Annotated in this window: 37 protein-coding genes and 2 pseudogenes (1 of these 39 only partly in view); 23 read left to right on the top strand and 16 right to left on the bottom strand. The window is 61.5% G+C overall.

From position 1 onward, the window contains the following. Both PAF12_RS03545 and PAF12_RS03540 read left to right on the top strand, forming a co-directional pair. Nucleotides 1-573, top strand: the 3' portion of a protein-coding gene (locus PAF12_RS03545) for an MBL fold metallo-hydrolase (RefSeq protein WP_271108628.1). Its footprint begins 375 nt before the window's first position; the window shows 573 of its 948 coding nt (coding positions 376-948); the start codon falls outside the window, past its left edge; it ends in the stop codon at nt 571-573. Between the two features lie 120 nt (nt 574-693). Next, nucleotides 694-2440, top strand: a pseudogene (locus PAF12_RS03540) (SulP family inorganic anion transporter). A gap of 198 nt (nt 2441-2638) precedes the next feature. On the opposite strand, the gene PAF12_RS18970 reads toward PAF12_RS03540, so the two are convergent. Beyond that, nucleotides 2639-2809, bottom strand: coding sequence for a hypothetical protein (locus PAF12_RS18970; protein WP_368045158.1), 171 nt, complete (start codon nt 2807-2809; stop codon nt 2639-2641). 304 nt (nt 2810-3113) lie between these two features. Further along, nucleotides 3114-3560 (bottom strand): PaaI family thioesterase, encoded by a 447-nt coding sequence (locus tag PAF12_RS03530; RefSeq protein WP_271108627.1) that lies wholly within the window; start codon nt 3558-3560, stop codon nt 3114-3116. Between the two features lie 299 nt (nt 3561-3859). On the opposite strand from PAF12_RS03530, the pseudogene PAF12_RS03525 reads away from it, so the two are divergent. From PAF12_RS03525 to PAF12_RS03505, 5 genes and pseudogenes are all read left to right on the top strand, one after another. Continuing rightward, nucleotides 3860-5008, top strand: a pseudogene (locus PAF12_RS03525) (IS3 family transposase). Between the two features lie 99 nt (nt 5009-5107). Next, nucleotides 5108-5521, top strand: a complete 414-nt coding sequence (locus PAF12_RS03520) for a hypothetical protein (RefSeq protein WP_271108626.1) — start codon at nt 5108-5110, stop codon at nt 5519-5521. Nucleotides 5522-5827: 306 nt separating this feature from the next. Continuing rightward, nucleotides 5828-7192: an MmgE/PrpD family protein gene (locus PAF12_RS03515; protein ID WP_271108625.1), complete on the top strand. Its 1365-nt coding sequence runs from the start codon at nt 5828-5830 to the stop codon at nt 7190-7192. 147 nt (nt 7193-7339) lie between these two features. Continuing rightward, the gene (locus PAF12_RS03510; protein WP_271108624.1) at nt 7340-7762 is read left to right on the top strand and encodes a Zn-ribbon domain-containing OB-fold protein; all 423 of its coding nucleotides are present in this window, start codon (nt 7340-7342) and stop codon (nt 7760-7762) included. Next, complete coding sequence (locus tag PAF12_RS03505; RefSeq protein ID WP_271108623.1) at nt 7759-8940, top strand: thiolase family protein; 1182 nt, start codon at nt 7759-7761, stop codon at nt 8938-8940. Before PAF12_RS03510 ends, PAF12_RS03505 begins: the two co-directional genes overlap by 4 nt. 45 nt (nt 8941-8985) lie before the next feature. On the opposite strand, the gene pcaF is transcribed toward PAF12_RS03505, so the two are convergent. Beyond that, on the bottom strand, nt 8986-10185 hold the full coding sequence (gene pcaF / locus PAF12_RS03500; RefSeq protein WP_271108622.1) for a 3-oxoadipyl-CoA thiolase: 1200 nt from the start codon (nt 10183-10185) through the stop codon (nt 8986-8988). A 222-nt stretch (nt 10186-10407) separates the two neighbouring features. On the opposite strand from pcaF, the gene PAF12_RS03495 reads away from it, so the two are divergent. The 5 genes from PAF12_RS03495 to PAF12_RS03475 all read left to right on the top strand — a co-directional run bounded on the left by PAF12_RS03495 (nt 10408) and on the right by PAF12_RS03475 (nt 14768). Next, complete coding sequence (locus tag PAF12_RS03495; protein WP_271108621.1) at nt 10408-11238, top strand: SDR family oxidoreductase; 831 nt, start codon at nt 10408-10410, stop codon at nt 11236-11238. Then, entirely contained in the window at nt 11235-12092 is an 858-nt protein-coding gene (locus PAF12_RS03490) for an enoyl-CoA hydratase/isomerase family protein (RefSeq protein WP_271108620.1), read from the top strand. The genes PAF12_RS03495 and PAF12_RS03490 overlap by 4 nt, the downstream gene beginning before the upstream one ends. 11 nt (nt 12093-12103) lie before the next feature. Then, entirely contained in the window at nt 12104-13336 is a 1233-nt protein-coding gene (locus PAF12_RS03485; protein WP_271108619.1) for a CaiB/BaiF CoA-transferase family protein, read from the top strand. A 69-nt stretch (nt 13337-13405) separates the two neighbouring features. Then, on the top strand, nt 13406-13888 hold the full coding sequence (locus PAF12_RS03480; RefSeq protein ID WP_271108618.1) for a MaoC/PaaZ C-terminal domain-containing protein: 483 nt from the start codon (nt 13406-13408) through the stop codon (nt 13886-13888). Between the two features lie 223 nt (nt 13889-14111). After that, nucleotides 14112-14768, top strand: a complete 657-nt coding sequence (locus tag PAF12_RS03475) for a CaiB/BaiF CoA-transferase family protein (RefSeq protein WP_271108617.1) — start codon at nt 14112-14114, stop codon at nt 14766-14768. A gap of 35 nt (nt 14769-14803) precedes the next feature. On the opposite strand, the gene PAF12_RS03470 is transcribed toward PAF12_RS03475, so the two are convergent. From PAF12_RS03470 to PAF12_RS03460, 3 genes are all read right to left on the bottom strand, one after another. Then, a protein-coding gene (locus PAF12_RS03470; protein WP_271106531.1) for an IS3 family transposase occupies nt 14804-16167 on the bottom strand; the annotation gives its coding sequence in 2 pieces (ribosomal slippage) (nt 14804-15817 and nt 15820-16167; 1362 coding nt in all). Between the two features lie 44 nt (nt 16168-16211). After that, nucleotides 16212-17213 carry a sigma-54-dependent Fis family transcriptional regulator gene (locus tag PAF12_RS03465; RefSeq protein WP_271108616.1) on the bottom strand — a complete coding sequence of 334 codons (1002 nt, stop codon included), beginning with the start codon at nt 17211-17213 and terminating at the stop codon, nt 16212-16214. Nucleotides 17214-17342: 129 nt separating this feature from the next. Then, nucleotides 17343-18706 (bottom strand): IS3 family transposase gene (locus PAF12_RS03460; protein WP_271106531.1). Its coding sequence is split into 2 segments (ribosomal slippage): nt 17343-18356 and nt 18359-18706, totalling 1362 coding nucleotides; the frame shifts between segments, so codons are not numbered across the junction. Nucleotides 18707-20492: 1786 nt separating this feature from the next. Between PAF12_RS03460 and PAF12_RS03455 the strand changes: the two genes are divergently transcribed. Beyond that, nucleotides 20493-24611 (top strand): Hint domain-containing protein, encoded by a 4119-nt coding sequence (locus PAF12_RS03455; RefSeq protein ID WP_271108615.1) that lies wholly within the window; start codon nt 20493-20495, stop codon nt 24609-24611. Nucleotides 24612-24701: 90 nt separating this feature from the next. Here the strand turns inward: PAF12_RS03455 and PAF12_RS03450 are convergent, their stop codons facing one another. Next, nucleotides 24702-26957 carry a tetratricopeptide repeat protein gene (locus tag PAF12_RS03450; protein ID WP_271108614.1) on the bottom strand — a complete coding sequence of 752 codons (2256 nt, stop codon included), beginning with the start codon at nt 26955-26957 and terminating at the stop codon, nt 24702-24704. 75 nt (nt 26958-27032) lie between these two features. Next, on the bottom strand, nt 27033-39263 hold the full coding sequence (locus tag PAF12_RS03445; RefSeq protein WP_271108613.1) for a hypothetical protein: 12231 nt from the start codon (nt 39261-39263) through the stop codon (nt 27033-27035). Between the two features lie 509 nt (nt 39264-39772). Between PAF12_RS03445 and PAF12_RS03440 the strand changes: the two genes are divergently transcribed. From PAF12_RS03440 to proX, 7 genes are all read left to right on the top strand, one after another. Further along, the gene (locus PAF12_RS03440) at nt 39773-40198 is read left to right on the top strand and encodes an SxtJ family membrane protein (RefSeq protein ID WP_271108612.1); all 426 of its coding nucleotides are present in this window, start codon (nt 39773-39775) and stop codon (nt 40196-40198) included. Between the two features lie 27 nt (nt 40199-40225). Then, complete coding sequence (locus PAF12_RS03435) at nt 40226-40375, top strand: DUF5989 family protein (protein WP_271108611.1); 150 nt, start codon at nt 40226-40228, stop codon at nt 40373-40375. A 4-nt stretch (nt 40376-40379) separates the two neighbouring features. Next, nucleotides 40380-42218, top strand: coding sequence for a carbamoyltransferase (locus PAF12_RS03430; protein WP_271108610.1), 1839 nt, complete (start codon nt 40380-40382; stop codon nt 42216-42218). Further along, entirely contained in the window at nt 42193-43596 is a 1404-nt protein-coding gene (locus PAF12_RS03425; protein ID WP_271108609.1) for a hypothetical protein, read from the top strand. Before PAF12_RS03430 ends, PAF12_RS03425 begins: the two co-directional genes overlap by 26 nt. A 366-nt stretch (nt 43597-43962) precedes the next feature. After that, the gene (gene proV / locus PAF12_RS03420; RefSeq protein ID WP_271108608.1) at nt 43963-45165 is read left to right on the top strand and encodes a glycine betaine/L-proline ABC transporter ATP-binding protein ProV; all 1203 of its coding nucleotides are present in this window, start codon (nt 43963-43965) and stop codon (nt 45163-45165) included. Beyond that, complete coding sequence (proW, locus tag PAF12_RS03415; RefSeq protein WP_271108607.1) at nt 45158-46351, top strand: glycine betaine/L-proline ABC transporter permease ProW; 1194 nt, start codon at nt 45158-45160, stop codon at nt 46349-46351. The genes proV and proW overlap by 8 nt, the downstream gene beginning before the upstream one ends. A gap of 77 nt (nt 46352-46428) precedes the next feature. Continuing rightward, entirely contained in the window at nt 46429-47448 is a 1020-nt protein-coding gene (gene proX / locus PAF12_RS03410; RefSeq protein WP_271108606.1) for a glycine betaine/L-proline ABC transporter substrate-binding protein ProX, read from the top strand. 100 nt (nt 47449-47548) lie between these two features. Here the strand turns inward: proX and PAF12_RS03405 are convergent, their stop codons facing one another. The 5 genes from PAF12_RS03405 to PAF12_RS03385 are packed head-to-tail and all read right to left on the bottom strand — an operon-like array spanning nt 47549 to nt 52192. Further along, complete coding sequence (locus PAF12_RS03405; protein WP_271109641.1) at nt 47549-48883, bottom strand: glutamine synthetase family protein; 1335 nt, start codon at nt 48881-48883, stop codon at nt 47549-47551. Continuing rightward, nucleotides 48884-49708, bottom strand: coding sequence for an ABC transporter permease subunit (locus PAF12_RS03400; protein ID WP_271108605.1), 825 nt, complete (start codon nt 49706-49708; stop codon nt 48884-48886). Then, nucleotides 49705-50583 (bottom strand): ABC transporter permease, encoded by an 879-nt coding sequence (locus PAF12_RS03395; RefSeq protein WP_271108604.1) that lies wholly within the window; start codon nt 50581-50583, stop codon nt 49705-49707. Before PAF12_RS03395 ends, PAF12_RS03400 begins: the two co-directional genes overlap by 4 nt. A 45-nt stretch (nt 50584-50628) precedes the next feature. Beyond that, entirely contained in the window at nt 50629-51387 is a 759-nt protein-coding gene (locus PAF12_RS03390) for a transporter substrate-binding domain-containing protein (protein WP_271108603.1), read from the bottom strand. A 19-nt stretch (nt 51388-51406) separates the two neighbouring features. Then, nucleotides 51407-52192, bottom strand: coding sequence for an ABC transporter ATP-binding protein (locus PAF12_RS03385; RefSeq protein WP_271108602.1), 786 nt, complete (start codon nt 52190-52192; stop codon nt 51407-51409). Between the two features lie 89 nt (nt 52193-52281). On the opposite strand from PAF12_RS03385, the gene PAF12_RS03380 reads away from it, so the two are divergent. The 3 genes from PAF12_RS03380 to PAF12_RS03370 are packed head-to-tail and all read left to right on the top strand — an operon-like array spanning nt 52282 to nt 55720. Further along, a complete protein-coding gene (locus PAF12_RS03380) occupies nt 52282-52980 on the top strand; it encodes a type 1 glutamine amidotransferase (protein WP_271108601.1) in 699 nt (232 codons plus the stop codon). Nucleotides 52981-53020: 40 nt separating this feature from the next. Further along, nucleotides 53021-54379 carry a glutamine synthetase family protein gene (locus PAF12_RS03375; protein WP_271108600.1) on the top strand — a complete coding sequence of 453 codons (1359 nt, stop codon included), beginning with the start codon at nt 53021-53023 and terminating at the stop codon, nt 54377-54379. 30 nt (nt 54380-54409) lie between these two features. After that, nucleotides 54410-55720 carry an FAD-binding oxidoreductase gene (locus PAF12_RS03370; RefSeq protein ID WP_271108599.1) on the top strand — a complete coding sequence of 437 codons (1311 nt, stop codon included), beginning with the start codon at nt 54410-54412 and terminating at the stop codon, nt 55718-55720. 20 nt (nt 55721-55740) lie between these two features. On the opposite strand, the gene PAF12_RS03365 is transcribed toward PAF12_RS03370, so the two are convergent. The 3 genes from PAF12_RS03365 to PAF12_RS03355 all read right to left on the bottom strand — a co-directional run bounded on the left by PAF12_RS03365 (nt 55741) and on the right by PAF12_RS03355 (nt 57634). Next, nucleotides 55741-56163 (bottom strand): CoA-binding protein, encoded by a 423-nt coding sequence (locus PAF12_RS03365; protein ID WP_271109640.1) that lies wholly within the window; start codon nt 56161-56163, stop codon nt 55741-55743. Nucleotides 56164-56338: 175 nt separating this feature from the next. After that, a complete protein-coding gene (locus PAF12_RS03360) occupies nt 56339-56761 on the bottom strand; it encodes a YHS domain-containing (seleno)protein (RefSeq protein ID WP_271108598.1) in 423 nt (140 codons plus the stop codon). Nucleotides 56762-56833: 72 nt separating this feature from the next. After that, nucleotides 56834-57634 (bottom strand): RNA methyltransferase, encoded by an 801-nt coding sequence (locus tag PAF12_RS03355; RefSeq protein WP_271108597.1) that lies wholly within the window; start codon nt 57632-57634, stop codon nt 56834-56836. Nucleotides 57635-57671: the final 37 nt, after the last annotated feature.

Here is a 57671-nt window from a genome sequence, read left to right as displayed (position 1 = left end):
AACCATCCGGAGTACTGGGACCGGCTTTTCAAGGCGGGCGACAGCTTTGCGGTTGGCAATTGCCTTGTCGGCGTGACGCTTTCAACAGGGCACACACTGGCCTCTGTCACCTACAGCATGGGGGATGCAGTGTTTGCGCACGACACCTTCATGGTGCCGGACAGCGGCACATCGCGTTGCGATTTTCCGGGCGGGTCTTCGGAGGAGATGTGGGACACGCTTCAGGCCATCCTCGCCAATCCCGATGATACCCGCATTTTCGTGGGCCATGACTACGGCAAGGGAGGCCGCACAGAGGCCTGCATGGCGACTGTGGCGGAACATAAATGCGCCAATATTCATGTCAGGGACGGTATCACCCGCGAGGAATTTATCGCCACCCGCAATGCGCGCGATGCAACCCTGCCGCTGCCAGACCGGATGCTATACGCCTTGCAAGTCAATATCCGGGGCGGCAGGCTTCCTGAACAAGACGACAAAGGCCGTGCGGTTCTGCGGGTACCACTCAACCGGTTCCGCTCGAAGTTGGAAAAGAGCTTTGATGATGCCGGCGGCGCGGCGGCGTCAGAGTAGGGTTAGCTGCCACGCAGGCCTGAACCTGCGGTTGAAGGAATTGCGCATTTCGTCCCTTATGCGCAATCACTGGCGGGCGGAGCGAAGTTGCTCCGTCCGCGCTTCTCGTTGGATGCTCAAATGACCGCACAGCTTCGCCGCTATTTCCCGATATTTGAGTGGGGCCGGACCTATAGCCGGAAGAACCTCTCGAATGACCTGAGCGCCGCTTTGATTGTCACGATCATGCTGATCCCGCAATCGCTGGCCTATGCGCTTCTGGCCGGGCTTCCGCCCGAAGCGGGCATCTACGCGTCGATCGTGCCAATCATCCTGTACGCCATATTCGGGACCAGTCAGGCGCTGGCGGTCGGACCGGTCGCCGTGGTTTCGCTTCTGACGGCATCGGCCATCGGCCAGGTCGCGGAACAGGGCACTGCCGGCTATGCAGCGGCGGCGCTGACACTGGCCTTCCTTTCCGGAGCGGTTCTGATGCTCCTGGGGCTTTTCCGGTTGGGTTTTCTGGCCAATTTCCTGAGCCATCCGGTGATTGCCGGTTTCATCACCGCCTCGGGAATTCTGATCGCAACCGGTCAGTTCAGCCATATTCTGGGGATCAGCGGCAGTGGCGATACCCTGCCGGAAATGCTGGTTTCAATCATCGCGCATCTGCCCGAAATCAACTGGATCACGTTTGCCATCGGAAGTTTCGCCACAGGCTTCTTGTTCTGGGTCCGAAACCACCTGGGGTCGATGCTTCGCAGGCTCGGGGCGTCTGACCTTCTTGCCAATATCCTGACCAGAGCAGGTCCGGTCGCCGCTGTCGTAACCACAACCCTGATCGTCCGGACGCTGGGTCTCGCAGATCATGGCGTAAATATCGTCGGCACCGTTCCGCAAAGCCTGCCGCCGCTGACAGTGCCGGATTTTTCTGCGGAGCTTCTGAGAACCCTGCTGGTTCCGGCCATCCTGATTTCCGTGATCGGGTTTGTGGAATCCGTCTCTGTCGCGCAGACGCTCGCCGCCAGAAAACGGCAGAGGATCGACCCGGATCAGGAATTGATTGCTTTGGGTGCAGCCAACCTCAGCGCCGCCTTCACCGGCGGCTATCCTGTCACGGGAGGTTTCGCGCGCTCGGTCGTAAATTTCGACGCCGGTGCTCAGACACCCGCCGCCGGCGCCTTTACCGCCATCGGCCTGGCAATTGCCGCCGTCGCGCTGACACCGCTGGTCTATTTCCTGCCCAATGCCACGCTCTCCGCCACAATTATTGTCGCTGTCCTGAGCCTCGTTGATCTGTCGATCCTGAAAAAAACTTGGCATTACTCCCGGGCGGATTTCGCAGCAGTCGCCGCAACGATCCTTCTGACGCTCGGTTTTGGGGTCGAGGTCGGCGTAGCTTCAGGCGTTGCCATCTCAGTAGGGCTGCATCTTTACAAGACGTCGCGCCCCCATGTCGCCGAGGTCGGTCTTGTCCCCGGCACCCAGCACTTCCGCAACGTTCTGCGCCATGAGGTCGAAACCGACCCGGGCCTGCTTACGCTGCGCGTGGACGAGAGCCTTTACTTCGTGAATACCCGGTTTCTTGAGGATCTGATCCGGGCGCGTGTGCCCGAAGGTTCTGCGATCCGCCATGTCGTGCTGATGTTTTCCGCGGTAAATGAGGTGGATTACTCCGCATTGGAAAGCCTCATGGCCATCAATCACCGATTGAAGGACATGGGGGTCGGGCTGCATCTGTCAGAGGTCAAGGGTCCGGTTCTGGACCGGCTAAAGCGATCCGCTTTTATCAATGAACTAGAACGGGCGCGTGTTTTTATCGCAACATGATGCGTGGGAAAGCCTGACCAGCATGGGCGAAAGGAAGGCGGGTGAAAAGAGACGATAAGACGCTTGGGATTAATTGCCTCCCGCGTTTTAGGTCGGCTTTTGAAAATAGTGTGATATCTATGAAAGGTTTGCATTCGTGAAATGTTACTTCGGTCATGATGCGCCACCGCAAGTCCTTTTCACTCCCTTTCTGTGGGTTGCCAGGCACTGCATCTTCAGCAGAATTAAAGCCCAGATGTGGCGCTTGATTAAACAGTCACGAATGCAGGCTGCGGTCGATCTCGCCTAAGTCCATTCGCTGGCTTTCCCACTCCATCGGAGCTGGCTCCGTCACCTGCACCAATGCCAGCTCCAGTCCCTGGCTGCCATCAGGTATTGCCGCAACTATGTCGGGTGCAATCAGGGTCACGCACAAGGCAAGAGTCATGCAGGAGGGCTCCGCCCTTTCCCGCTCGGCCTTCGGTACTAGTTAAGAACTCGCCCGCCTCCAGCATGCCCTTCCAGCGGAACGCGCGGGCCAGTGACTTGATCAATATGTTGTCTGGCTTGCGCTCCTGTGCTGCGTTCTAGGGCAGCTGTATCTCCCTCCATCCGCCGCGCCTTACAATTTTGAACGGGAGGTGGGCGGTGAAGGATTCCGGAATCTGCGTAGAGCGGGTCATGCAGCTGATCCGGCTTCTTGGGCGGTTTCGCAGGCCAGCGGGAAACACTCAACATCCGTCAGGCGCGAGCTATGAACCCTTTATGATCCGGAAGGAACCGGTAGCTGTCGCGAGAAGACGTCCGTTATCATCGTGCAGTTCTGCCGCAGCGAACTGAACATTTTGGCCACCGCCGGTAACGCGACCCGTTGCCTTGACTCGCCCCACAGCAACCCCTGCGATAAAACTAACCGACAGCGTCATCGTTACCGCTGTCTCACCGCGGCTTCTGACACAATTGAGCACAGCCAGCCCGCAACCATTATCAAGTAACATAGATATAAACCCACCATGAAGCAGGCCAAGGCGGTTTAAATGTTGCGGTCCGATCTCCAACTCACAGACCCCGGTCATGTCCTCGGGAAGTCGAGAGAAATAACCGACCAGCCTTCCTGCGCCGGACGGATCAGCCGATTCCGGAAATGCACTTCCAATGGACTGTTCACGCATCGCCTTGCCCTTCTCACGACGGTTCACTTGCGGGCAACGAGAAATCAAGCCGCGGTTGCAAGTTCAATTGAGCCGGCACGCAAACTGCATGCCAGCTGATACGAAAATTGAAACTCTCTATCCCCGGTAAAAAAGAGAAAATTCCCGCGCGACCGCCGTAACTGGCCCAGAACTTGCAGGGCAAAAAAGTAACGATGAACTTGCCCCCAGCGCTGGACCGCTGCCTTGAGCGTTTTCCCGTCTCTCTTGACCTGCTTCCTACGAATTGGACCGTTTGAAGTGAGAAAATTCTCGTAATCTTGCGGCAGGCAACGCGAGGAAGATCGATGAAGACATCCAGGTTCAGCGAGCAGCAGATCGCGTTCATTCTGAAGCAGGCCGACGACGGGCTGGGCGTTGCGGAGGTTTGCCGGAAGGCCGGTATTTCGCAGCAGACCTATTATAGGTGGCGCAAGAAATACGGTGGCCTGATGCACTCGGAGGTCAAGCGGCTGAAGATGCTGGAAGACGAGAACAGCCGCCTGAAGCGGATGGTTGCCGATTTGTCATTGGATAAGACCATGCTTCAGGATGTTCTGGCAAAAAAGCTGTAGCGCCTGCGAAGGCGCGGCAGTTGGCGGATTATGTGCAGGGCGTGTTCCAGGTCTCGATCCGGCGGGGCTGTGCGGTGCTCGGCCTGCGAGACAACGACCTGTTTCTACCTGGCGCGCTGGCCATCGCAGGCTGCATTGAGAAAGCGGATCCGGGAGATTGCCGAGATATGAGCCGTCGAAGACGCCACCGGTTCGAGCCCGACGGCGATTGGGGTGCACTATGGCTATCGGCGGATCCACATCTTGTTGAGGCGGGAGGGCTGGGAAGTGAATGCCAAGCACGTCTACCGGGCTTAATGTCGAGGAAGGCCGCAAATCAGGCATAAACGCCCGAAGCGCAAGGTGGCGGCGAAGCTCCGTGAGGATCGGAAACCGGCCGCGGCACCGAACGCTATCTGGGCGATGGATGTCCTGTCCGACCAGCTCTTCGCCGGCACGAAGATGCGGGTTCTGACCATCGTGGATACCTTCTCGAAGGTCTCGCCAGCCATTGATGTCCGGCCACGCCACACGGGTACGGATGTTATCCGGACGCTGGAGGATGTGACGCAGGACTACGGCTGCCCCCGATCCATCAGCGTCGATCAGGGGCCGGAATTCATCTCGAAGGATCTCGATCTCCGGGCCTACATGAACGGAGTCATCCTGGACTTCAGCCGGTCGGAGAAACCCACCGATAACGCCTTCGCCGAGGCATTCAACGGCAAGGTCCGCGCCGAATGCATCGATCAGAATTGGTTCTTGTCGATCGACGATGACGGGCTAAAATGCGAGGCGTACCGCCAAGAGCATAACAACGATCGACCACATAGCTTGATCGCTAACAAGACCCCGATCGAGTTCATGAAATCCATCCGAGCAACCTGCCACCGGGTGGCTTGAGAGACGGGAAAACGCTCAAGGCAGCGGTCCAGCGTTGGGGGCAAGGTCATAAAGTCTCTCTCGCTTTGGGATATCTCAAAATATGTACTTCGGCAAGAAATGGGCGCGCATGGCGGGGGAGCGTTGATTGCGTTCAATAGAGATACTTGGAACAGCCTCGAAACCGAAGCCAAGGCACTGATAATCGGTGAAATACCCGCTGCGCTTGCTGAACTTGCGACTGGATATGTTGCCGAAGACGAGCTTGCCATCAGCGAAGCTGGAGATCACGGCGTCACGATCAATCCCGCAGACCCTGAGGTGACAGCCTTGCTGGCCGAATACCGCAAGGGAGAAGTCGAGCGAGCCATCGAGCGGGCCGAGGAACGGGGCGCGGACGCGGCTCGTCAGTTGTCAGAGGCATATCTTGAGAACCTTGCGAAATGGGAAAAGATTTCTAACGAGGTCGGCATGGACAAGGCGCTGATCGAAGAGGCGCTCAATCGCGAGATCTATTCCAAGCTGGAGATGTGATCCGACTGGAGGTCTATCGTGCAATGCGACATCACTGTCCGGGAGCTTTTACCCGGGTAGTTGATCAAACCGGACGCGGTCGTCAAACGTCGAATATATCGCGAATGAAATTGTCAGGTGCGAAATCGTCATCCGGACCGGCTCGGCCTCGGTCCGGTCGGCATGATAATTGCGCCGTGTGCACAAACAGCACGATATTTGCCCTTGCTTCAAGGAAGCAGGCAAATCGAAATTCGTAAACCAAATGAGCAGCGACGTGCCTTCCAATTGGAACCGCCGCCGTCGACAAAACCGTAGGAGAGCAAAATGACCATCGCAGAGCGTTACGGGGAATGGAGCAATGGCACCGGTATTTCCGACATTTCGCAGGACATGCTGGAACGCACCAAGCTGCACATTCTCGATCAGATTGGTGCTCAGGTCAGTTGCCGGAACATGCCAACGGTCAAGCTCGCCTATGACTATGCCAGAAAATATGCCCGCGAAGGTAAGGCGCATCTGGTTGGGACCGCCGACCGATACGACGCCGAGTTTGCGGGCTTTGCCAATGGCACGGCGGGCAGCGCCTTTGAAATTGACGACTACGGCGGCAACGGTGCCTACTCACATCCGGGCTGCACGGTCGTGCCTGCTGCGATCGCGCTTGCCGAGGAACGCGGATATACCGGCGCGGACGTCCTGCGCGGCGCGGCCTTGGGGTTTGAAACCGTGATCCGCCTGTCCCGGGCCTCAATGCCTTCGATGTTTCTTGGTCGCGGTTTTCATCATACCAGTGTGCTGGGCGTGATCGGAGTGGCTGTAACCGGCGGCGCTATGGGACGCTACACAGGCGAAGTAGTAAGCAATGCCATCTCACTCGCCGCCAGTCAGGCAGCGGGAACAACCGAGTACTCGCAAAGCGGGGGCGAGGTGAAACGGTGCCATGCGGGCATGGCCGTTGCGGGCGGCATCCGCGCACTTCGTCTGGCCGAAGCCGGACTAACCGCGCCGCCGACCATTCTGGAGGGTAAACGCGGCTTCCTACAAGCCTATTGCGACGACTATGACGAAACCAAATTATTGGACGAACTGGGACAGCGTTGGTTCTTCCTCGAACATGGTGCGATCAAGCCCTATGCCGCTTGCGGGCTTTTCCACCACCATTTCGCCGCCTATGACGATCTGCTGAAAACGCATGGTTTCGCCCCCGAGGACATCGAGCAAGTCGAACTGGGATGTGAGCCGCTGATGATCGTCCATAACGGCGCACATGGTCCCGAGCCAAAAGATATCGTGGGCGCACAGTTCAGCAGCAAATACAGCATGGCAATGCGTATGGTGCTGGGACAGAACGATGTCGGTGCGTATCTGGACATGCAGGATCAGAAATTCTCGAACCCTGAAATTCTTGCGTTGGCAAGGCGCATCTCAACCAAAGAGGTCAAGGAATTCGGCGAGTTCCCGCCACGCGGAAGCGTCAGCGTCACGCTGACCGACGGTCGCAGTTTCGAGGCCGTGGGCTATGCACTGGGATCGCCAGAAAATCCCTTGGGTGCGGCGGATATTCAAGAAAAATATCTTCAGCTTGTCTCGCGCGAATGTGGCGATGATCTGGCGCGGCGCTCGATGGAGATGATCCTCAGGCTGGAAGATGTGACGGATCTGAGCGAGATCACCCGGCTGTTTGCCTGACCGGTCTCCACCTGCTTGATGCTGGCTCTTGTTCAACCTGTCTACCATTCCGAATGGCACGTTTCTTGCCCTGTACTGACCCAGGTAAGTAAACGAAGTTGCAGCAAAATCGCACGCTTCGTTCGGCACCATTCGAAAGGACAGGGCGTGACAGATCAGCTTCCGAAACCCGTTTTGAACGGGGATTCCGAAATCTACTGGACAGGCGCGGTAGAAGGAAAATTGCTGCTGCGGCAATGCAAGGATTGCGGCAAGCTTCATTTTATGCCGCGCCATATTTGTCCGAATTGCTGGAGCGAAGATCTTGAGTGGATCCCCGCATCAGGTCGCGGAAAGATCCACAGCTTTACCGTTATCCGGCGTGCCTCAGATCCGGCCTTCGTGTCGCTTTGCCCGTATGTCGTTGCGCTGATCGATCTCGAGGAAGGTCCCCGTATGATGGCGAATATCTTAGGGGAAAATGCGCTGGATGCGGCTATCGGCACTGATGTTGAGGTGATGTTTGAGGATCGCGGCGACGGTGCCGTTGTCCCTCAGTTTCAACTTGCGGAAGCTGGGGTCGCAGCATGATCAAACCTGCATCTCTCAAGAACAAGGCAGCCATTGTCGGCGTCGGGGAATCCGATATCGGGCGCGTGCCGCATATGACCGGGCTGGGTCTGAACGCACAGGCGGCAAAGCGTGCCTTGGATGAAGCTGGCTTGAAGCCGGACCAGATTGACGGCTTGCTGACCGCCTATTCTTTCACCGAACCCTATTTCATGCTGGGATCGGTGCTGTGCGAATATCTGGGGCTGAAGCCGACTTTCAACGCTTCAATGGTGGTCGGCGGCGCGTCACCCGCGATCATGCTCAAACATGCGGTGGAGGCGATCGTGGCCGGTCAGGCCGAGATTATTCTGGTCTGCGCCGGGGAAAACCGCGCAACGGGCGCGAGCCGCGACAGCACACTGGCCTCTCTGCTGGCAGTCGGGCATCCCTATTTCGAACAACCCTATGGTGGTACGATACCGGGCTACTATGCGATGATCGCGCGGCGCTACATGGAGGTCTATGGAACAACGCGCGAAGAAATGGCCGCGGTTTGTGTGAACAGCCGCAACCACGCGTTGCTTCATCCCAATGCGCATATGAAAAAGCCGATCACGGCAGAAGATGTGCTGAACTCGAAACCTATCGCCGATCCGCTGACCATGCTGGATTGCTGTCTGATCTCGGATGCGGGCGGTGCGATTATCGTCACCTCGGCCGAACGGGCCGCCGATATGGTGGACAAACCGGTCTTTCTTCAGGGCATCGGGGAGTATCACACGCATGAACACATCATGTGTGCCCCGTCACTAACCGAATTCGGCGCAGAGAAATCAGGTCAGATCGCCTATGATATGGCGGGGCTGACCGCGAAGGATGTGGACGTGGCCGAACTCTATGATTGCTTTTCCATCGTGCCCATCCTGGAAGCGGAAGAACTAGGCCTGATGCCGCGTGGAGAAGGCGGGAAATTCTATCTCGACGGTCATGCCGAGATCGGGGGCAAACTGCCGATCAACACGCATGGCGGCATGATGTCCCATGCACATGCCGGTGCCGCCGGGGGGCTGCTTGGCATTGTCGAGGCCGTGCGCCAGCTTCGCGGCGGACTTGGCGACCGGCAGGTTGCAGATGCGAAGATCGCCCTTGTCCATAACGAGGGCGGCATCCTGTCGTCACACGGTACGATGCTGTTTTCAAACGAACGGTTGAGCTGATCAGAAAAGAGGGGCCACCGCGACACGCGTGGTGGCCCGCATGTGTCATGCCTTTTCAAGCGCGATGGCAATCCCCTGCCCTACACCGATGCACATGGTTGCCAGCGCGCGTTTCGAACCGGTATTCTGAAGTTCCAGCGCCGCCGTCCCTGTAATCCGCGCACCCGACATTCCCAGAGGATGCCCAAGCGCAATAGCCCCACCATTGGGGTTAACCCGAGGATCATCATCTGCGATTCCAAGCTGCCGCAAAGTTGCCAGACCCTGGGCCGCAAAAGCCTCATTTAGCTCGATCACATCGAAATCCGAATGCTTCATGCCCAACCGGTCCAGCAGCTTCTGCGACGCGGGTGCCGGGCCGATGCCCATAATCCGCGGCTCGACCCCGGCAACTGCACCTCCCAGAATGCGCGCAATCGGCGTCAACCCATGTTTTGCAGCGGCATCGGCCGAAGCGATGATCAAAGCTGCTGCACCATCATTCACACCAGATGCATTGCCGGCGGTGACGGAGCCATTCGGGAATAGCGGCCTGAGCTTCGCCAGAGATTCCGCGTTGGTTTCGCGGGGATGTTCATCACGATCGACGCGGACTGGATCGCCCTTGCGCTGCGGAACAACCACCTCGGTTATCTCCTGCGCCAACCGTCCATTTTGCTGAGCTGTCGCCGCTTTGGTCTGCGATGCCAGCGCCATTGCATCCTGTGCCTCACGCGAAATCCCGAAATCATCCGCCACGTTCTGGCCGGTCTGCGGCATGGAATCGACGCCGTAAGCGGCTTTCATCGCCGGATTAACGAACCGCCAGCCGATCGTGGTGTCATGGATTTCCATCTGCCGTCCGAAGGCCATTGTGGATTTAGGCTGTACGAAGGGTGCCCGCGACATGGACTCGACACCTCCGGCAACGATGAGTTCCGCCTCACCAGCCCGGATCGCGCGCGCCGCCGCAATTACCGCATCCATGCCGGACCCACAAAGCCGGTTGATGGTCGTACCGCCGATGCTCAGTGGCATGCCAGCCAGCAGCAGCGACATGCGCGCTACATTCCTGTTGTCTTCACCGGCCTGATTGGCGCAACCGAATATCACGTCATCGACCGCCTCCCAGTCTGCATTTTTATTGCGTGACATCAGTGCCCTCAACGGGACAGCACCCAGATCGTCCGGTCGAACCGCCGATAGCGCGCCGCCATAGCGGCCAATCGGTGTACGGATATAATCACAGATAAATGCGTCGGTCATGATGAAGCCTTTCCGAGAGAGTCGGTCACTAAGGGCGGTTCCGCAGAGTACCGGCAACCGCGGAGATACCGCACCCACGCAAGGCTCATGCCAGAGCATATGGCTGCGCAAACGAGTTGCCGGCTGAATTGGCACAGCACTTGCGCAGCACAGTGACGAGAGTTCACAAAACTGCCATCGGCGCCCTCGGGCTTCGTCGAACCAATGAGAGGATGGAATATCATGATCCAGGAGGCTTTCAATTCGGACACGCTTAAAGGACGCGTGGCACTGATTACCGGTGGTGGCAGCGGGATCGGCTTTGGAATTGCGACTGCAATGGTAAATGCGGGCGCGAAAGTCGTGATTGCCAGCCGCAAGACAGACGTACTCGAGGAAGCAGCATCAAAGCTGAAAGCGATAGGCGGCGACGTCGCCTGGGTGCAAACCGACGTGCGCGAGCCCGAACAGGTGAAGCGAGCGGTTGAAACCGCAGTCGATACGTTCGGCGGGCTGGACATCATGATCGCGAATGCCGCCGGGAATTTCGTCGTCCCCAGTGCCACCATGTCACTGAATGCTTGGCGGACGGTCATCGATATCGACCTTAACGGCACGTTCTATTGCGCTCAGGCCGCCTATCCACATCTGAAGGCCTCGAAGTTCGGTGGTCGTTTGCTGGCCATCTCGACCATGCGGGCGCTGGAAGGCTGGCCGGGCTGCGCGCATGCCGGGGCCGCTAAGGCGGGAATCATATCGCTCATCCGTTCACTTTCAGCGGAATGGGGTGCCGATGGCATTCGGTGCAACACTATCGCCCCCGGTGCTATCGGAAACACCCTCGGCGTGCAGAAGATCTATGAGGATCAGGGCGATGAAGTTCGCCGTCAGCAATTGGCACAGATCCCGCTGGGCGAGCTGGGCCGGGTCGAGGATATCGCCGCTGCTGCAGTATATCTTTGTTCAGCACTTGGCGACTATGTGACGGGGACCGATCTGGTCGTGGATGGCGGACGACAGCGGCGCATGCAGGAAGGCAGCGGTGCCAACGGCAAGAAGGAGAGCGCGGCGTGATCAAGCAATACCCCCATGTCGAAACCGAGCGGGACGGATCGGTTCTGATCATCCGCCTGGACAATGCCGGTGCAAAGAATGCGCTGACGCGGGAAATGCGTTATTCGCTTCGCGATATCGTGCGCGAGATAGAGGACGACCGTTCGGTTCGTGCCGTCTATCTGACCGCCAAGGGCGACGCATTCTGCGCAGGCGGCGACCTGAACATGCTGATCAACGCCCATCAGCCGTGGGAGGTACATCGCCGCTTCCGCCACGCAAACAGGCTGTTCCCGCCCTTGATGACCCTCGACCGCCCGGTGGTTTGCGGTGTTAAGGGGTACGCAGTCGGGGGCGGCATGGGGCTGGCACTTTGTGCAGATGTCATCATTGCCGCCGAAAGCGCGCAATTCATGTCGGGATTTTACCGTTTGGGCGTCGTGCCCGATTGCATGGCGTTGTTCACATTGCCGCGGCTCGTCGGACTGGCCCGTGCGCGGAATTTCCTTCTGACGAACGGCACATGGTCGGCTAAGGAAGCGGCGGATCTGGGCGTTGCCGCCAAGGTCGTTCCGGATGCCGATTTGGATGCCGAAGGTCTGGCGCTGGCGCAGAAACTGGCCTCTGGTCCGGCAGAGATCATGGGACTTTCGAAGCTCATCATGCTGAAGTCTTTCGAAAAATCCATAGACGACATGATGCTGTACGAAGATCTGGGTCAGTCACTGGCCATGTCGGGCGCTGAATTCAACGAGGGGCTCGATGCAGTAAGCAACCGCCGCAAGCCCGATCACGCTGCAGCCGCTGCAGCCGACCCAACCAATGACGGACTGCCCGATCTGAGCAAGCCCGTATCAAGTCAGCAAGACAAGTAACAGGTCGCCGCATGTCCGACTATCAGAAACGTATGGAAGAATTCCCGCAGCCTTCGCCCCGCCCGACGGGCGCTCCGCTGCCGCTGGACGGGATCAAAATCGTTGATTTCACACACTACATCGCGGGGCCGTTCGCCACCATGATCCTTGCCGATATGGGCGCGGATGTGATCAAGATCGAAGCGCCCAAGACAGGCGACAATTTCCGCCGCTATCCGCCGATCCCGCCTGAAATCGACGGTGGCACGCCTTATCTTTGGTGCAACCGCAACAAACGTTCCGTGGCACTCGATCTGAAATCCGAAAGCGGGATTCAGACCGCCAAGGACCTGATCGCGAAAGCTGACGTTGTTGTGGAGAATTTTTCGGCCGGTGTCATGGACCGACTGGGACTTGCCTATGAAGAGCTGCGGAAAACCAATCCTAGGCTAATCTATTGCGCGGTTTCAGCCTACGGACGCACGGGCTCCTACAAGGATCGTCTTGGTTTCGATCCAATTGCACAGGCCGAAAGCGGCTTTATCTCGATGAATGGCTATCCCGACCGCGAAGGGGTGAGGGCTTTGACCCCGGTCATGGATATTACGACCGCCATGATAGCTGCGAACGGAATTCTCGGTGCATTGCTGGCGCGCGGGACGAGCGGCGAAGGTCAGTATCTGGACGTGGCGTTGTATGACTCCGCGTTCCTGATGACTGGATATGCCAATTATCAGGAACTCTACAAAGGCGAAGCGGCGCCGCGCTACGGTAACGTAAGCCCCGACACAAGCCCTTCAGCCGCCTACCGCGCCTCGGATGGTTCTTTTTATATCAACAGCGGCAATGACCGGCTGTTCCGCCGCCTTCTGACCGATGTTCTGGATATGCCGGAAATGGCGGATGATCCCCGGTTTAAAACCAATGCGGACAGGATCGCGCACCGGGCAGAAATCGACGAGCGCATTCAGAAAGAGTTTGAGACGAAGCCTCGCGCCTATTGGTCCGAACGGATGCGCAAAGCCGGGGTCCCCTGTGGCGAAATTCGCAGCCTGTCAGAGGCTATTCGTGCGCCGGAAGCCAAGGAACGCGAGATTATGACCCGCATTCCACATCCGCAGCTTGGTTGGATCCCGAATATCCGCTTGCCGATACAATACGAAAAAACACCGCTCGCCGATCCCCGCAGGGCACCAGCCGTAGGTGAAGACACCGACGCGGTCATTGCGGATTGGCTGGGCAGAAATTCGGATCAGGATGATTGACCGGGTCGTCGGCGCTCAGAACGGATCGACGCCCGCACATAAACCAAAAAGAAAAAAGGGAGAGACGGTATGGAAGCAAAGATAAGCATTGAGGCCAAACCGCGGGGTCATTATTTCGACGACTTCTCGGTCGGACAGGAATTTCTGACGCCAGCACGCACGATTACGCAGACCGATATCGTAAATTTTGCGTGCTTGTCGGGAGACTTCAACGAAGTCCATACCAATTTTGAATACAGCAGCAGCACCCCATTTGGCGAACCAATTGCGCATGGGCCGCTGGTTTATGCCGTTCTCGCGGGGCTGCAATATGCGACGGGCATCAACGACGGAACGCTGATTGCACTTCTGCAGATTGACGGCTGGCGAATGCTCGCCCCGGTCAAACATGGGGACACAATCCGGCTGCACTCCGAGGTTCTTGAGGTCAAGGAAACCAGCAAGGGTGATCGTGGCGTCGTGACCTTCCTGCGTCGCGGCGTCAAGCAGGACGGGACGATCATTCAGGAAATGACGGCGAAATATCTCTATCGCAAACGACCGGTCAACTGAACTGGCCAGAAGTTAACGGAATGTCCGTGTCCTCCCCCACGGACATTGAGGCCCGCTTCGCATCCGGCAAGCCCGGTGCGAAGCGGGATGGCGGTTCTGCAGGCCAATGATCAGTTCTCAGGATCGAAGGCGCCCATCGGAAAACGCGATCATCGGAACAAGAGTTGGCACCCTCCTTGCGTATATTCGGATGAACTGACCCACAGTAGAAACGGAGCCGAGCATGAACCGCAAAGCCGAAACAACAGGTACCGATCTGCCATACCTGTCATTGCCGGTACAGGCGCGCAGGCCGGGTTTGGGTTTTCTGAAGGACCTGCGCGTCATCGACATGACAACTTCCGTCGCGGGGCCTTATGCAACAATGCTGCTGAGTGATTTCGGGGCCGAAATCATCAAGGTCGAACGGCCAGCAGGGGATGACGCGCGTCAGTGGGGCCCTCCCTTTCTGAATGATGAAGCGCTTTGGTTTGCAGCCATCAACCGGAATAAGAAAAGCGTGGTGCTGGACCTCAAAGCTGATGAGGATATGCAGCGCCTGCATGCGTTGCTGCGCACAGCCGATGTCTTCATCACAAACCAACCGCCTGATGTTCAGCGCAAGCTGGGGCTGGATCAGCAGGCGATCAGGGCCGTTCGCGAAGATATCGTCTTTGTCTCAATCACCGGCTTTGGCATGACCGGGCGGCGGGCTGAACTAACCTGCTATGACCTGATCGCAGAGGGTTATTCCGGGATCATGGACATCACCGGCGCGCTTGGCGGCGATCCGCAGAAAATCGGTGCGCCCGCCGCGGACATGCTGGCCGGACAGGATGCCGCGATGGCCACAATTGCTGCCTGTCCGTCGTCAGAACATTTGGCGCAGATTGGGGCGTAGACTAGCGGAGAGCGGGCCTCGTCTGGGATTTGATGTTAGGCTGTGAGCTTGCGGTGCTGCAAGCGCCGATATTCGATGGTTTTTCGTTTGATCCTTTCGCGCTGTTTGATGATGGCCTGTGCCCTGCCGAAGTAGACATCGGCAGGCGTCACGTTGGCCAGGCTCTCGTGGTAACGCTGGTTGTTGTAGTGCTCGACGAAGGCCTCGATCTGGGACTCGAGGTCGCCGGGCAGGAAGTAGTTCTCCAACAGGATGCGGTTCTTCAGGGTCTGGTGCCAGCGCTCGATCTTGCCCTGGGTCTGCGGGTGGCACGGCGCGCCGCGCACATGGCTCATCTTGTTGGACTCGATGTATTCGGCCAGCTCGCCCGCGATGTAGCTGGGGCCATTGTCCGATAGCAGCCTGGGTTTGTGTAGAACGGTGGCGCTGTCGCAGCCCGAGGCGGCGAGCGCGAGGTCCAGCGTGTCGGTCACGTCCTCGGCCCGCATGTTGGTGCATAGCTTCCAGGCGATGATGTAGCGCGAGAAGTCGTCAAGCACCGTCGAGAGGTACATCCAGCCCCACCCGATGATCTTGAAGTAGGTGAAGTCGGTCTGCCACATCTCATTCGGCCGCGTGGTCTTGGTGTGGAACTGATCGGCCGCCTTGATTACCGTATAGGCTGGGCTGGTGATCAGGTCATGGGCCTTGAGCAACCGGTAGACCGTGGCTTCCGACACGAAGTAGTGTTTCTCGTCGGTGAAGCGCACGGCCAGTTCGCGTGGGCTGAGGTCGGTCGCCTCCAACGCCATCTCGACGATCTGGTCCTGGATGTCCTCGCCAATGCGGTTCCACACCCGGTTCGGTGCCGAAGGGCGATCCTCCAGCGCTTCCGGCCCACCTTCCCGGTAGCGGTCATACCAGCGGTAGAAGGTCCGGCGGGCAATGCCGAGCTGGTCCAGCGTCCGCCTGGCCGGCAGGTGCGACTGCTCGACGATACGGATGATCTCCAGCTTCTCGGATGCGGGATACCTCATTCGTCGTCGCCCCCATCCGCGATCATGCTTTTTTTAAGCAAGCGGTTTTCCAGCGTCAGGTCCGCCACGCACTCCTTCAGCGCACGGGCTTCGCGGCGCAAGTCCTGCACGTCACCGGAGGTCGCCGCACGGGCGGTGTCCCCGGCCAGGCGGCGTTTGCCGGCTTCCATGAACTCCTTGGACCAGCTGTAGTACAGACTCTGCGCGATGCCCTCTTTGCGGCACAACTCGGCGATACTGTCGTCACCGCGAAGACCTTCAAGCACGATGCGGATCTTGTCTTCGGCCGAGAAGTGGCGGCGGGTCTGACGCCGGATGTCCTTGACCACCCGATCTGCAGGGGGCTTGGTCGGCGATTTTGAATTGGAGGATTTGGGCTTCATCTTCGTTCCTTCGTCACTACGACGAAGCCCAAATCCTCCTTAAATCACAACCTCAAATCTGTGCCATAGCCGCTGACGGGGGACACGACTGGGCAGATGCGATAAAAGAGATCCAGGCGGAATTTTCCTTTTTCAACCAGCTCTTCAAGGTCGTGGTTCGTTGCACTACACAAGCGGAAATCAACACTTTTCGGCTTGTCACCGCCGACCCGCTCAACCACACGATCCTGCAACACTCGCAATAGCTTGGACTGTGTATCAAGCGCCATGTCACCGATCTCATCCAGGAAGATCGTCCCCTTATGCGCCTGCTCGAACTTGCCCGGACGGCCTTTGCGATCCGCTCCGGTAAATGATCCGGCCTCGTAGCCGAACAACTCGCTTTCGACCAGTGAATCGGGCAAAGCAGCAGCATTCACGGTGACCAATCTGGCATCCCTGCGAGAACTGAGCATATGCAGCGCTTGGGCGACGAGCTCCTTGCCTGTGCCGCTTTCGCCTTGGATCAGGACAGGGATGTCCAGAGGGGCTATTTTTCGGATTTGCTGCCGCACAGATTGAATGGCAAAGCTCTGACCTATAATCGCATTCAGAACCTGATCGCCCTCAACAAGGTCTTTCGATTCCTGCTTATAGACCGCGATCTCATTTTCCAGGGCATGAATACGCTTTGTCATCGCCTCCAGCTGCTGCGGGCCCTTGAACATGATCCGGCCTACTGCCCCAACGACTTTTCCATCGTGACGAATCGGATGGCGGGAGACAACCCTTGGTCCGTCTTTCATCGGATAAATCTGCCCGACCTCGGCGATGCCGGTTTTGACGACATGATGCAGACGCGTATTTGCAATAACGTCGCGCGCGTTCTTGCCCGCGGCCTCGCCGTCCTTCAGACCAAGAGCCTTTTCATGCACAGGCGATAGGAACGCGACCTTCCCCTTGGCATCAACGATCGTCATCGCCTCATACGGGTCGGATAGAATGTGATCGATGATGTCGTAGGCAAAAGGCACACTGAGGAAAAAATTCAGAACCAGTTCTGACAAGTTGTCGGATAGGAGTATCATCGCGCCCTCTGAAAGGGGGCAAATAACTGCAATTTGTCCGTCGTCAGAACATTTGGCGCAGATTGGGGCGTAGACTAGCGGAGAGCGGGCCTCGTCTGGGATTTGATGTTAGGCTGTGAGCTTGCGGTGCTGCAAGCGCCGATATTCGATGGTTTTTCGTTTGATCCTTTCGCGCTGTTTGATGATGGCCTGTGCCCTGCCGAAGTAGACATCGGCAGGCGTCACGTTGGCCAGGCTCTCGTGGTAACGCTGGTTGTTGTAGTGCTCGACGAAGGCCTCGATCTGGGACTCGAGGTCGCCGGGCAGGAAGTAGTTCTCCAACAGGATGCGGTTCTTCAGGGTCTGGTGCCAGCGCTCGATCTTGCCCTGGGTCTGCGGGTGGCACGGCGCGCCGCGCACATGGCTCATCTTGTTGGACTCGATGTATTCGGCCAGCTCGCCCGCGATGTAGCTGGGGCCATTGTCCGATAGCAGCCTGGGTTTGTGTAGAACGGTGGCGCTGTCGCAGCCCGAGGCGGCGAGCGCGAGGTCCAGCGTGTCGGTCACGTCCTCGGCCCGCATGTTGGTGCATAGCTTCCAGGCGATGATGTAGCGCGAGAAGTCGTCAAGCACCGTCGAGAGGTACATCCAGCCCCACCCGATGATCTTGAAGTAGGTGAAGTCGGTCTGCCACATCTCATTCGGCCGCGTGGTCTTGGTGTGGAACTGATCGGCCGCCTTGATTACCGTATAGGCTGGGCTGGTGATCAGGTCATGGGCCTTGAGCAACCGGTAGACCGTGGCTTCCGACACGAAGTAGTGTTTCTCGTCGGTGAAGCGCACGGCCAGTTCGCGTGGGCTGAGGTCGGTCGCCTCCAACGCCATCTCGACGATCTGGTCCTGGATGTCCTCGCCAATGCGGTTCCACACCCGGTTCGGTGCCGAAGGGCGATCCTCCAGCGCTTCCGGCCCACCTTCCCGGTAGCGGTCATACCAGCGGTAGAAGGTCCGGCGGGCAATGCCGAGCTGGTCCAGCGTCCGCCTGGCCGGCAGGTGCGACTGCTCGACGATACGGATGATCTCCAGCTTCTCGGATGCGGGATACCTCATTCGTCGTCGCCCCCATCCGCGATCATGCTTTTTTTAAGCAAGCGGTTTTCCAGCGTCAGGTCCGCCACGCACTCCTTCAGCGCACGGGCTTCGCGGCGCAAGTCCTGCACGTCACCGGAGGTCGCCGCACGGGCGGTGTCCCCGGCCAGGCGGCGTTTGCCGGCTTCCATGAACTCCTTGGACCAGCTGTAGTACAGACTCTGCGCGATGCCCTCTTTGCGGCACAACTCGGCGATACTGTCGTCACCGCGAAGACCTTCAAGCACGATGCGGATCTTGTCTTCGGCCGAGAAGTGGCGGCGGGTCTGACGCCGGATGTCCTTGACCACCCGATCTGCAGGGGGCTTGGTCGGCGATTTTGAATTGGAGGATTTGGGCTTCATCTTCGTTCCTTCGTCACTACGACGAAGCCCAAATCCTCCTTAAATCACAACCTCAAATCTGTGCCATAGCCGCTGACGGGGGACAGGCCAGAGTATAAACACCGGCCGTCCAAGACGTCAGAGTTACATCCTTCGTAAATGTAAGAACAGTCTCGGTGCCACCGACGACGCCGCTTACCCCGCCGACATTATTGCCATAATAGTTGGATTCGTTGGCATAACAAACCGATCCCTTGGTCGCATAGACGACTCCGTTCGGTCCGGGTGGTACATTGTCACCACACGCGGCCAGACCAATGTCGGGCACCACGGCAAGGAACGCTACAAACGGGGCACAGCTCGCAACCTTCCCCTTCCACTTGATCACACGCCCGCCCTTACTTGAAGGCACGAAGTTTACGGAGCCAGCAGGCTGGCTTTTAGGCTTACTTGACACTGTACTACCCACAACTTTCAAAATCACATTGGCGCGGCTTATATCCCACGCGATATTTACTTTCCATATCTCGGGCAGGCAGAAAAACTATATAAATAGCCAAGTTTTATGCTGTAGTACCCCTAAATCCCTTTCGATATCACGTTATTCAAGTAATAAAATTTTTGTGATAATTGGTGTTATGGAATCTAAAAACGCCCACATAATCACATGTCACAAAAATAAAACATAACTTTTAAATGCAGAATATTTATGGCTCGAATTCCTGAATCTTATATTCATAATTCATCTATGAATTTCTAAATTTAACTGGTGAAAATTTTTGAGTCAGTCGGCTCTGGGATGAGTTTCTCAATAGCGTTTCGAACTCAGCGACGCATATGTCGCGCTATCACAACACCCCTTGCGACTGGTTACGACTGAACACTCGGGTGTCAGCGACGCGAACGAGCCACAGAATGAACGGGAAATGGGGCCCGAAGCCTTGTAAATCGGGGCGTGATCCACTTACCCAAGGATTCAATCCGGGAGGGTGAACGCAACAGGCGCAGACAATCCCGCAGAGGATATTTCCGCCTCAATCCGGCACCACAGAAGCCCCCTCGCCCAAGCTACCCAGCCCAAACGCCAGCCGACCCGCGCCGTCCCATCACAAGACAGATGGCCGGACACCCCGTCCCACGACCCCCGGTTAACTGTTAATTGCATAATAAGTTGCATTTGCTACAAAATATCACTACAATCATAGGTAGAAATTCACTTTAGCCCACCAGCTGCGCGCAGATCGCTTGCTTCGTTGGGCATTTTCTGATCGCCGCGCAATCGAAATCGCGGCGGCAGGGTTCTGCGCGGTTGCGCATGAAGGTTGTAGGAAGGCCGTTTTTGTGACGAGGATAAGATTGTGTCGGGTTTTATTGGAAACAGTTTCGATATCTTTTATGGCAAGGGAATGCGCAACAGGTTAAATTCCTGTTTTATATCAATAGAAAAACCAAATACCTCCTACGGAAGCGGTTCATTCTCTATTGATCTATCTATCATGAACAGGCCCGGACGCGCCACGCCCCGGCGGCCAATTCACCATGCCCATCCGGATCGCGTAATTTTATATGATCCGCCATCTGGATATCGCCTCGCGCCGGAATACGACAACTCATTCCAATTATGGCGCAAATCAACTCACTCAAAGATCACCACCTTGAGTTGATTTCACACAGGCAAACCCAGACCGCTACCTAGCCCCAATCCAGGCCAACGGACCACCCCTACCTGAACAGGCCGATCTTCAACAGATCCCTCACCGGCGTCTTGCGCCGGCTTCCCAAGTATTGCGTTTAACAGGACGGTATCATGCCAATCGACCCCAAGCTGATCTACTATATCGACTCTCAAAACGATCTGTATGCGCGCGATCCGCAAAGCGGGACCGAAACACTGCTTGGGAACTATGTGCCCAGCGGGACCTCGCAGCAATGGGGCGATATCACGACGCTGACCCTCACCGATGGCAGCACCGAGCTTATTGGCGTGACCCGCACCGCCACGCCAACCGACGGGCCCGATATCTACCGGCTCGATCCGGACACGCCCGGGACCGCCACGCTCCTGTTCGATGGTCCGCAAGGGGGCGAGTCCGGAGCGGTCGCGGGCGCGCCGGACGGCACGCTCTATTACACCCATACGAAGCTCAGCGGCAGCTATCTGTTCGAATTGGATCGCAAACCCGATGGCAGCTACGAATTCAACTCGATGCAAAGCTATATCGCGGGAACCGATATCAGGGGCCTGTCCTATAAAGGACTAAATTCAAACGGAAATGCCGAGTTTTATTATCTGAGCTCCAACCGCGGCGACCATATCGGAAGCGGCCAGCTTGGCATTGTCGAGATCAATCCGGCACCGGTATCGGGGGGGAATAATCTCGTCCTCTCGAAAACGCCCATCGACAGCACATTGCCGCAGGACGCCGAGGGTCTGGGTCAGGTCATCAGCCATTTCGGCGGTCAGGACACGCTGGTCCTCACGGAGGCTTCCGGCGAATTGCGGATGCTCGTGATAGAGGATGACAAGATTATCTCCAACAGCGTCATCGGCACTGCCGGTTCGGTCACGGACGAGGCGGATATTTTCGATCTGGCGGGTGAAGGTCATGGCAATGACAGCCTGAGCGGCGGCGCTGACAACGACACGATCACAGGTCATGCGGGCGATGACAGCCTGTCCGGCGGCGGCGGCAATGACAGTATCACCGCCGCAGACGGCACGGACAGCATCTATGGCGGAACCGCTGATGACAGCGCGGATGGCGGCGCGGATGGCGATCTGATCGAGGGCGGAACCGGCAAAGACACGCTATCGGGCGGCAAGGGCGACGATACGATTTTCGGCGACAACGCCGCCGGCAATGCCGATGACCGCATCCTGACCGGCTACATCACCGGGGAAAACCTGACGGTCAATTCCGGCGATTTCAACTTCGGCACGAGCCCGCTGATGAATTTCGACGTGGGTGAAGCGACCAGAATCCGGTTCATCGACGACGACAACACACTGGGCGGCGATGTCACCAACGAACAGATCTCCGGCACAGGACAGGTCGAGATTAACGGCCAGATCTACGGCTATGCTGCCGATTTCGTCATAACCGCGACCGGCCCGAACCCGTCTGGCAATGGCACGGTTCCCTACAAATTCATCGTCGTCGATGTCGATCTGGATGGGGATGGAAATCTCGGCCTCCTCGATGGAGCGGAGCCGGGCGAGGACGGAAAGATCCTGATCCCGATCGGCACCCCGCCGCCTGCCAACACCACGCTGAACGTGACGACCAGCGGCAACAGCTACGACGGCAGCTCGAAATTTTCCGAGCTTGATGCTTATTCCCCGCCTGACAACGACGACCTGATGGACGGCGGCCAAGGAAATGACCGCCTGTATGGCGGCACCGGCGCGGACACCATGTCCGGCGACGAGGGCGGCGACACCATCAGCGGCGGTCTGGGCGATGACAGCGCCGAAGGCGGCTTCGGCGACGATGTGATAGAGGGCGGCTTCGGCGATGACACGCTCAGGGGCGGCGATGGCGGCGACACCATCAGCGGCGATCATGCCAGTGGCGGCGGCAATGATTACGTCGCAATGGGATATATCAGCGGCAGGAATGCCACGCTCACCTCGGGCGGTTTTCACAACCCCTCCGTCTCATCGGTGAAGTTCGAAACCGGAGAGGCCACGGCGATCCACTTCATCGACGATGACGCGATCCTGGACGGGGATGCGGTCAATGAAGTCGTCGACGGGACCGGTAAGGTCGAAATAGACGGCAATATCTACAGCTATGTCTCCGACTATCTGTTGCAGGTCACGACGCCGGATCCGTCGGGTGTCGGAACCGTCACCTATGATTTCCTCGTCGTGGATGTCGATCTCGACAATGATGGCAGCCTTGGCAGCGGCACCTCCGGCGAACCCGGCGAGGACGGCAAGATCCTGATCCCGGTCGGCACGCCGCCGCCCGCTGGCGCGGTCCTGACCTTCAAGCATATGGAAGAACCCGACACCGGCATGCAGCAGTTTTCCCTGCTGGAGGTGCGCGACAATCCCGGCCTCGACGATCTGATCGACGGCGGCGAGGGCGATGACAGCCTGTCCGGAGGCATGGGCGACGACACGCTGGAGGGGGCAACCGGGCTCGATACGCTGCAGGGGGGCGAGGGCGATGACAGCCTGTCCGGCGGCGCGGAAAATGACAGCCTGTCCGGCGGGTATGGCGAGGACACGCTGCAGGGCGGCGATGGCGATGACACGATCTGGGGCGAAGGCCATAACGGCGCGCCCGGTCCGATCGACCACTATGTCGTCACCGGCTATATCGACGGTCAGGGAATTACCGTCGAGAGCGGCCATTTCCACGAAGCCTCCACCTCCTTCGTGGAATTCACCCTCGGCCAGACCACCGAAATCCGCTTCTTCGACGATGACGGTTTGCTGGACAAGGAAACGATCAACGAAAAGATCGCCGGCACCGGCAGGGTCGAGATCGGCGACCGGATCTATAACTATGTCGCCGACTACATTCTGAACGCCACGGCGCCCGACCCTTCGGGCGGGGGTGGAACCGTTACCTATACCTTTATCGTCGTGGACGCCGATCTCGACAGCGATAACAGCCTCGGGGGGCAGCCTAGCAGCGAACCCGGAGAGGATGGGGCGATCCTGATTCCGCTTGGCGAAGCGCCGCCCCCTGGAACAACGCTGAACTATCTCTCGCTGGATAACAGCGGTGCGGAAGCCAAACCCTTCACTGAGATAAACGGCCGCCCCGTTCCCGGCTATGACGACCTGATCGAGGGCGGCACGGGCGCGGATCGCCTTTACGGCGAAGAGGGCGCGGACACGCTGGACGGGGGCGACGGAACCGACAGCCTCGATGGCGGCGAGGCCAATGACAGCCTGTCCGGCGGCGGTGATGACGACACGCTGGAGGGCGGCATCGGGGCCGACACGCTCGACGGCGGCGCGGGCGATGACCGTATCATCGTGCGCAGCGGCGACAGCGCCAAAGGCGGCAGCGGCTCGGACCTGTTCGTCATAGACGCATCACCGACCGAAGCGGCGGCCACGATCACCATCGAAGGCGGCGACCCGATCAGCTCGGACGTCAACGACAGCGTTCCCGGCGACCGGATCACCCTCGCAGACGGCATGACTGTCGTCGAAAACAGCTACAGCGCCACAAGCATCCCGGTTTCAGGCGCGGTCCGAAGCCATACCGGCACCGTCAAGGTCACCGATGGCGACAAGGTTTATACGGTCGATTTCAGCAATATCGAAGATGTCCGCGACATCGCCTGTTTCGTGCGCGGCACACTGATCGAGACGGATGACGGCCCGAAACCGATTGAAACGCTGAAGACCGGCGATCTGGTCCTGACACGCGACAGCGGCCTGAAACCGATCCGCTGGATCGGAAGCACCGCGCTCAGCGCCGACCGGCTTGAGAAGGAACCGCAATTCTGCCCGATCCGCATCGCCGCCGATGCGCTCGCCCCCGGCTATCCGGCGGAGGATCTGCATGTCTCGCCACAGCACCGGATACTGCTGCGCTCAGCGGTGGCGCAGCGCATGTTCGGCGAAGACGAAATCCTCGCCGCCGCAAAGCAATTGCTGGAGATGGACGGGATCGAACAGATTGGCGATGCGGGCGGGGTGGAATATTTCCACTTCCTGTTCGACCAGCATGAAATCGTCTACTCCAACGGGGCGGAGACGGAGTCGCTGTTCACCGGCACGCAAGCGCTGAAAGCCATCCCGGCGGAGGCGCAGGCAGAGATTTTCGCCCTCTTCCCGGAACTCCGCGCGCCCGACTACCAGCCGATTGCAGCCCGCCATATCCCAAAGGGAAAAATGGTGCGCAAACTGGTCAATCGGGTGTCGAAGAACCGCAAGCCCCTGTTCCAGACTGCTTAGGCCGGTCAGCGCAGGACCGGCATAAAAAACCGCGCCACGCATCAAAACGTGGCGCGGTTTTTGGTTTTTACGGGACCGCCGGACGCGCGATCAGATACAGGCCAGCCTTGCGCAGACCCGGAAACCGTTCCGCGTGCCGGGCCCGAAAATCCCGTCCGCGCCGCCGATATTCAGGCCGCGTTCGATCAGCAGGTTCTGGTAATTGACCAGAATATCGCCCGAAAGATCGGCAAAGGCCTTTTCCATATAGGCCATCGCATCACGCTCGTTCCGCTTGCGAATGGCGATGCGCCCGCGCCAAAGCTGGACCAGCCCGGTATCGGCCTCCGCCTCCGAAATCTGATCCAGAAAACCCGACGCCTCGTCGAAGCTGCCGAGCGTGAAGGCGCTGATCGCGGCATAGAAATTCGCGTTGTCCCGAGTCAGCTGATCGACACCGGGCCGCGCGGCAAGCTCCGAATAGGCCTGAATCGCCTGCTCATGCTGCTCCGTCTGCTGATAAAGCTGCGCCAGCGTCATCAGCGTCTGACTGTCGGACGCACCAAGCGAGCGGGCCTGCCGATAGGCGTTGATGGCGACGATATTCGCCCCACGCTTGGCCTCCATCGCGCCCAGATTGAGCCACGCCACGGCGGAATTCGGGTTCAGATCCGCTGCCCGCCGGTAGCTCTCCTCCGCCTGCGCGGCATCCTGCTGCGCCAGATAAAGATCGCCCAGCCCGATCAGGGCGGCGGATTTCACCTCCGCATTCTGGCTCAGCTCAAGCGCCGCCTGAAAGCTGGCGATTGCGGCCCCGTCATCCCGCCCGGTCAGCAACTCGCCACGCAGTTGCAACAGCCGGTCGGTCAGAATGAAATGCTCCTCCGCCTGCGCAATGCTCGCCAGCGCGCCCTCGGCATCACCGGCCAGCGATTGCGCCTTGGCGAATTTATAGACCAGCGACAGCCGCTTGTTTCTGTTGTTGTAATCCAGCCCGACGAAATCGAGCGCAATCGCATAGCTGTCACGCGCAACCGCGGCATAGCCCGCGCCGCTCTTTGCATAGGGCGCCCAGACATCCCCTGCCCGCTCCGCCATCGGTGCCAGAGCGTCGGTATCCTGCAAAAGCGCCAGTGCCTGCTGGGTGCTGGCCTTCGCCGCATCGGTTTTGCCCGTGGCCAGCTCCACGCCCGCTTCCTGCAACAACAGATCCGTGATCTCGCTTTCGCTGGCAGCCCCGTCCTCCGCCCGCAGCGCCGCCAGCTCGGTCACAGCGGCATCATAGAACTGATCCGCAAGCCCCGCCTGCCGCCCGCCCGCGAAAAGCTGCGCCAGCCGCAGATTATGGCGGACCGACAGCACCGGCAGGTCAAGCCGTGCGAAGAAGGACTGCGACACCTTCGCCTCGTCAACCGCCGTTTCGCCGCCATCGAACCGCAGCAGCCGCGCGATGCGGTCGGCGAAATAATCGCTGGCCGCCTGAACCTGCGCCTGCCCGTCAACGCCAATCAGATCGTTGAACGTGTCAGCCGCGCCGAAATAATCCTTCAATTGCAGCTTCGCGAGCCCCTCCAGCTTCAGCAGATCGGTATAATCCTGCACCGGCATCACGAAGTCGCTGGCATTCCCGCGCCGCTGATACGCGTCGTGGAGATCAACCAGAGCTTCCGCAAGCCGCCCGGCCTGCTCATGCCTCAGCCCGCGCGCGGCATAAGCATAGGGCATATCCGGGTAGTCGGTGATGGCGCGGGACATATAGGCCTCCGCCGCGCCTGTATCATTCGCCGCCAGCGCCGCACCGGACGCATCGGCCAGCGCCTTCTGTTTCAGCAGATCACTGAGGCCGGAGGACAGCACCTCATCAAGCGCCTGTGCCATCGCGGGCAGGTCACCCGCCACACGCGCGGCGTCGAACATCCTCAAGCGAAGCTGGTCGATCATGGCCGATACCGGCGCACCCTGCCCCTCCGTCAGCGACGGCAGCAGGTCTTCGTAGATCGCGATAGCATCCGCGAAACGGCCCTGATCGGCTTGCGCCTCGGCCTGAAGCAGCCGGACCCTGTCGTCGTCCTGATCCAGTTCGGTCAGCTGGGCCACGGCCTCGTCATAGTTCCGGGCATTGATCAGATGCGTCGCATAGGCCAGCCGCAATTGCGCCAGCATGTCGTCATCATCGGCACCCGCCAGCCCGGTCTTGCAGGCGTCGAGCACCTGATAGGTGAACAACCCGCTCGACGGGGACAGGCAGGCGGTCCGGGCGGCATCCGCCTCATCGGCACCCGCAGCCGGGGCCAGTGACAATCCACCGGCAAGGGTGGCAACCAGACAGATTCCTTTTTTGGGTTTCGCGGCGGCAAAATGGCTCATCTTCACTCTTCCAGGGATATTGAGAAGCCGACGGCGCGCGCATCCGCCGCCGTCGGTCTGTTCGTTCAGTCCGGCCTACCAGCTATAGGTAAAGCCGATCCGGCCAGCCAAATCGTCCTGCGCCGTGTAGCCCATATGGTTCGCGCGCTTCAGCGGGAACGCGATACCGGCATCGCCGCGCCAGTTATCGTTGATCCGCCCAGCATAGGTGATCGCACCGGCCATCGCATCACCGAAGAACCCGGTGTTGAAGCCAACCGCATGATCCCGATCCGCCGGCAGCTCGGTCACACCACCCAGAGCAATCGCCATCGCCACACCCTGACGGTTATCAGCGATGGAGCCGAAGACGGCCCGACCCATATCGGCGGTCGCCAGATTGCCATTGCGGTCAGTGGTCACGAAATCGACCGGACCCGACTGCCGGTCACGCGCGGCCTGACCGTAAACGCCCGGCGCCGTGATCGTGGTCTGGCTGGTGCCCAGAACGATCTGGTTATCCGTGGTCGTTCTGGCACCCGCCCCGACAGCGGTCGACCCGGCATGCGTGGCCTGCGCATTGGCACCGACCGCCGTCGCATTCCGCGCCGTCGCATTGCTGCCCCGACCAAGGGCCAGCGCATTGACAGCCACCGCCGCCGCATTGGTCCCGACCGCAACGCTATCCGTCGCCTTCGACCGCGATTTCAGACCGATGGCCAGCGCGCCCGGCCCCGTCGCCTCGCTGAGCGAAGCGATGGCAACGCCGTTATCCGCCGACGCGACAGAGCTGGTGCCAAGCGCCAGCGCATTCACCCCCGACGCCTTCGCGCTGTCGCCCGCAGCGAAGCTCTTCGCGCCTTCCGCGGCGGATGCCATGCCGAGTGCGACCGCGCTTTCACCAGACGCCATGCTGCCCGACCCGACCGAAATCGCGTTCAGCCCGCGCGACACGGCCTGCCCGCCGATGGCGGTTGCACCATCGACCGACGCTTCGGCCCGGTCACCCAGTGCAATCGAGGCAACACCGCTCGCCGCCGTACCGCGACCCGCCGCCAGTGCCGCGAGGCCGGACGCAACCGAGCCGCTGCCCATGGCATAGGCGTTGTTATCGCTGGCAACCGCATTTCTGCCCTGCGCAATGCTGTTCGGACCAGTCGCCTGCGCATTGTCGCCAATCGCCTGCGCCCCCTCGCCGCTCGCCACAGCATCAGACCCCAGAGCAATGCCCTGCGCGGCAGTCGCTTTCGCAGCCTCGCCGAGCGCAATGGCCTCCAGACCCAATGCCCTCGCGTCGGAGCCCTGCGCAATCGCATCAGCCCCTTTCGCCAGCGCACCCGAGCCGCTCGCCTGCGCCTCTTCGCCCTGAGCGACCGCGTTCGCGCCCTGCGCCATGCTGCGGATACCGGTGGCCATCGCATTGTCACCAATCGCCTGAGACCCAGCACCGCTAGCAACAGCATCGGAACCCTGAGCAATCGACTGGTTCCCGGAGGCCTTCGCAGCCTCACCGACCGCAATTGCTTCCTGGCCAAGCGCCTTCGCATCAGCGCCCTGCGCGAGACTCCGCCCGCCCGTCGCCGTGGCATTGTCACCAATCGCCTGCGAACCGGCACCGCTGGCGACAGCATCCGAACCCTGTGCGACCGACTGCGACCCCGAGGCTTTCGCAGCCTCACCGACCGCAACAGCATCCTGACCGAGCGCCTTCGCATCGGCACCATGCGCAATGCTCCTGGCACCCATCGCCGCAGCATTGTCACCAATCGCTTGCGAACCAATCCCGCTCGCAACAGCATCAGACCCCTGCGCAATCGACTGCGCTGCCGAGGCCTGCGCCGTCTCACCTATCGCGATGCTCTCATTGCCGGTGGCCTTCGCCGCCGAACCCTGCGCAATCGCATCGGCACCCTTCGCCAACGCACCCGCGCCGCTCGCCTGAGACCGGATGCCAGACGCAACCGCCTTCGTCCCTTGCGCCACGCTGTTCAGACCGGAGGCCTTCGCATCGTCACCGATAGCCTGCGAACCAATCCCGCTCGCAACCGCATCAGACCCCTGCGCAATCGACTGCGCCGCCGAGGCCTGCGCCGTCTCACCTATCGCAACGCTCTCATTGCCAGAGGCCTTCGCCGCCGAACCCTGCGCAATCGCATCGGCACCTTTCGCCAACGCACCCGCGCCGCTCGCCTGAGACCGGATGCCAGAGGCAACCGCCTTCGTCCCTTGCGCCACGCTGTTCACCCCGGAGGCCTGCGCGTCGTCACCAATCGCCTGAGACCCAGCACCGCTCGCAACCGCATCAGACCCCTGCGCAATCGACTGCGCTGCCGAGGCGTTCGCACCCTCGCCCAGGGCGACAGCCTCTCGACCCGCAGCCTTGGCAGCCGTACCCTGCGCAATCGCGTCGATGCCACTGGCTTTCGCCGCCTCACCAACCGCCAGCGAACCTTCCGCAGACGCAACCGCACCCGTGCCTTGCGCCACGCTGTTCAGCCCGCTCGCCTTCGCATTGTCGCCGAAAGCCTGCGCGCCAGCGCCGGTCGCCGCAGCATCAGACCCCTGTGCAATCGCCTGCGCAGCGGATGCAAGCGCCGTCTCGCCAACTGCAATCGCCTCAAGCCCCGACGCTTTCGCATCCGTCCCTTGGGCAATCGCATCGACACCGCTCGCACTGGCGCGCTCGCCAACCGCCTGCGCACCTTCCGCCGTCGCAATCGCGTCCGTGCCTTGCGCCGTGCTGTTCCGCCCAGACGCCGCCGCATTGTCGCCGATGGCCTGCGACCCGATACCGCTGGCCGCCGCGTCAGATCCGACGGCGATCGCCTGCGCCTCGGACGCCTCCGATGCCGCACCGAGCGCGATTGATTCATCACCCGACGCCACCGATTCCGTGCCGCGCGCAATCGCATCCTTTCCGCTCGCCAGAGCAGCCTTGCCGACCGCCTGCGACCCGTCGCCAATCGCCTCGGCATTCGTACCCTGAACGATGGCATCCACCCCGCTCGCATTCGCGCTGGTCCCGATGGCCTGAGACCGCAGACCCGACGCAGCCGCATCCGTCCCTTGCGCAATCGCGTCGACGCCGCTGGCATTGGCACGCTCACCAACCGCCAGCGATCCTTCCGCCGTCGCCTGCGCATCCGTGCCCTGAGCGATGCTGTTCAGCCCGGACGCCGCCGCATTGTCGCCAATCGCCTGCGAACCAATCCCGCTCGCCGCCGCATCAGACCCCAGAGCCACCGCCTGCGCCTCAGACGCATTCGCCGTCTCGCCAAGCGCAATCGCCTCCAGGCCAGACGCATCCGCATCTGTCCCCTGCGCAATCGCATCAACGCCGCTCGCATTGGCGCGCTCACCGACCGCCTGCGAACCCTCAGCTGAGGCCTCCGCGTCGGTCCCCTGCGCCAGACTGTTCAGTCCGAACGCCATCGCATTGTCACCAATCGCCTGCGAGCCAACCCCGAACGCTTTCGCATCAGACCCCTGCGCAATCGCCTGCGCTTCGGTGGCCTCCGCCGTCTCGCCGACCGCGATGGATTCCACGCCAGACGCCTGCGCCGAAGAGCCCTGCGCAATCGCATCAACCGCCGTCGCTTCCGCCGCCGTGCCGACCGCCTGCGCCCGCTCGCCCGTCGCGTAAGCCTCGGTCCCTTGCGCCAGCGCATCGACGCCCCGCGCAACCGCCCGCTCGCCGGTCGCCTGAGCGCCCTCCGCCGTCGCCTGCGCATCCGTGCCTTGTGCGATGCTGTTCAGCCCGGACGCCGCCGCATTGTCGCCAATCGCCTGCGAACCAATCCCGCTCGCCGCCGCATCAGACCCCAGAGCCACCGCCTGCGCCTCAGACGCATTCGCCGTCTCGCCAACCGCAATCGCTTCCAGACCAGACGCATCCGCATCCGTCCCTTGCGCAATCGCATCAACGCCGCTCGCATTGGCCCGTTCACCGACCGCCAGCGCCCCCTCGGCTGAGGCCTGCGCATCGGTCCCCTGCGCGATGCTGTTCAGCCCAGAGGCCGCCGCATTATCGCCAATCGCCTGCGAACCAATCCCGCTCGCCGCCGCGTCAGATCCCAGAGCCACCGCCTGCGCTTCAGACGCATTCGCCGTCTCGCCAACCGCAATCGCTTCCAGCCCCGACGCATCCGCATCCGTACCCTGTGCAATCGCGTCAACGCCGCTCGCATTGGCACGCTCACCGACCGCCTGCGCGCCCTCGGCTGAGGCCTCCGCGTCGGTGCCCTGCGCCAGACTGTTCAGTCCGAACGCCATCGCATTGTCACCAATCGCCTGCGAGCCGACTCCGAACGCCTTCGCATCAGACCCCTGCGCAATCGCCTGCGCTTCGGTCGCCTCCGCCGTCTCACCGACCGCGATGGACTCCACGCCCGAGGCCTGCGCCGAAGAGCCCTGCGCAATCGCATCAACCGCCGTCGCTTCCGCCGCCGTGCCGACCGCCTGCGACCGCTCGCCCGTCGCGTAAGCCTCGGTCCCTTGAGCCAGCGCATCGACGCCACGCGCAACCGCCCGCTCACCGACCGCCTGCGACCCCTCGGCTGAGGCCTCCGCATCGGTGCCCTGCGCCAGACTGTTCAGTCCGAATGCCATCGCATTATCGCCAATCGCCTGCGAGCCGGCCCCGAACGCTTTCGCATCAGACCCCTGCGCTATCGCCTGCGCTTCAGTCGCCTCCGCCGTCTCACCAAGCGCAATTGACTCGACGCCAGACGCCTGCGCCGAAGAGCCCTGCGCAATCGCATCCGCCGCCGTCGCTTCCGCCGCCGTGCCGACCGCCTGCGACCGCTCACCCGTCGCGTAGGCCTCGGTGCCTTGCGCCAGCGCATCGACGCCCCGCGCAACCGCCCGTTCGCCCGTGGCTTGAGCGCCTTCCGCCGTGGCTTGCGCATCCGTGCCTTGTGCAATGCTGTTCAGCCCGGACGCCGCCGCATTGTCACCAATCGCCTGCGAGCCAATCCCACTCGCCGCCGCATCGGAGCCCAGAGCCACCGCCTGCGCCTCAGACGCATTCGCCGTCTCACCAACCGCAATCGCCTCCAGGCCAGACGCATCCGCATCTGTCCCCTGCGCAATCGCATCAACGCCGCTGGCATTGGCCCGCTCACCGACCGCCTGCGAACCCTCCGCAGAGGCCTCCGCGTCGGTCCCCTGCGCCAGACTGTTCAGTCCAAACGCCATCGCATTGTCACCAATCGCCTGCGAGCCGACCCCGAACGCCTTCGCATCCGACCCCTGCGCTATTGCCTGCGCTTCGGTGGCCTCCGCCGTCTCGCCGACCGCGATGGATTCCACGCCAGACGCCTGCGCCGAAGAGCCCTGTGCAATCGCATCAACCGCCGTCGCTTCCGCCGCCGTGCCGACCGCCTGCGACCGCTCGCCCGTGGCGTAAGCCTCGGTCCCTTGAGCCAGCGCATCGACGCCACGCGCAACCGCCCGCTCGCCGGTCGCCTGAGCGCCCTCCGCCGTCGCCTGCGCATCGGTCCCCTGAGCAATGCTGTTTAGCCCAGACGCCATCGCATTGTCACCAATCGCCTGCGACCCGACCCCGAAGGCCTTCGCGTCTGACCCCTGCGCAATCGCCTGCGCTTCGGTCGCCTCCGCCGTCTCGCCGACCGCGATGGATTCCGCGCCAGACGCCTGTGCCGAAGAGCCCTGCGCAATCGCATCAACCGCCGTCGCCTCCGCCGCCGTGCCGACCGCCTGCGACCGCTCGCCCGTGGCGTAAGCCTCGGTCCCTTGAGCCAGCGCATCGACGCCACGCGCAACCGCCCGCTCGCCGGTCGCCTGAGCGCCCTCCGCCGTCGCCTGCGCATCCGTGCCCTGAGCGATGCTGTTCAGCCCGGACGCCGCCGCATTATCACCTATCGCCTGCGCGCCAATCCCACTCGCCGCAGCGTCAGAACCCAGAGCCACCGCCTGCGCCTCAGACGCATTCGCCGTCTCACCAACCGCAATCGCCTCCAGACCCGACGCAGCCGCATCCGTCCCTTGCGCAATCGCGTCGACGCCGCTGGCATTGGCACGCTCACCGACCGCCTGCGACCCCTCCGCCGAGGCCTCCGCATCGGTTCCCTGCGCGATGCTGTTCAGTCCAAGCGCCACCGCATTGTCGCCAATCGCCTGCGAGCCGACCCCGAACGCCTTCGCATCAGACCCCTGCGCGATCGCCTGCGCTTCAGTCGCCTCCGCCGTCTCGCCGACCGCGATGGATTCCACGCCAGACGCCTGCGCCGAAGAGCCCTGCGCAATCGCATCAACCGCCGTCGCTTCCGCCGCCGTGCCGACCGCCTGCGACCGCTCGCCCGTCGCGTAAGCCTCGGTCCCTTGCGCCAGCGCATCGACGCCACGTGCGACCGCACGCTCGCCGGTCGCCTGAGCGCCTTCCGCCGTCGCCTGCGCATCCGTGCCCTGAGCGATGCTGTTCAGCCCAGAGGCCTCCGCATTGTCACCCATCGCCTGCGATCCAACACCGCTCGCCGCAGCATCAGAGCCAACAGCCACCGCCTGCGCCTCGGACGCATTCGCCGTCTCGCCGACTGCAATCGCCTCCAGGCCAGACGCATTCGCGTCCGTCCCTTGCGCAATCGCGTCGACACCGCTGGCATTGGCCCGCTCACCGACCGCCAGCGATCCTTCCGCAGAGGCCTCCGCGTCGGTGCCCTGCGCCAGACTGTTCAGTCCAAATGCCATCGCATTGTCACCAATCGCCTGCGACCCGACCCCGAAGGCCTTCGCGTCCGACCCCTGCGCTATTGCCTGCGCTTCGGTGGCCTCCGCCGTCTCACCGACCGCGATGGACTCCACGCCAGACGCCTGCGCCGAAGAGCCCTGTGCAATCGCATCAACCGCCGTCGCCTCCGCCGCCGTGCCGACCGCCTGCGACCGCTCGCCTGTGGCATAAGCCTCGGTCCCTTGCGCCAGCGCATCGACGCCGCGCGCAACCGCCCGCTCGCCGGTCGCCTGTGCACCTTCCGCCGTCGCCTCGGCATCCGTACCCTGCGCGATGCTGTTCAGCCCAGACGCCGCCGCATTATCCCCAATCGCCTGCGCGCCAATCCCGCTTGCGGCCGCATCAGACCCCAGAGCCACCGCCTGCGCCTCAGACGCATTCGCCGTCTCACCAACCGCAATCGCTTCCAGACCCGACGCATCCGCATCCGTCCCTTGCGCAATCGCATCAACGCCGCTCGCATTGGCCCGCTCACCGACCGCCTGCGACCCCTCGGCCGAGGCCTCCGCGTCGGTCCCCTGCGCCAGACTGTTCAGTCCGAACGCCATTGCATTGTCACCAATCGCCTGAGAACCGACCCCGAACGCCTTCGCATCAGACCCCTGCGCGATCGCCTGCGCTTCAGTCGCCTCCGCCGTCTCGCCGACCGCGATGGATTCCACGCCAGACGCCTGCGCCGAAGAGCCCTGCGCGATCGCATCCGCCGCCGTCGCTTCCGCCGCCGTGCCGACCGCCTGCGACCGCTCGCCCGTCGCGTAGGCCTCGGTGCCTTGCGCAATCGCATCGACGCCACGCGCAACCGCCCGCTCACCGGTCGCCTGAGCGCCTTCCGCCGTGGCTTGCGCATCCGTACCCTGCGCGATGCTGTTCAGCCCGGAGGCCTGCGCATTGTCACCAATCGCCTGAGACCCAATACCGCTCGCCGCAGCGTCAGATCCCAGAGCCACTGCCTGCGCCTCAGACGCATTCGCCGTTTCACCAAGCGCAATCGATTCCAGACCCGACGCATCCGCATCCGTCCCTTGAGCAATCGCATCAACGCCGCTCGCATTGGCACGCTCACCGACCGCCTGCGACCCCTCGGCTGAGGCCTCCGCATCGGTCCCCTGCGCCAGACTGTTCAGTCCAAACGCCATCGCATTGTCACCAATCGCCTGCGAGCTGATGCCAGAGGCATTCGCAGAAGAACCCTGTGCAATCGCCCGGTCGGCAGACGCGGTCGACCATTCACCGATGGCTTGCGAGCCTTCGCTTTTGGCCTCCGCTCCCGTCCCTTGCGCGATGCTGTTCTGACCCGACGCCGCCGCAAGGGTCCCCTGTGCGATCGCATCGATCCCTGTGGCTTTGGCATCTTCACCCACGGCCTGCGCGCCCTCACCACTGGCGGCGGCATTTTTACCCTGAGCAATGCTGTTCAGCCCGGACGCCTCTGCATCCGTACCCTGCGCAATCGCGTCGATGCCTGTCGCCTCGGCTCGCTCACCCGTTGCCAGAGCACCTTCCTTGGTCGCCACGGCATCCGTGCCTTGAGCGATGCTGTTCAGACCAGACGCCTGCGCATTGTCACCGATGGCCTGCGAGCCGATACCGCTCGCCGCAGCGTCAGACCCGACAGCCACTGCCTGCGCCTCTGATGCATTCGCCATCTCGCCGACCGCAATCGCTTCCAGCCCCGACGCATCCGCATCCGTCCCTTGCGCAATCGCATCAACGCCGCTGGCATTGGCACGCTCACCGACCGCCTGCGACCCCTCAGCTGAGGCCTCCGCATCCGTCCCCTGCGCCAGACTGTTCAGCCCGGAGGCCTGCGCATTGTCACCAATCGCCTGCGAACTGATGCCAGAGGCATTCGCAGAAGAACCCTGTGCAATCGCCCGGTCGGCAGACGCGGTCGACCATTCACCGATGGCTTGCGAGCCTTCGCCTTTGGCCTCCGCTCCCGTCCCTTGCGCGATACTGTTCTGACCCGACGCCGCCGCAAGGGTCCCCTTTGCAATCGCATCGATCCCTGTGGCCCTGGCATCTTCACCCACGGCCTGCGCGCCCTCACCACTGGCGGCGGCATTTTTACCCTGCGCAATGCTGTTCAGCCCGGACGCCTCCGCATCCGTGCCCTGAGCAATCGCGTCACTGCCTGTCGCTTTGGCTCGCTCGCCCGTCGCCAGAGCACCTTCCTTGGTCGCCTCGGCGTCCGTGCCCTGCGCAATGCTGTTCAGGCCGGAGGCCGCTGCATTGTCACCAATCGCCTGTGACCCAACACCGCTCGCCGCAGCGTCAGACCCAACCGCCACGGACTGCGCCGCAGACGCGTTCGCCGCTTCGCCAAGCGCCACAGTTTCATCCGCAGACGCAGATGCGCTGCTACCCTGCGCGATGGCGTCGATACCTTTTGCGTCGGCCCCTGTTCCCAACGCCTGCGACCGCAGACCAGACGCATTGGCATTCGTCCCCTGCGCAATCGCATCTGCACCCGTTGCCTCGGCAGCATTACCGCTGGCCTGCGAACGAGCCCCTTCCGCAACCGAATCCGTACCCGTCGCTATCGCATGCTCACCACTAGCCTCTGCCCGCGTCCCCTGCGCAATTGCATCTGCACCCGTCGCCTTGGCGGCATTACCGCTGGCCTGTGAGCGAGCCCCTTCCGCAGCAGAATCCGTACCCGTCGCTATCGCATGTTCGCCGCTGGCCTCAGCCCGCGTCCCTTGCGCAATCGCATCAGCTCCCGTCGCCTTGGCCGCATTACCGCTGGCCTGTGAGCGAGCTCCTTGCGCAGCCGAATCAGTCCCGGTCGCTATCGCATGCTCACCACTGGCTTCCGCCCGCGTCCCTTGCGCAATCGCGTCTGCACCCGTCGCCTTGGCCCCATTACCGCTGGCCTGCGAACGAGCCCCTTCCGCAACCGAATCCGTACCCGTCGCTATCGCGTGATCCCCGCTGGCTTCCGCCCGCGTCCCTTGCGCAATTGCATCTTCACCCGTCGCCTGCGCAGCATTGCCGCTGGCCTGCGAACGGTCGCCGGAGGCGCGGGCATCGGTGCCCGACGCATAGGCATCGGCACCGCTCGCATTGGCGCGGGTGCCGGTGGCGTGGGCATTGTCGCCCGACGCATTGGCCAGAGTACCCGTCGCGTAGGAGTCATCGCCACCCGCCACGGCCTCATTGCCGGACGCATGGGCGCGGTCGCCCTTCGCAACGGCTTTCGTCCCGGTCGCGAAGGAATCCTCGCCGCTGGCGACCGCCTCATTGCCGCTGGCATGGGCGCGATCCCCGGAGGCGACCGCCTTCGTGCCATCGGCATATGCGTCGTCGCCGCTCGCCACTGCCTCGCTGCCGCTGGCATGGGCGCGATCCCCGGTGGCAACGGATTTCGTGCCCGCTGCAAATGCATCCTCGCCGCTTGCCGTCGCCTCGTTGCCGGAGGCGTGGGCGCGGTCGCCCGAGGCTATCGCCTTGGTGCCGGTCGCGAAGGAATCTTCCTTCGTCGCCGTCGCCTCATTGCCTGACGCATGGGACCGATCACCCGAAGCGACCGCCTTGGTGCCGTCGGCGAACGCATCGTCACCGCTCGCTGAGGCCTCATTGCCGGTGGCGTGAGAACGATCCCCCCCGGCTATCGCCTTGGTGCCGGTCGCATAGGCGTCATCGCCATTCGCGACGGCTTCATCACCGGTTGCATGCGAACGATCGCCCGATGCGAGCGCATCCGTCCCCGTGGCGTGAGCGCTGTCGCCCGACGCCATCGCCCGCGTCCCGGTAGCGTGGGCATCGTCACCACTCGCAGTCGCTTCCTTGCCGGTCGCATGGGCGCGATCCCCGTTGGCAGTCGCCCCTGTCCCCGTCGCATAGGCATCTTCACCACCCGCAATGGCGTCGTTGCCGGTGGCATGGGCACGATCCCCGGTGGCACTCGCCCCTGTCCCCGTCGCATAGGCATCTTCACCACCCGCCATGGCGTTGTTGCCAGTGGCGTGCGCACGGTCGCCGGTGGCACTCGCCCCTGTCCCCGTCGCGTAGGAATCGTCACCCGATGCCATCGCCCCGACGCCCTGCGCGACCGATTTCTCGCCGCTTGCAAGCGCGTCCTTGCCCATAGCGGTCGATTTATCGCCCAAAGCTTGCGCCCCGCTGCCAATCGCGGTCGACTCGACCCCTGTTGCAAGGGCGCTGTCGCCGAGCGCCTGAGATTTCCCGCCGCTCGCGGTTGCACTGGTGCCCTGCGCCACGGCATCCACACCGGTCGCAGTCGCGCTCTTGCCCATTGCCAGAGAACGCTCACCCGTCGCCGTCGCGCTGGAGCCGATAGCGGTCGCGTCCTTCTCACGCGCCGCGGCACCGTCGCCAATCGCCTGCGCGCTTTTGCCGGACGCAACCGCACCCGTCCCTATCGCGGTCGCATCCGCCGCCTGCGCCGCCGCGCCATCGCCGAGCGCCTGAGAACTGGCACCCGACGCGACCGCGCCTTTCCCGATGGCCGTCGAGGCGGCACCGCTCGAACTCGCGCCCGTGCCCTGCGCAATCGCATCCACGCCCGAGGACACCGCGCCAGAGCCGAGCGCCATGCCATTCTCGCCGCGCACAATCGCGTTTTTGCCCGCCGCCAGCGCGCCATCTGCTTTCGCGAGCGCACCGTGACCAAGCGCCGTCGACGCCACCCCGTCCGAAACCGTGTTGGAGCCGAGGGCGACCGCATCCTCACCCGACGCATTCGCCGTGTCGCCGACCGCGACGGAGGAATCCCCGGTGGCGCTGGCATTCGCACCGACGGCCGTCGCATTGCTGTTGCCCGGGCTGGACGCATTGGCCTTGTAGCCAAGGGCAAGGTCACCGGATTTCGTCGCATTGGCACCGTTGCCGATGGCCATTGCGTTCACATTCCCCGTGGTCGCCTTGTCTCCGCCGGTCCCGGCACCACCGATTGCGCCGCCGCCGAGCGTGATCCCCTCGTAGAGACCGTTCAGGCTATCACCAACGGTCACCTTGCCGTCAAAGAAGCTCGCGCCTTCGCCGGTCTGAACCGTGTTCGCATAGACGTCGTCATCGACAACCACGTCTTCGGTCACCCTCGTACTGCCGGTAATTTTCGAATCGCCGGTAACGTTAAGCCCGCCCTCATCGACGGTGACCGTGCCTTGGAACGTCGTTGCGCAGTCGTCTGTCTGTTCAGCCGCGATAGAAAGCCCAAATGCAGTTGCTTCTGCAGTTTTCGCCGCAATCTCCGCGACGAGGGCAGCCGCCATTGGTCCATCGGGAAGCGTAACACCTGTGCCCGTCACCGGCACAACCTGAACCGGAACCGGAGCCAATGCCGCCACCTCTCCGAGACCAAGCGCTGCAATTCCAGATGCAATTGCTAGGCCCTGGGCGGTGAATGCGGCAATCGTCAGGTCTTCCTCACAATTTCCGGCTGTCGAGTTGCTGTACGTGTTCTGCACATTCGGCGCACCGCTCGGCGCACCCGACGCCCCGCCCAGCGACTGCGCCCCGGCCTGTTGTGCCAGACACAGGGCGATGACGGACACACCCAACAGGTATTTCGACGTCATCTTGCGGGGAGCGCGATACTCAAAGCGGTTTTCCATGTTTTTCCTGACCTTGCATATTTTGATGGACGCCGATCTTTTCCGTGACCCTGGCAGTCATATACCTCTAATTGTATTTATAGTTTTTGCACATCGTAAAGATGTATTTGATAAATCGTACAAATTTCTTTGTATCCATTTTTCGAAACCCAGGAATCTCACGGCATCCGGGCTTATACGGGAACAAGATTGAGGAAGGATTAACGCGACCGCCCGAAGCGGCCGTTCGGCACGAAATTCGCCCAGGTCCCGCCCGAAAGAAGAGACATCAAGATCAAAGCCTTGACAGAATCGAAAAACCGGAGGTCCGAATCGCAGTACGAGGTCCCGGCCTCGACGCCCCGGGATAAAGCCGCCATCGCTCAGCGCAGCCTTAGCGAAGCTGCGATAAAGACAAGACAATTATGACGTGAAATTGACGAATGACCCTGTTCAAATAAACAGGTCGGAAACCGGAATGCGGCTACCCCAAAGCTTGAAAATAAGCTGCATCTTGTTACTATCGTCGCTTGATCCATTTTGGGTTTGCCATGAATGACCGACAACAAAATGTTGACGTCAAAATGGGGTCCGAAAGAAATTTCGGGTTCGTTTTCTGCAGCATAATGACCATTATTGCCCTGTGGCCGGTGATGTCCGGAAACGGGCCGCGGATATGGCTTCTCTTGATGGCAGCCTTGCTGCTGGCTGTAACACTGGTCGCGCCGCATTTGCTGCGTCCGCTTAACCGGCTGTGGTTCAGGTTCGGCCTGCTGCTTGGCGCCATCGTCGCGCCCATCGTCATGGCGCTGGTGTATTTTCTGGCCTTCCTGCCCATCGGGGTATTGCTTCGGATTATGGGCAAGGACCTGCTGTCGACACGGCTCGACCCTGACCAGACATCCTATTGGATTGAACGCAAGGAACCACCCGGAAGCATGGAAAGGCAATTTTGAACACGACGCCCCAGGAAGGAGAATTTAGTGTCTTTTATTGCTGAGTTACGCAGTTTTTTGAGAGAGCGGAAGAAATTCTGGTTATTGCCGATCCTGATCGTTCTGGCGCTATTTGGCGGGTTGATCGTCCTCAGCCAGGGTTCCGCTGTGGCACCATTCATTTACACCCTGTTCTGACGCCATGACCTATATCCTCGGCTTGTCGGCCCTGTATCACGACAGTGCAGCCGCGCTTTTGCGTGACGGCGCTCTCGTCGCCGCCGCGCAGGAGGAGCGGTTTTCCCGCCGCAAACATGATCCCGGATTTCCCGCACAGGCAATCCGCTATGTTCTGTCCGAGGAAAATATCACGCTCGATCAGGTCGATCATGTCGTGTTTTACGACAAGCCATTTCTGAAATTTGAGCGGCTTCTGGAAAGCTATCTGGCAACCGTCCCGAAGGGGCTGCGATCCTTTTCAATGGCAATGCCGGTCTGGCTGCGGGAGAAATTATTTCTGAAAGATTTACTCATTCGGCAGTTATCCGAATTCGGACATAAATTCCCCGCCGAGAAATTGCTTTTTACCGAGCATCATATCAGCCACGCGGCCAGCGCCTTTTATCCATCGCCGTTTGACGAAGCGATTATCCTGACGATTGACGGCGTCGGGGAATGGGCGACAACAACGGTCGGGATTGGGCGCGGAAATGATCTTCAGATTGTCAAGGAACTTCATTTCCCCCACTCCCTCGGCCTGCTCTATTCGGCACTGACCTACTACACCGGGTTCCGGGTGAATTCGGGCGAATACAAGGTGATGGGACTCGCGCCTTACGGGCAGCCGGTGTTCAAGGATCGCCTGCTCGAACATGTGGTCGATCTGCGCGACGACGGCTCTTTCCGGCTGAACCAGACCTATTTCAACTATGTCTCCGGCCTGACCATGACCAGCAAGGCGATGGAGGAGTTGCTGGGCCAGCCCGTCCGTCGCCCCGATACCGATCAGCTCACACAGTTCCACATGGATGTCGCGGCCTCCATTCAGGCCGTCACCGAAGAAATCGTGTTGCGGATGACGCGGGCGCTGGCGCAGGAATATGACATTCCGGCGCTGTGCATGGCGGGCGGGGTGGCGCTGAACTGCGTTGCCAACGGCAAAATCCTGCGCGACGGCGCTTTCGAAAACCTGTGGATTCAGCCCGCTGCTGGGGATGCGGGCGGGGCGGTCGGCGCGGCGCTGGCGGCGTGGCATCAGGAACTCGGCCAGCCCCGCACCATCCCGCAGCAGCGCGACGCGATGAGCGGTGCCTATCTCGGCCCGTCCTTCAGCGACGAGGCGATCGCCCGCGAATTGCGCGCCGCCGGTGCCAGCTTCACCGAGTTGAGCGCGGCGGAGATCACGGAGCAGACGGCGCACGCACTCGCGGACGGCAAGGCCGTCGGCTGGTTTCAGGGCCGCATGGAATTCGGGCCGCGCGCCCTGGGCAACCGCTCCATCCTCGGCGATCCGCGATCCGAAACCATGCAGAAGATTTTGAATCTCAAGGTCAAATACCGGGAGAGCTTCCGCCCCTTCGCCCCCTCCGTCCTGCGCGAGGATGTCGCCGACTGGTTCGAGTTGGACAGCGACAGCCCCTATATGCTGCTCGTCGCCGATGTGCAGAAATCCATCCGCCGCGAGATGACCGCCGAGGAGCAGGCGCTGTTCGGCATCGACAAGCTGAACATCAAACGCTCCGAGATTCCGGCGGTCACGCATGTCGACTATTCGGCCCGCGTCCAGACCGTCCATCACGACACCAACCCCCGCTATCATGCGCTGATTTCCCGCTTCAAGGAGCTGACCGGCTGCCCGCTGGTGGTGAACACCTCCTTCAACGTCCGTGGCGAGCCGATTGTCTGCACCCCGACCGACGCATTCCGCTGTTTCATGGGCACGGATATCGATGTGCTGGCCGTGGGCAATTGCCTGCTGCGCAAGGAAGATCAGGACCCCGCCCTGAAAGAAAATTATGAAACCAAATACGAACTCGACTGAGGGCGGGGAGGGATCGAACCGCGCGTCCGAAGCGGCTGACGCGCCCAAGGCCCCGCCGTCAGTTCGCAGCAGGATCGGGGTTGCGGCATTCATCCTGTGCCTGCTTCCGGCCATGTATTTCCTTGCCGTCACCTCCTACGCCCTGCTGAACGCTGACGCCTATGCCTCGGACCTGCCACGGCTGCTTCGCTATGTGATCGGGCCGTTGCTGATCGCACTGGCGCTGCTTCTGGCGGCCCGGCTGCGCGACCGAGAGACGTCGCTGATGATCGGCATCACCTCTTGCGCGGTTCTGTTCGGCCTGTTCGCGTTTGAGGCCTATATGACCCTGCGCCTGCTGCCCAAACAGATCGGCGTTGTCGGCGTTCTGGATGAAGATGAAAGCGATGCGCCCTATCAAAATAACCTGCCGCCCGCCTATACGATAAAGTCCCTGAACAGCTTCAGCGGCATCGAAAAGCTGGATCAGGCGGTCCTGTCCGCCGTGCCCGATCAGCCAGTCCTGCTGTGCAGCGATGAGGGCGAGCCTGTGACCTATCAGGCGGATCGCTACGGTTTTCGCAACCCGCCCGAAGCCTATGCGGCACCGGCTGAGATCATGGTGCTGGGCGACTCCTTCGCGGAAGGGCTGTGCCTGCGCGATGGCGACGATCTGGCCAGTCAGATCCGCGCGCAGCGACCGGCTTTGATCAACACCGCCAGCCGCGGCGCTGGCCCGGTCTTTGAACTCGCCGTGCTGGGGCGTTTTGGCCCCGTGTTCCAGCCCAAGGTGACGCTGCTGGCTTTTTTCGAGGGCAATGATTGGGATAATCTGGAGGGGGAACCGGATCTGGCCTTTCTTCAGCAGGTCTTCGACCCCGACACCGATTTCGGCGCCCCTGAATGGAGCGATGCGCAGCACGAAAGAACAAAACCCGTGCTTGAAAGCTGGTGGCAGGGAAACGCCGCAACGACGAAAGAATATCTCACCCGCCGGAGCGAATTGCGAAATTTCTTCGCGTTGCAGAATACCGCTCTGGTTCTTGGGCTGCACTACCCCAAGGACGTCGACCCGAACCCCGACTATCCGGTGTTGCTGGCGCGCGCGCGGGAGATCACCGGACAGTGGGGCGGCGATCTGGTTCTGGTCTATATCCCCTCCCATGACCGTTTCGGCGGATTGTTCCCGCACCAGTTCGTTCAGGAGCCGCTGCGCCGGATGGTATATGAAGCCGCCAACCAGCAAAGCATCGAAATTATCGACCTGACTGATGTTTTCAACGACCAGCCAAGACCAAAACGCTTCTACGCCGCCGATTCGCATTTCAATGCGGAAGGTGCATCCGTTGCCGCCGATGCCATCGTCAAACAGCTGAAATCCGGCGGCTTTATCGAGTAAACGCTGCAGCGGCGGCCGGTCACGAATATCTGCCACCCCGAACGCGATGGATGCGATCTGGCCCGATCTTCACCACCTCACACGGGCGGCACAGACATTCCCCCCATGCGCAAAGCGCAAGGGATTGCCTGCATTCACTTATACCGCAAACTGGGCCTTTTTCCCGACCAGACGATGACGCGCCGCGCGGTAACCAAGAAATTTCCCCCGATTGTTTGCAATTCAGGGCTGTTTGTTGCAGGTTCTACCCGAAACAAAAATTCATCATGTCTGATGCCCCGTTTTGCGGGAGTAGCTGGCAGTTCTGCCGCTGTATCGACTTGTTCTCAAGTCACCTAATCAGACCAGTAAGCGAAAGGCACGGTTTTGGACGCAGACGCTGCGCTATCCGTAGAACGACTCTTCAAAGTCTTCGGGGACGAGCCGGAAAAAGCCATCGGGCTTTATCGGGAAGGGTTGGAGAAAGATCAGGTTTTTGAGCGGACGGGGATGACGATTGGTGTCTGCGACGCCAGTTTCGAGGTTCGCGAAGGCGAGATTTTCGTCGTCATGGGCCTGTCGGGTTCCGGGAAATCGACGCTTGTGCGCATGTTGAACCGCCTCATCGATCCATCCTCCGGGGCGATTGTGGTCAAGGGGCAGGACATCGCCAAGATGAATGACCGGGAGCTGAACGAATTCCGGCGCAAGCATATCTCGATGGTGTTCCAGTCCTTCGCGCTGATGCCGCACATGACCGTGCTGCAAAACGCGGCGTTCGGGCTGGAACTGTCAGGCGTTCCGCTGGCCGAGCGTGAGAAACGTGCGATGGCCGCGCTTGAACAGGTCGGGCTGGGCCAGCATCCGAAAAGCTATCCCAACGAGCTTTCGGGCGGGATGCAGCAGCGTGTCGGTCTGGCGCGTGCGCTTGCGAACGATCCCTCGATCCTGCTGATGGACGAGGCGTTCTCCGCGCTCGATCCGCTGATCCGGACCGAGATGCAGGATGAGTTGCTGGAGTTGCAGGAGAAGGAAAAGCGCACGATCATCTTCATTTCGCATGATCTGGACGAGGCGATGCGCATCGGCGACCGGATCGCGATCATGGAAGGCGGCAAGGTCGTGCAGGTCGGGCGTCCCGACGAAATCCTGAACAACCCGGCGAATGACTATGTCCGCTCCTTCTTCCGTGGCGTCGACATCACCGGGGTGATCTCCGTCGGTGATATTGCGCAGAAAAAACAGGTCACGGTGCTGGATGGCATGGGCAAGGTCCATGCCGCGCGTGAACGCATCGCCGCCGCCGACCGGAATTTCGCCTATGTCGTCGATAATTCGCAGAAATTCAAAGGCATCGTTTCAGCAAAAACGCTGGAACGTGAAATGAAATCGCCCGACCCGCAGCTCTCGCGGGCCTTCCTGCCTGAAATCGAACCCCTGCCCGCCGATGCGCGGATCGGGGATGTCATCGGCACCGTCAATGCAGCGCCCTGCGGGCTTCCCGTGGTCGATGAGAAGGGGCGCTATCTCGGCGTCGTCTCGCGCGCTGTGCTGCTGGGCGCTCTGGAAAGGGATAATGAAGATGAGTGATGCAATCTCAGGCGACGTTATCATCCTCGCACAGGCGGACAGCGACGCCGCCGATCCGTGGGGCAGCGCAAGCGTCACAACGGACGAGGCCCCGGGGGAGGCACCCGCAGGCGCCTCCTCCGGCGATGACGCAGCCGCAGACAATCCCTGGGGCGCCACCACATCCGACAATGCGGCCCAAAGCGATACGCCGGATTGGGTCTCCGGCGTCGGAGAGGCGCAGGAAAGCAGCTTCGACATCATGGACCCGTTCGACCACGCGGTTATCCCGATTGAAGATTGGGTGGAAAGCGCGCTCGATTTCGTCGTCACCAATTTCCGGCCCGTGTTTCAGGCGATCCGCTGGCCCGTGGACGGCGTTCTCAGCACGATCGAGGCCGCGTTGCTGGGCGTGCCTGCGCTGATCATGGTGGCGCTGATCGGGCTTCTGGCCTGGCAGACCTCCGGCCCGCGTCTGGGGATCGGGGCGGTGCTGTCCTTCATCTTCATCGGGCTGATCGGCGCATGGGATGAAACGATGGTGACGCTGGCACTGGTCTTCACCTCGGTGTTCTTCTGCATCCTGATCGGGCTGCCGACGGGGATCTGGCTCGCCCGCAACGACCGGGCGGCGACGATCATGCGGCCGATCCTTGATGCGATGCAGACGACGCCGGCCTTTGTCTATCTGGTGCCCATCGTCATGCTGTTCGGCATCGGCAATGTGCCGGGCGTGGTGGTGACGATCATCTTCGCCCTGCCGCCGCTGATCCGGCTGACCAATCTCGGCATCCGGCAGGTGCCCGGCGATCTGATCGAAGCCGCGAAAAGCTTCGGCGCGTCCGACAAGCAGATGCTGCGCAAGGTGCAGCTTCCCGTGGCCATGCCCACGATCATGGCGGGCGTGAACCAGACGCTGATGCTGGCACTGTCGATGGTGGTCATCGCCTCGATGATCGCGGTTGGCGGTCTGGGCCAGATGGTGCTGCGCGGCATTGGCCGGCTGGATATGGGGCTGGCCACGGTTGGCGGGCTCGGCATCGTGCTGCTTGCCATCATCATCGACCGCATGACGCAATCCATGGGCGTTTCCAGCCGCGATCGCGGCAATGTCGCATGGAACGAACGCGGCCCTGTCGGGTTGGTCCGGCGTCTTCTTGACCGTGGCTCACGAGGCGACGCGCAGCAGACCAGCGCCGCCGAATAGCCCGAACAATCAGCTTTCACCCGAACGGCGCAAAACGCGCCGACGATAACCGAAGAGTTCCAACGGAAGGAAAATTCATGTTCGCCAAACTGACACGCACCAGCATCGCGGCCCTGACGGCTGCCGGTATCGGCCTTGCCGCAGGCGGCGCAGCCCTCGCCCAGGACATGCCCGGCGAAGGCGTGACCGTCACCCCGCTGAAATCCTCGATTGCGGAAGAAACCTTCCAGACGCTTCTGGTCATGAAGGCCCTTGAGGAACTGGGCTACGAGGTCGAGGACATCAAAGAGCTGGAATACGCCGCAGCCCACATCGCCATCGCCAATGGCGACGGCACCTTCCTCGCCGATCACTGGAACCCGCTGCACACCGATTTCTATGAACAAGCCGGCGGGGACGAAAAAATCTACCGCGAAGGCACCTATTCGCCCGGCGCCTTGCAGGGCTATCTGATCGACAAGGCGACCGCCGATGAATACGCCATCACCAATATCGAGCAGATGAAAGACCCCGAAATCGCCAAGCTGTTCGACAATAACGGCGACGGCACCGCCGATCTGACCGGCTGCACGCCGGGCTGGGGCTGCGAGCAGGTGATCGAGCATCAGCTTGACGCGTTCGAGCTGCGCGACACCGTGACCCATAATCAGGGCTCCTACTCGGCCATCATCGCCGACACCATTACCCGCTACAAGAATGGCGAGCCGGTGTTCTACTACACCTGGACGCCTTACTGGGTGTCAGGCGTGCTGGTCCCGGGTGAGGATGTGGTCTGGCTGGAAGTGCCGTTCTCCTCGCTGCCGGGTGAGCGCGCGGATGTCGACACCACCCTGCCCAACGGCAAGAATTACGGCTTCCAGGCCAACACCCAGCACATCATCGCCAACCGCGAATGGGCAGAGGCAAACCCGGCTGCGGCCAAGCTGTTCTCGATCATGGAACTGTCCTCGAACGACATCAGCGCCGAGAACCTGCTGATGCAGGAAGGCCAGGACTCCGAAGCCGATATCGAGCGCCACGCCGATGCCTGGATCGAAGCCAACCGGGCCACCTTCGACGGCTGGCTGGAAGAAGCCCGCGCAGCAGCAGCGGAATAATCCGCAGCACCATGCGCGATAAAAACGCGAAATGCCGGCCTTCGGGGCCGGCATTTTTCATATCAGCGAGGCCGTAAGTCGCGCAGAAAGTGGGAACGGTTCAAACCGTATCCAGATACAGCTCAACCGTTTCTTCGTCGCTCAGCTCTGCCATGTAATGCAGCTCCTGCCGTTTGGTCATCAGCAGGTTGTCGATCAGATGCTGCGGGAAGATGCGCTTCATTTCGCTGCATCCGGCAAATGCCTCGATCGCGTCGGACCATGTGCCGGGAAGCTGTTCGAGGCCTTTGTCATAGGCGTTGCCCTCGAATGGCGGGGGCGGGTCCAGCCGGTCTTCGATGCCGTTCAGCGCCGCGCCGAGGATGGCGGCAATGGTCAGGTAAGGGTTCACGTCACCACCCGCGACGCGATGTTCGATCCGGCGCGCCTTCGGGCCGGAGGCGGGGATGCGGATCGCCGCCGTGCGGTTTTCATAGGCCCAGCCGATGCCGGTCGGGGCGTGGGCGTTCGGGACCAGCCGGTCATAGCTGTTTTCATGCGGCGCAAACAGCAGGGTGGAGCCGGGCATGGCGCGCAGCAGGCCACCGACCGCATGGCGCATCGTATCGGCCCCCTTCGGGCCGCCATCGTCGAAGATATTGTTGCCCTCGGTATCCAGGACCGAGAAATGCACATGCATCCCCGACCCCGACCAGACATCATAGGGTTTCGCCATGAAGCTGGCCGCGAAGCCGAATTCCCGCGCCACACCCTTGGTCGCCATCTTGAACAGCCAGGCATCGTCCGCCGCTTTCAGTGGATCGGGCTGATGCATCATATTGATCTCGAACTGGCCGAGTGCTGCTTCGGAGATCGCGGTATCTGCGGGAATATCCATTGCCTCGCAGGCGTCGTAAAGCCGGGTGAAGAACTGATCGAACGCGTCGAGCGCGCGCAGCGACAGCGTCTCCGCCCCGGTGCGGCGCTTGCCGGAGCGCGGGCTGGCGGGCACGCGCAGCGTCTTGCCGGAATCGTCGATGACGAAAAACTCAAGCTCCGTCGCGACCACCGGGGTCAGACCTGCGGCCTTGTAGCGGTCCACGATCCGGGCCAGCGCCTGACGGGGATCGCCGTCATAGGGCCTGCCATCGGGGTGGAACATCCAGATCGGCAGCAGCGCCGAGGGCGAACCCAGCCACGGCATCGGCATGAAGCCGCGTTCCGTCGGCAGCAGCAGCGCATCGGGATCGCCGGTTTCGAAGACCAGCGGGCTGTCCTCAATATCCTCGCCCCAAATGTCCATATTGAGAACGGAATAGGGAAATTTCGTCCCCTCGGTCAGCAATTTCTGGGCGAAGCGCGCCGGAACACGCTTGCCGCGCGCCACGCCATTCAGATCGGCGGCGGCGACACGGATGGTCCGCACCTCGGGATGTTCGGCAAGCCAGCTCAAAATTCACCTGATCAGTTGGGGCCTGTAGCGAATACGCCGCGCCGATCCGGGAAGATGCCGGTTCAGTCTTTGGTTGACCAGACCGAACAGCGAAATCAGCAGCAGCGTCAGCAGGATGAAATAGCCCGCAGCAATCGGATAGGCAACGAAGGGATTGAAGGTCTTGTCGGCAAAATAGCTGGCGTAATAGAGCGTGTCGCCCTTCTGCGCGAAAGCCGGGAAGCTGGAGAAGAAGACCAGCGTTGTGGCATGGAACAGGAAAATCGCCTCATTGGTATAGGCGGGCCAGCCCAGTCTCAGCATGGTCGGCCAGACGACACGGCGGAATTTCTTCCAGCCGGTCAGACCATAGGCATCGGCGGCTTCCAGATCGCCCTTCGGGACCGATTGCAGTGCGCCGTAGAAAATTTCGGCGGAATAGGCGGCCGTGTTCAGCACCAGCACGATCAGCGCACCCGCCCAGGCCTTGGTCAGCCAGCTTGTGGCGATGGTGATGCCCAACACCTCGATCCCCGCACTCGGCAGCAGCACGAAAAGCTGATAGGCGAGGAAGAACTGGATGAACAGCGGACTGCCGCGGAAGACGAAGATAAACCACTCCGCCGGTTTGCGCAGCCAGACCGGCCCGGCGGCTTTTGCGACCGCCAGCGCATTGGCGAGGAAGAACCCGAACAGCAGCGCGAAGAACCCGAAATACAGGTTCCACAGCATCCCGGACCCGATCAGCGTGAACTGGGTGCACAGGTCGAAATCCGTGCGCGGCAGCAGCCTTTCGCCGATGCCGATGGAGCGCAGGCCGAAATCGAGGATTGTCTGACCGCAGCTCATGCGTCCGCCTTTCGCAGCGCTTCACCCGCCATTGTCGACTGCCCGATCGAAAGCCGCCGGGTCAGCCTGCGCAGGACGCGTTCGGACACCCATGTCATGAACAGGTAGAACACCAGAATGCCGAGGAAATAATAGAGCCGCCAATCGGGGTGCGGATAAGCGTAAGACCCGGTCTTGGAGGCCCCGAGCTCCCGCGCCCAATAGACGATATCCTCCACCCCCAGCAGGAACAGAAGCGGCGTCGCCTTTATCAGGATCATCCACAGATTGCTCAGCCCCGGCACCGCATAGGACCACATTTGCGGGATCAGCACACGGCGGTTCACCTGCCGCTGGTTCATGCCATACGCCTCGGCGGTTTCAAGCTGCGCGCGCGGCACGGCATTCATGGCACCGTAAAGCACATTCGCGGCGAAGGCACCGAACACGACCGAAAAGGCGAGGATGGCCAGAAACATGCCATAAGCGTCATGCACCCATTCCGGGCTGGCCGCGAGCGGCAGCTTGGCATCAGCGCAGACGATAAACTCATTGCCCTGCCTGACCGGGACCGATGTGTCGCAATAGACGCGTGAGCGCAGATATTCGAATAGCTGATCGAGCGCGATCGGCACGAACATGAAGAAGATAATGTCCGGCACACCACGCACCATCGAGGTGTAGATTTTACCGAACCAGCGCAGCGGCGCGACCTGAGAGCGCGCGGCGAGCGCACCGCCGAAACCGAACAGCAACGCGATTGGCGCGGTTACGACAAGCAGGAACAGCACCGTGCCAAAACTGGCATAGAACTGCATATGGGTGCCTGTCGTCAGATAGCACGACAGCCATTTCAGCCCTTCAAGCGAGCCGGGATCGGCGCAATATTCGAACATCCGGGTAAGCGCCCCGCCACCCGGAAAGGCGGCGGGGCATGGTCCTTATTCCGCAGCCTCGGACGCCGGAACGCCCTTGCCGTCGGCACCGAAGATCAGGGCTTCTTCGCCGAACCATTCAACGATCAGATCGTTGAGCGAGCCGTCCTCTTTCATGGAGGCGAGGGCCGTGTTCAGCTTCTCTTTCAGCTCGGTATCCGACTGGCGCAGGCCGATGCCGATGCCCTCGTCGAGGAACACCTGATCGCCGACGAACATCAGGTCGTCGCTGCCGTCGACAAAGGGACGCACCACCTCATGATCGCCGAAACCGGCGTCGGATTCGCCATTGCGCACGGCGGAGGCGACTTCGTCGATGGTGGCGAATTCCAGCAGCGTCGCGCCGCTTTCGGTCACATAGGTCGCCTGCACGGTGCTGGTCTGCGCCGCCACGACACCCGACAGATCGGCATCTTCGCCAAGCGCGATATAGGAGGACGGGGCGGGCGGCAGATAGGCGTCGGAGAAGTCGATGGACTCCTTACGCTCTGCGGTCACGCTCATCGCGGCCAGAATGGCATCATAGTTGCCGGAGACGAGGTTCGGGATGATCGAATCCCAGTCATTCTTGACCCAGACGCATTCCAGTTCGGCCCGTTTGCAGACCTCGTTGCCGACCGCGATGTCGAAACCGTCAAGATCTCCTGCTTCGTTCACGAGGTTATAGGGAGGGTACGCGCCTTCGGAGGCGATCCGCACCGGGGCCGCGCTTGCAAGACCGGCTGTGAAAGCCAGTGCTGCGGTGCCGAGGATGAATTTCTTCATAGTCTTCTCCTGTTGGTAGTCAGTTCGCCATCGTGGCGCTGAGGAACTGGCGCAGCCGGTCTGTCTTCGGCGCGCCGAAAACCTGATCGGGCGGACCTTCTTCTTCGATCCGTCCCTGATGCAGGAACACGACGTGATCGCTGACATCGGCAGCAAGCCGCATGTCATGGGTCACGAGAATCATGGTGCGATGCTCGGCGGCGAGATCCTTGATGACCTTCACCACCTCCTGCTGGAGTTCGGGGTCAAGCGCGCTTGTCGGTTCATCGAACAGCAATGCCCGCGGCTCCATGCACAATGCGCGGGCAATGGCGGCGCGCTGTTGCTGGCCGCCGGAAAGCTGTGCGGGCCACGCATCCGCCTTGGACCCGATCCCGACCTTGTCCAGAAGCGCACGGGCGCGCGGCTCGACCTCGGCCTTGTTCTGGCCAAGCACGGTCACCGGCGCCTCCATGACGTTCTGGAGAATCGTCATATGCGCCCACAGGTTGAACTGCTGGAACACCATCGCAAGCTGTGTCCGCATCCGCGTGACCTGGGCGCGATTTGCGGGAATGCGACCGCCGCCCTGCCCTTTCCACTCCACCGGCTCCCCGGCGAACAGGATTTCGCCTTTCTGACTGTTTTCCAACAGGTTACAGCAACGCAACATCGTCGATTTGCCTGAGCCGGACGATCCGATCAGGCTGACAACATGGCCGCGCTCCGCGCTGAGGGAGACACCTTTGAGCACCTCGAGCTGCCCATAGGATTTGTGCAGTTCGCGGATCTCGATAACGGGCGTATTGTTCGTATCACTTTTCATGTTGCCGCGTATCTGGCGCGAAACCGATACGGATTGCAACGACTTCGTGCCTCGCCTAACCTGCGCGAAACAGAATTTGGCGGAAAAATATGCAAATCGGTATTCTGCAAACCGGCCGGTCGCCCGAAGATCTGACACAAAAGATCGGCGATTATCCCGATATGTTCGTGAAGTTGCTGGACGGGCGCGGCTTTGCTTTCCGCAACTATTATGTCGAAGGGATGGAGTTTCCCGATTCCGTCCACAACGCCGATGGCTGGCTGATCACCGGATCGCGCCACGGAGCCTATGAGCCGCATGACTGGATTCCCCCGCTGGAGGAATTTATCCGTGCCGCCTATGACGCCGCCGTGCCGACAGTCGGTATCTGTTTCGGCCACCAGATCATCGCGCAGGCGCTTGGCGGGAAGGTCGAGAAATTCCCCGGCGGCTGGTCCATCGGCGCGCAGCAATATCAGTTCGGCGACGAAACCCTGACCCTGAACGCCTGGCATCAGGATCAGGTCACAGAGCGCCCGCCGACAGCCGAGGTCGCGGGCCGCAGCGGCTTCTGCGAAAACGCCGCCCTGATCTATCCCGGCCGCGCCTTCACCGTGCAGGCGCATCCGGAGTTCAGCGATACGGTCGTTGAGGGGCTGCTGGACACACGCGCACGGGGCGTGGTGCCGGAGGCGTTGCAGGACAAGGCCCGCGCCAGCCTTGGCGGCAAGCGCGACAGCAAGATCCTCGCCGACCGGATCGAGGCGTTTTTCCGCGACAACGCAGCCGATCAGCAGGGGGCGGCGTGACCGCCCTCACCGACCAGAAACAGAACCAACAAGGTGATTCATGACAGCCGACTGGCTGGAGAAAACCTCGCAGGCAGCGCAGGACTATGTGGCCGGGCGCCGGCTGGATGAAATCGAATGTATCGTGGCGGATATCGCCGGGGTGGCGCGCGGCAAGGCCATGCCCGCCTCAAAATTCGCCCGGCAGGAAAAATTCTACCTGCCGAATTCGATCTTCCTGCAAACCATTACCGGGGAATGGGCCGACAACCCCTCCGGCGCGTTTACTGAACCGGATATGATCCTTGCGCCGGATTACTCGACCGCGACCGCCGCACCCTGGACCGCGGATTTCACGCTTCAGGTCATCCACGACGTCTATGACCAGCAAGGTCTGCCGGTGCCGGTCGCGCCGCGCAATGTGCTGAAACGCGTCGTCGGGCTGTTCAGGGAGCATGGCTGGCGACCCATTGTCGCACCGGAGATGGAGTTCTTCCTCGTCGCCCGGAACACCGACCCGAACCAGCCCGTAATCCCGCCAATGGGCCGCACCGGACGGCGCGCGGCGGCAAAACAGGCCTATTCGCTGTCAGCCGTCGATGAGTACGGCAAGGTAATCGACGACATCTATGATTTCGCCGAGGCGCAAGGGTTCGAAATCGACGGCATCCTTCAGGAAGGCGGCGCAGGTCAGATCGAGATCAACCTTGCCCACGGCGATCCGGTGAAGCTGGCCGATGAGATTTTCTTCTTCAAACGCCTGATCCGCGAGGCGGCGCTGCGTCACGATTGCTACGCCACCTTCATGGCCAAACCGATCGAGGGCGAACCCGGCTCGGCCATGCATATCCATCACTCGGTCGTGGATATCGAAACCGGCAAGAACATCTTCTCGGACGACAAGGGACGCGAAGCACCGGCCTTCCTGCATTTCATCGCCGGGATGCAGAAGCATCTGCCTGCCGCCATTGCGCTGCTGGCGCCCTATGTGAACTCTTACCGCCGCTATGTCCCGGATTTTGCCGCGCCGATCAATCTGGAATGGGGCCGCGACAACCGCACCACGGGGCTGCGGGTGCCGATCTCCGGCCCGGATGCGCGGCGGGTGGAGAACCGGCTGGCCGGGATGGATTGCAACCCCTATCTGGGCATCGCGGCCTCGCTCGCCTGCGGTCTTCTGGGTCTGCGCGAGGGCAACGATCCGCGCCCCGAATGCATCGGCGACGCCTATATCGGCGAGGATGAATTGCCGCTGACGCTGGGCGACGCGCTCGACCTGATGGCGGAAAGCGACAAGATGCGCGACGTTCTGGGCGAGGATTTCGCTGCCGTCTACGAATCCGTCAAGCGCAACGAATATAAAGAATTCCTTCAGGTCATCAGCCCGTGGGAACGCGAACATCTGCTGCTGAACGTGTGATCGCTGCGGCGCATCGCTGAGAGGACCGGCATGGACCTGCTGTTTTCCAATGACAGGCGCGGCGAATATCCGCCCTCGCTTTATGCGTCTCAGGTCGATCTGCTCGACCCGTTCCCGGCGCTGACGGGCGAGGCAAGGGCGGATGTCTGCATCGTCGGCGCGGGCTATACCGGCCTGTCAGCGGCGCTGCATCTGGCGGAAAGAGGTTTCGATGTCGCCCTGCTGGAGGCGCACCGGGTCGGCTTCGGCGCATCCGGGCGCAATGGCGGGCAGATCGGCTCCGGCCAGCGGCTCGACCCGCAGGAGTTGGAGGGCATCGCCGGGAAGGAAACCGCCCGGATACTGTGGGATATGGCGGAGGACGCCAAGGCGCTGACCCGCGATCTCGCCGCCCGCAGCGGGGTCAGGCTGCATGATGGCGTCGCGCATGCGTTCCGCACGTCTTCAGAACTGGACGCCGCCCGGCGCGAGATCGAACATCTGGCGAGAGACTACGATTATGACCGGGTGGAGAGTTTCGGGGCGGAAGCGTTTCGAGAGATCCTGCCCTCACCCGCCTATCAGGGCGGCGCGCTCGATCATGGGGCCGGGCATGTGAACCCGCTGGCGCTGGCGCTCGGCATGGCGCGGCTGGCGCGCGATGCCGGGGCGCGCATCCACGAAAACAGCCATGTCACGCAGATCGAGTTCGCCACGGACGCCACCGGAAAATCGCTGCTGCGGACAGAGGCCGGGGCGATACGCTGCGACCATGTGATCCTCGCCTGCAACGGCTATCTCGGCGATCTGTCGCGCGAGGTCGCCTCGCGGGTCATGCCGATCAACAATTTCATCGCCGCAACCGCCCCGCTCGGCGCGCGCGCCGCTGATGTGCTGCGCCGCCGGATCGCGGTGCATGACACGAAATTCGTGGTGAATTACTGGCGGCTGGACGATGAGGACCGGCTGGTCTTCGGCGGCGGCGAGAATGTCAGCTACCGCTTCCCGCAGGACATCGCCAGCAAGGTGCGCAAACCGCTGGCGCAGATATATCCCGATCTGGCCGATATTCCCTTCACCCATGCTTGGGGCGGCACGCTGGCGATCACCATGAACCGCCTGCCCTGTTTTGCCCGCCCGGCACCGAATGCGCTGTCTGCCAGCGGTTTTTCGGGACATGGCGTGGCACTTGCGACGCTGGCAGGCAGGCAGATGGCCGAGGCCGTGGCCGGTCAGGCCGAAGGGTTCGACATTATGGCAGCCCTGCCCTCGCCCAGATTTCCGGGCGGCGCGCTGCTGCGCTGGCCAATGCTCGTCGCCGGGATGAGCTGGTACGCGCTGCGCGACAGGCTGGGGTTCTGAAGGGGCGAAGCGTCGCGGACCTAACCCAGACGCGGAAACTCGATCTTCGGGCAGCGGTCCTGCACGACCACCTTGCCTGCGGTCTCCGCCGCTGCTGCGGCTTCGTCATTGCGCACACCCAGCTGCATCCAGATGAATTTCAGATCCGGCAACACGGTCAGCGCCTCATCGACAACGCCGGGCACCGCGTCGGAGCGACGGAAAATATCGACCATATCGACCTTCGCATCCGCCGGAATCGCGCTGAGATCGGCGTAAACCGTCTCGCCCAGGATCTGGTCCCCGGCATGGCCCGGATTGACCGGAATGATCCTGTAGCCCAGCCCCTGAAGGAAACGGGCCACGCCCCAGCTTGGCCTGTCCGATTTCGGCGAAAGCCCAACCACGGCAATGGTTTTGGTCTCATCCTTGATGCGACGGATCGTTTCGGTGTCAGCCATCATCTCCTCCAAATCAGCCTTCATAAAAAAGCGCCCGGTCAAAAAGGCCGGGCGCAAGTCGCGGAACGAGGGACAGTGATCTGGGCGCGGCCGTTCCGTGGCAACGCGCCCGTGTATCCAATATGGGGACCGATTCGCGGTTTCCAAGCCTTGTCGCGATTTCGTTACATTTCGGCGATCAACCGCCGATCTCCAGCCACATATCCTTGGCTTTCATCAGAAGTTCGCGCGGTTGCTCCAGCAAACGCTGCTTCCGGGCGGGCGTTGCGACCAGATAAACCCGCTGCCCGATGGTCACGAATTGACGCGGATCGCCCGGCTCCGAACGCCCTTCGGCAAGCGCCACGACGCATAGCCCGTCAAATCCCGGCGTATAGGCGCGCGGATTGGCCTCGAACCGGGCCCGGTTTTCCTCGCTGGCGAAGTGATATTCCTTGCCCCGCCAACTCGTCACCACATCCCCGCGTCCCTGCACGGCTGCATTCTGGGTCAGATAGGCAACCGGATCATAGCCGCCAAGCGCCCAGTTCTGCGCATAGGCACCGAGCGGCAAAGCAACGAGGAGTGAGAAAGCAGCGAGGCGGCGGGTAATTTTCAGCATCTTACCGATAACACTTGTGTCCTCATGACATGGCAGTGCAACCAGAACATGTCCATGATTCGGGCTGCGGCATCAAGGTGATGTGAAACGTCGTGCGGCAGCATAAAGCGAAATCGCGGCGGCATTCGACACATTCAGCGAACCGAACGGCCCTGAGAACGGGATTTTGGCAAGATGGTCACAGGTTTCGCGGGTCTTCTCCCGCAGGCCCGGCCCTTCCGCCCCCAGAACGAGGCAAACCGGACGCCCGCCGACCTCATCCAGCACATGCTCCAGATCCGCCTCCGCCTCACCGGCGAGGCCGATGACGACGTAGCCCAGATCCTTGAGCGCGATCAGCGCATCGGCCAGATTGCCGATCCTGAGATAGGGCTGACGCTCCAGCGCGCCGGATGCGGTCTTGGCAAGCGCCCCGGTCTCGGGCGCCGTATGACGGGCGGGCGCAATGACTGCGCGCGCACCGAACACCTCGGCCGATCGCAGGATGGCGCCGACATTATGCGGATCCGTCACCCGGTCCAGAGCGACAACCATCGGTTGCCCCCGGCCCGAGACGGCGACCTCTTCCAGACCACCCCAAGCAAGCGGCCTGACCTCCAGCGCGCAGCCCTGATGCACGCTGTCGGGCGGCAGCCCCACGACGCGGTCGAAAACCCGTGCATCGGTGATCTCCGGCTCCAGCCCGCCGGTCCCGCCCAGCCGGTCAAGCGCGTTCTGCGTGACCACAAGCCGCAGCTTCTCACGCGCCGGGTTGGACAGCGCATCGCGCACCGCATGCAACCCGAACAGCCAGATCGTCTCCGCCGCCGAGGCCTTTTTCGCACGTTCCTTGGCGATGACCCAGTCGGGCTTCCGGTTCTTGCGCTCGCTCATCAAATGTTCCTTTCGCCGGCCCTTCTGCGCCATCCCC

The organism is Paracoccus sp. SCSIO 75233 (assembly GCF_027912675.1).
Lineage (GTDB): Bacteria > Pseudomonadota > Alphaproteobacteria > Rhodobacterales > Rhodobacteraceae > Paracoccus.
Note: the sequence above shows the minus strand (reverse complement) of the source record. Positions and strands in the feature narration are given on the sequence as shown.

What these genes read in the sequence shown, in the direction of transcription:
- PAF12_RS18970 (WP_368045158.1), bottom strand. Translation starts at nt 2,809, where the DNA reads ATGACTCTTGCCTTGTGCGTGACCCTGATTGCACCCGACATAGTTGCG.
- PAF12_RS03520 (WP_271108626.1), top strand. Translation starts at nt 5,108, where the DNA reads ATGGGCGCGCATGGCGGGGGAGCGTTGATTGCGTTCAATAGAGATACT.
- PAF12_RS03515 (WP_271108625.1), top strand. Translation starts at nt 5,828, where the DNA reads ATGACCATCGCAGAGCGTTACGGGGAATGGAGCAATGGCACCGGTATT.
- PAF12_RS03505 (WP_271108623.1), top strand. Translation starts at nt 7,759, where the DNA reads ATGATCAAACCTGCATCTCTCAAGAACAAGGCAGCCATTGTCGGCGTC.
- pcaF (WP_271108622.1), bottom strand. Translation starts at nt 10,185, where the DNA reads ATGACCGACGCATTTATCTGTGATTATATCCGTACACCGATTGGCCGC.
- PAF12_RS03495 (WP_271108621.1), top strand. Translation starts at nt 10,408, where the DNA reads ATGATCCAGGAGGCTTTCAATTCGGACACGCTTAAAGGACGCGTGGCA.
- PAF12_RS03485 (WP_271108619.1), top strand. Translation starts at nt 12,104, where the DNA reads ATGTCCGACTATCAGAAACGTATGGAAGAATTCCCGCAGCCTTCGCCC.
- PAF12_RS03480 (WP_271108618.1), top strand. Translation starts at nt 13,406, where the DNA reads ATGGAAGCAAAGATAAGCATTGAGGCCAAACCGCGGGGTCATTATTTC.
- PAF12_RS03475 (WP_271108617.1), top strand. Translation starts at nt 14,112, where the DNA reads ATGAACCGCAAAGCCGAAACAACAGGTACCGATCTGCCATACCTGTCA.
- PAF12_RS03455 (WP_271108615.1), top strand. Translation starts at nt 20,493, where the DNA reads ATGCCAATCGACCCCAAGCTGATCTACTATATCGACTCTCAAAACGAT.
- PAF12_RS03450 (WP_271108614.1), bottom strand. Translation starts at nt 26,957, where the DNA reads ATGAGCCATTTTGCCGCCGCGAAACCCAAAAAAGGAATCTGTCTGGTT.
- PAF12_RS03445 (WP_271108613.1), bottom strand. Translation starts at nt 39,263, where the DNA reads ATGGAAAACCGCTTTGAGTATCGCGCTCCCCGCAAGATGACGTCGAAA.
- PAF12_RS03430 (WP_271108610.1), top strand. Translation starts at nt 40,380, where the DNA reads ATGACCTATATCCTCGGCTTGTCGGCCCTGTATCACGACAGTGCAGCC.
- PAF12_RS03425 (WP_271108609.1), top strand. Translation starts at nt 42,193, where the DNA reads ATGAAACCAAATACGAACTCGACTGAGGGCGGGGAGGGATCGAACCGC.
- proW (WP_271108607.1), top strand. Translation starts at nt 45,158, where the DNA reads ATGAGTGATGCAATCTCAGGCGACGTTATCATCCTCGCACAGGCGGAC.
- proX (WP_271108606.1), top strand. Translation starts at nt 46,429, where the DNA reads ATGTTCGCCAAACTGACACGCACCAGCATCGCGGCCCTGACGGCTGCC.
- PAF12_RS03400 (WP_271108605.1), bottom strand. Translation starts at nt 49,708, where the DNA reads ATGAGCTGCGGTCAGACAATCCTCGATTTCGGCCTGCGCTCCATCGGC.
- PAF12_RS03395 (WP_271108604.1), bottom strand. Translation starts at nt 50,583, where the DNA reads ATGTTCGAATATTGCGCCGATCCCGGCTCGCTTGAAGGGCTGAAATGG.
- PAF12_RS03390 (WP_271108603.1), bottom strand. Translation starts at nt 51,387, where the DNA reads ATGAAGAAATTCATCCTCGGCACCGCAGCACTGGCTTTCACAGCCGGT.
- PAF12_RS03385 (WP_271108602.1), bottom strand. Translation starts at nt 52,192, where the DNA reads ATGAAAAGTGATACGAACAATACGCCCGTTATCGAGATCCGCGAACTG.
- PAF12_RS03380 (WP_271108601.1), top strand. Translation starts at nt 52,282, where the DNA reads ATGCAAATCGGTATTCTGCAAACCGGCCGGTCGCCCGAAGATCTGACA.
- PAF12_RS03375 (WP_271108600.1), top strand. Translation starts at nt 53,021, where the DNA reads ATGACAGCCGACTGGCTGGAGAAAACCTCGCAGGCAGCGCAGGACTAT.
- PAF12_RS03370 (WP_271108599.1), top strand. Translation starts at nt 54,410, where the DNA reads ATGGACCTGCTGTTTTCCAATGACAGGCGCGGCGAATATCCGCCCTCG.
- PAF12_RS03365 (WP_271109640.1), bottom strand. Translation starts at nt 56,163, where the DNA reads ATGATGGCTGACACCGAAACGATCCGTCGCATCAAGGATGAGACCAAA.
- PAF12_RS03360 (WP_271108598.1), bottom strand. Translation starts at nt 56,761, where the DNA reads ATGCTGAAAATTACCCGCCGCCTCGCTGCTTTCTCACTCCTCGTTGCT.
- PAF12_RS03355 (WP_271108597.1), bottom strand. Translation starts at nt 57,634, where the DNA reads ATGAGCGAGCGCAAGAACCGGAAGCCCGACTGGGTCATCGCCAAGGAA.